Raw genomic sequence first — 55,815 nt, 5'->3', positions numbered from 1 at the left:
CCTTGATGCCCAGCTTGTGCTCGAGCGGGCCGACCACGAAGCCCTCGTCGTCCTTGTGGACCATGAACGCGGAGATGCCGTTGGCGCCCTTCTCCGGGTCGGTCACGGCCATCACGGTGTACCACTCGGACTTGCCACCGTTGGTGATCCAGCACTTGGAGCCGTTGAGGATCCAGCCGTCGCCGTCGGCCTTGGCGCGGGTGCGCATGGAGGCGGCGTCGGAGCCGGCCTCACGCTCGGACAGACAGTACGAGGCCATCTTGCCCTCGACCAGGTCGCCGAGGACCTGCTGCTTCAGCTCCTCGGAGCCGTTGAGGATCAGGCCCATGGTGCCCAGCTTGTTCACGGCCGGGATCAGCGACGACGAACCGCAGACGCGGGCGACTTCCTCGATCACGATGCAGGTGGCGACCGAGTCGGCGCCCTGGCCGCCGTAGGCCTCGGGCACGTGCACGGCGTTGAAGCCGGCGGCGTTGAGGGCGGTCAGCGCCTCCTCGGGGAAGCGGGCGTTGCCGTCGACGTCCTTGGCGTAGGGGGCGATCTCCTTCTCGGACAGGCCACGGATGGCACCGCGGAGCTCATCGTGGAAGTCCTCGAGCTGGAACAGGTTGAAGTCGGGGTTTCCCGCCATCGGGCACACTCCTGGTCGTGGTGGTGATCGCTGTGGTCGACAGCGCGTGTTCGTCGGCACTGAGTGCCAGTCCACCGAGGATTATACGCGCGGCACTCGGTAACTACATGGGCATATACCGGTGGCACTCAGTGCCGCATACGGGCCGCTACGGCGTGGGCGCGCTCACAGATTACCGAGCCGGGTGGTGAGCAGGTCGGCGACCTGACGCGGCGGCATGTCGCGCGGGAACACCGCGAGGACCAGCTCCTCGGGGCCCGGCACCGCCCGTCGGCCGCGCGGGATGGCGGCGAGCTCGGCGCGCAGGTCGGCCACCTCGGCGCCCGGCTCGCCGCGCACCATCCGGCGCAGCAGATAGTTGTGGGTGGCGGTCACCGCGGCGGTGAACTGCACCCGCACCAGATCCGGCACCTCCGGCAGGCGCTCACGCAGGAACTCGGTGAACAGGCGCTCGTAGCGGAACACCGTCACGATCTCGCGCTCGCGCAGCGCGGGCACCCGGCGCACCACCTGATACCGGCGCGCGGCGATGTCACGCCACTGGGTGAACCGCTCGAACACCCCGATGACGGCCTCGCACACCGCGTCCCACGGATCACCGACCGCGCTTTCGAGGAACTCCTGCGCGGTCGCCAGCTGGAATTCGTGATCGGCGAAGATCACGTCCTCCTTGGACCGGAACTGCCGGAAGAACGTCCGCCGCGAGATCCCCGCCGCCACCGCGATCTCGTCCACCGCCGTCGCCTCGTACCCCCGCTCGGCGAACAACCGCAACGCCTGATCCACCACCGTGAGCCTGAACTGCGCCGCATCGTCGTGTGCCACGAGCGACAACGTTAGCCATCGCCCCGCGAACCGATTCGATCAGGCGAGCTCCCGAGTCGCCGCGCGCGCTCGCCGGTTCGGTAGCGGTGAGCGCGCGGTGGTGTCAGCCCAGGAGCTTGGTGCGGAGGGCTTCGTCTTTGGCGAGGACCATTTGTTCGAGGCCGGACTGGAACTGTTCCATGCGGGTGCGCAGGGAGGGGTCGTGGGCGGCGAGGATGCGGACGGCCAGGAGGCCGGCGTTGCGGGCGCCGCCGATGGAGACGGTGGCTACCGGGACGCCCGCGGGCATCTGGACGATGGACAGGAGGGAGTCCATGCCGTCGAGGTATTTCAGGGGGACGGGGACGCCGATGACGGGCAGGGGGGTGGCGGAGGCGACCATGCCGGGGAGGTGGGCGGCGCCGCCCGCGCCGGCGATGATCACCTGGAGGCCGCGGTCGGCGGCCTCGCGGGCGTAGTCGAGCATGCGCTGGGGGGTGCGGTGCGCGGAGACGACACCGACCTCGAAGCGGATGCCGAACTCGGCCAGTGCCTCGGCGGCGGCCTCCATCGTGGGCCAGTCGGAGTCGCTGCCCATGATCAGGCCGACCTGGGGACCGTTGGTGCTCACTGAATCGTTTCCTCTCGAAAGTGGCGGCGGCGGTTACTCGCCGTGCGGGTCCCAGCCGTCGGTCCAGACGGCGTGCGACATCCAGTGCGCGGCGCGCTCGGCCTTCTCGCGGACCTGAGCGACATCGTTGCCGAGGATGTTGATGTGCCCGATCTTGCGGTCGGGGCGCTCGCCCTTGCCGTAGAGGTGGACCTTGGCCTCGGGCAGGCGGGCGTAGAGGTGGTGCAGGCGCTCGTCCATGGACATCTCGGGGGCCTGGGCGGCACCGAGGATGTTGGCCATGACGGTCACGGGGGCCAGCGGGGTGGTGTCGCCGAGCGGGTAGTCCAGGACCGCGCGCAGGTGCTGTTCGAACTGGCCGGTGCAGGCGCCGTCCATGCCCCAGTGGCCGGAGTTGTGCGGGCGCATGGCCAGCTCGTTGACCAGGATCTCGCCGTCGTGGGTCTCGAACAGCTCCACGGCCATCACGCCGACCACACCGAGTCCGGCGGCCAGCTCGAGCGCCATGGTCTCGGCGCGGGCACCGAGGTCCTCGGGCAGGTCGGGGGCGGGGGCGATCACCACGGCGCACTGGCCGTTGCGCTGCACGGTCTCCACCACCGGCCAGGTGGCGGCCTGCCCGAACGGCGAGCGGGCCACCATGGCCGACAGCTCGCGCTTCAGGTCGACCTTGGCCTCGGCCAGCAGCTGCACGCCGTGCGCGAGCTGCTCGGTGACCAGCCGCTCGGTCTCGGCGGCGTCGGCGGGCATCCACACGCCACGGCCGTCGTAGCCGCCGCGCACGGCCTTGAGGACGAACGGCCAGCCGTGCTCGTCACCGAAGGCGATGGCGTCGGCGGGCGCGGTGACCTCGGTGAACGCGGGCACCGGCAGGCCCAGTGCCGACAGCTTGGTGCGCATGGCCAGCTTGTCCTGGGCGAAGATCAGCGCCTGCGGCGGCGGGGCGACGTTCACCCCCTCGGCGACCAGCACGTCCAGGTGCTCGGTCGGCACGTGTTCGTGGTCGAAGGTCAGCGCGTGCGAGCCGACCGCGGCCGCGCGTAGCGCTTCCAGGTCGTCGTGGCTGCCGAAGACGACATCGGGGGTGACCTGCGCCGCGGGGTCACCGGGCGTGGTCGCCAGCACCCGCAGACGCTGGCCGAGGGCGACCGCGGCCTGGTGCGTCATGCGCGCGAGCTGGCCACCACCGACCATGGTGACGGTGGGCATGGCAGACGGATCGAACGAACGTGCACTCACGTCGTGCAATGTTGTCATGTCGAAAGCGAATCTTTGCGACCGGTACACTCGGAACTCGTGTCAATCGTCGACGACGTGGTCAGCGTCCTTCCCCCGCGCCTACGCGAATCCGCGTACCGGCACCGTGAGCTGATCAAGTTCGCCATCGTCGGAGCGACCACGTTCGTGATCGACAGCGGCCTGTTCTACCTCCTGAAATGGACCGTTCTGGCCGAGAAGCCGGTCACCGCCAAGATCATCTCCGGGGTGGTCGCGGTGATCGCGTCCTACATCCTGAACCGGGAATGGTCGTTCAAGAATCGCGGCGGCCGCGAGAAGCATCACGAGGCGCTGCTGTTCTTCGGGGTCAGCGGCATCGGCGTGGTGCTGAGCAATATCCCGCTGTGGATCTCGAGTTACATGCTCGATCTGCGCCAGCCGAACGTGAGCTTCCTGACCGAGAACATCGCCGACTTCGTCAGCGCGTTCGTGATCGGCAATTTCCTGCAGATGGCGTTCCGGTTCTGGGCCATGCGCCGGTGGGTCTTCCCCGACGAGATGAACGAGATCGTCGCCGAGTTCGAAGACCTCATCGAAGAAGAACCCGAACCCCTCGGGCGCGGCTAACGCGGCTCGGTCAGGGTCGCGTTGGGCGACCGGTTGACCTTCGACCCCAGGAACACCGCGAACAGCGCCGGACGGCGCCGCTGCAGTTCCAGACGCCCGCCGTCGGCCTCCACCAGGGCGCGGGCCAGCGCGAGCCCCACACCGGTCGAGCCGCCCGCCGAGAAACCGCGGTCGAAGACGTGCGGGGCGAGCTCGTCGCGGATGCCCTCGCCCTCGTCGGCCACCTCCACGCAGATCAGCGGGTCGCGCGAGCTCATGGTCGGGACCGTGCGCACCGAGACCGTGCAGGTGCCACCGCCGTGCATCAGAGCGTTGTCGACCAGCACCGCGACGGCCTCGCGCAGGCGGGAACCGGTGATCGGGGCGCGCAGCGACTCGTCGCCGGTCAGGCGCAGCTCGCGGCCCTCCTCGGTGAACGGGTGGGCCCATTCGGCGACCACCCCGCGCAGTTCGGCCATCACCGGGACCGGGTCGCGGTCGGCGGCGTCCTCGTCGCGGGAGGCGCGGACCAGTTCGTCGATGGCGTCGGTGAGCCGGTCGACCTGGGCCATCGCCTCCTCGGCCTCGTGCACCACCTCGGGGTCGGCGTGCGTGGACAGCTCGTCCAGGCGCAGGCGCACCGCGGTCAGGCGGCTGCGCAGCTGATGGGAGACGTCGGCGACCAGCGCGTGCTCGCGTTGCAGGCGGCCCGCGATCTCGACGGTGGCCGAGTCGAGCACGTCGGAGACCCGGTCCAGTTCGGCGATGCCGTGGCGGCGCGGGTCGGGGCGGAAATCGCCCATGGCCAGCCGGGCGGCGCGGGCGGCCACATCGCGCAGCGGGTCGGCCACCCGGCGCGCGGTGACCACCGCGACCGAGAAGGCGGCGCCGAGCGAGGCCAGCACCGCCAGCGCCACGGCGGCCACGGCCTGTTCCTGGCGTGAATGCATGGGCCCGGCGGGCACCTCGAGCCGCAGCGAACCGGAGGTGCCCATCGACAGCGATTCCACCAGCGGGTCCTCGACGTAGCCGACGCCGATATCGGTGCGCGCCGCGTTGTCGTGCGGCGCCGGGTAGACGATGGTGAGTTTGCCGCCCTCGGGCACCAGCGCGGCCATCGCGCGCACGTCCAGACCGTCCTGGACGGTGCCGTCACCGCCCTCCTGGGAGATCACCTCGGACGCGACACGTTCGAGGCGGCTCTGCAGATCGTTGCGGGTGATGTCCTCGACCCACAGCCAGGCGGTGTAGATGAGCGGGACGCCGAGCACGACCGTGGTGATGGTGAGCACGGTCAGGATCGAGCGCAGGATGCGGCGGCGCACCGCCCGTCAGCCCCTCGCGCCGGAGGGGGCGTCGGTGTTGAGCCGGAAGCCGACCCCGCGCACGGTGACGATGCGGCGTTCGGCCATCGGCCCCTCGTCGCCGATCTTGCGGCGCAACCAGGACATGTGCATGTCGAGGGTCTTGGACCCGCGCAGATCGGCGTCGCCCCAGACCTCGCGCAGGATGGTCTCGCGCGGCACCACCTGACCGGCCCGGTCGATGAGCACCTTGAGCAGCTCGTACTCCTTGTTGGCCAGGTTCACCTCGGCCCCGTTGACCAGCACGCGGCGCGCGGCCGGTTCCAGCCGGATCCCTCCGACCTCCACCGCGTCGTCGCCGATCCCGCTGCGCCGCAACAGCGCTCGCACCCGGGCCAGCAGTTCGGCCAGGCGGAACGGCTTGCCGACGTAGTCGTCGGCGCCCGCGTCCAGGCCGACCACGAAATCGACCTCGTCGGTGCGGGCGGTGAGCATCAGCACCGCCAGATCGGCCCCGGAGGCCCGGACCTGCCTGCACACCTCCAGCCCGTCCATGCCGGGCAGGCCGAGGTCGAGGATGAGCAGGTCGTGGTCGCCTTCGAGGGCTCGGCGCAGCACGGCGGGACCGAACCGTTCGACGGTGACGGTGTAGCCCTCACGCCCCAGCGCCCGTGACAGGGGTGCGGCGATGGCCTCGTCGTCTTCGGCCAGCAGTACGGCGGTCATGAGCCCAGGTTAAGTGGTCTGGACTCCGGCCGGTGGACAGCTCACCGATACCCGGTGCCCCAATGCTGGTCGCCGTGCGAGCGGTCGGCCTCGAAGACCTGGTGGTAGAGCAGCGAATGCACCTGCTGCACCTGGGGGATGTCGTCGTATTCCAGCGGCTCCTCCGAGGAGGACCCGATGATCAGCGTGCCGGTGCCGAGCATCCGGTCCAGCACACCGTGCCGGAACTGCACGCTGGAGATGCGGCTGAGCGGGATGTCGATGCCGGTGTGGGTGATGATGCCCTGGCGCACCAGCACCCGCCTGCCGGTGACGATGAAATGCGTCGACTTCCAGGCGATCACCCGCGCCACCACCCGCCAGGCGAGCACGCCCAGCCAGGCCAGCCCGATCAGCAGCAGCAGCACGGTGCGCACGCTGCCCTCGGTGTTGCGCCAGGCCAGCCCGCCGAGGAAGCCGGCGAGCGCGGTCGCGACGATGAGGGTGATGATCGGCCACACCAGCATCTTCCAGTGCGGGTGACGGTGCAGGATCAGCTGCTCGTCGGGCGCGAGGACATCCTCCGGGTAACCCATGGACGCACAGTACCGCGCTGTGACGGTGCATTTCTCGAAGCCACGGCCGAACCGATACTGTGGATTCCACGCTAGCTGCCAGGTTTTGCCCATATCTGCTTGCTCGACACCGACAGTGGAGGCACGCGTGACCAAAGATCTGACCCAGCTCGAAATCCTCACGGCCCTCGAACCAGTGGCCGAACAGAATCTGAACCGGCACCTGTCCATCGCCAAGGACTGGAATCCGCACGACTACGTCCCGTGGGACGAGGGCCGCAATTTCGCCGCCATGGGCGGAAACGATTGGGAGCCGGGACAATCCCGGCTCACCGACGTCGCCAAAGCGGCCATGATCACCAACCTGCTCACCGAGGACAACCTGCCCTCCTACCACCGTGAGATCGCCGAGAACTTCTCCCAGGACGGTGCCTGGGGAACCTGGGTGGGGCGCTGGACTGCCGAGGAGAACCGGCACGGGATCGTCATCCGGGACTATCTGGTCGTCACCCGCGGGGTCGACCCGGTGGCGCTGGAGGAAGCCAGGATGATCCACATGACCCAGGGGGCGCACGCCCCGGCCAACTGGGGTGGGTTCCTGGTGAATGTCGCGTACGTGACGTTCCAGGAGCTGGCCACCCGGGTCAGCCACCGCAACACCGGCCGCGTCTGCGACGACCCGGTCGCCGACCGCATGCTCGCGCGGGTGGCCACCGACGAGAACCTGCACATGATCTTCTACCGCAACCTGTGTGGCGCGGCGATCGACCTGGTGCCCGAACAGGCGATGCCCGCGATCACCAAGGTGCTCACCAACTTCCAGATGCCCGGCGCGGGCATGCCGAACTGGCGGCGCAACGGGGTGCTGATGGCCAAGCACGGCATCTACGACCTGCGCCAGCACCTCGACGAGGTGGTGCGCCCGGTGCTCAAGCAGTGGAATGTCTTCGGGCGCGACGATTTCGGCCCGCGTGCCGAGGCCGCGCGCGACGAGCTGGCCCTGTTCATCGACAAGCTGGAGAAGGACGTGCTCAAGTTCGAGGAGCAGCGCGACCGGCTGCTGGCGCGCGAGCGCGTGGTGGCCGAACGCACCGAAGCGGGAGTCGCCGCCCGCTGAGAAGGCCGACCCCTGGGGAGGCCGTTCGCGGCCCGGCCCGTCGGTCAGGTGCCGAGGCGTAGGCGACGAAGGAGCAAGCCTCGGTGCCTGACCGACGGGCCCCCCAGGGGCCGCGAACCCGCGGCGCCAGCCGCCATCAATACTGACCGCGCAGGTGACTCACGTCGCCCGCCGACACGGCCCGCTCGCCGATGATCAGCCTGCCGCTGTCGTCGACGCCGGTGGCCGTGCCGGTGACCACGTCACCGCCGGGCAGTTCCGCGCGCACGTCGAGGCCGATGGTGGTGCAGCGGGTGCGATAGGCGTCGGCGAGCTCGGTGGTGTCCCAGCCCGCGTCCTGCCAGGCGGTGACCCGGCGGGCGAACTCGGTGAGGATCGCCGCGGCCAGCGCGGTGCGGTCGGCCTCGGGCAGCCCGGCCAGGAGCAGCGAGGTGGCGTGCGGGACCGGCAGTTCGTCTTCGGTGAGATCGACATTGAGGCCGATCCCGGTCACCACGCCGGGGGTGTCACCGGCCGCGACGAGCTCGGCCAGGATGCCGGCCAGCTTGCGTCCGCCCAGCAGCACGTCGTTGGGCCATTTCAGCTCGGGCTCCAGCCCGGTCGCCGAGCGCAGCGCGTCGACCACCGCCACGCCGGCCAGCAGCGGCAGCCAGCCCAGGATCGCGGGCACCACACCGGGCAGCCGGACCAGGATCGACATCGACAGCTGCGCGCGCGGCGGGCTCACCCATTCGCGCAGGTGCCTGCCCCGCCCGCTCACCTGCTCCTCGGCCAGCAGCGCCTGACGGTCGATGGAACGATCGACGGCGCGCAGGACCAGATCGGCATTGGTGGATCCGGTCGAGTCCACCACGTCGACGCGGTCGTAGAACGACGGTGCCGTCGCGGCGACGGAGCTGCGCAGACGCGGGGTATCGATCGGTGCCCTGTTCATTCCCGGCACGCTACTAGGCCCCGGCCGTGAACGATCACCACCGCCGCTAGCTGCGGTTTTCTCTACTGACCGGTAGCCGAGACTGCCGTAGTGCGCGGACGTGTCGGTGGCTACACTCGCAACCCATGACGAGTGTCCAGCAGCAGCCCGCCTCGGAATCGGCGGGCGCCCCCGATATCCACACCACCGCCGGGAAGCTGGCTGACCTGCGGAATCGGCTGGAAGAAGCGCAACACCCGATGGGTGAGGCCGCGGTCGACAAGGTGCATGCCAAGGGCAAGATGACCGCCCGCGAACGCATCCTGGCCCTGCTCGACGAAGGCTCCTTCGTCGAACTCGACGCCCTCGCCAAGCATCGCAGCGTGAATTTCGGCCTGGAGAACAACCGCCCGCTCGGTGACGGCGTGGTGACCGGTTACGGCACCATCGACGGCCGCGACGTCTGCATCTTCTCCCAGGACGTCACCGTGTTCGGTGGCTCCCTCGGCGAGGTCTACGGCGAGAAGATCGTCAAGGTCATGGACCTGGCGCTCAAGACGGGCCGTCCGCTGGTCGGCATCAACGAGGGCGCGGGCGCGCGCATCCAGGAGGGCGTCGTCTCCCTGGGCCTCTACGGCGAGATCTTCCACCGCAATGTGCAGGCCTCCGGCGTGATCCCGCAGATCTCGCTGATCATGGGCCCCGCCGCCGGTGGCCACGTGTACTCCCCCGCGCTCACCGACTTCGTGGTGATGGTCGACCAGACCTCGCAGATGTTCGTCACCGGTCCCGACGTGATCAGGACCGTCACCGGTGAAGAGGTCACCATGGAGGACCTGGGTGGCGCGCACACCCACATGACCAAGTCCGGTGTGGCCCACTACGTGGCCTCCGGCGAGCAGGACGCCCTCGACTACGTCAAGGACCTGCTCGGCTACCTGCCCAGCAACAACCGCGCCGAGGCGCCGCGGCACGAGCCCAGCGACCCGATCACCGGCGCGATCGAGGAATCCCTCACCGACGAGGACCTCGAGCTCGACACGATCATCCCGGACTCGCCGAACCAGCCCTACGACATGCACGAGGTCATCCGCCGTCTGCTCGACGACGACGAGTTCCTCGAGGTGCAGGCCGAGCGCGCGATGAACATCATCTGCGGTTTCGGTCGCGTCGACGGCCGCAGCGTCGGCATCGTGGCCAACCAGCCGACCCAGTTCGCCGGCTGCCTCGACATCGACGCCTCGGAGAAGGCCGCACGCTTCGTGCGCACCTGCGACGCCTTCAACGTCCCGATCATCACCCTGGTGGACGTGCCCGGCTTCCTGCCCGGCACCGGCCAGGAATACAACGGCATCATCCGCCGTGGCGCGAAGCTGCTCTACGCCTACGGCGAGGCCACTGTGGGCAAGATCACCATCATCACCCGCAAGGCGTACGGCGGGGCCTACGACGTGATGGGTTCCAAGCACATGGGTGCCGATGTGAACCTCGCGTGGCCCACCGCGCAGATCGCCGTGATGGGTGCGTCCGGAGCCGTCGGTTTCGTCTACCGCAAGCAGCTCAAGGAAGCGGCCGCCAACGGCGCCGATGTCGACGCTCTGCGCCTCGAGCTGCAGAACGAGTACGAGGACACCCTCGTGAACCCGTACGTCGCCGCCGAGCGCGGATACGTCGACGCGGTCATCCCGCCCTCGCACACCCGGGGCCAGATCGTGTCGGCGCTGCGACTGCTCGAACGCAAGATGGTGAGCCTGCCGCCCAAGAAACACGGCAACATTCCGCTCTGAAAACGCGATATCCCGGATAGGCCGCGCACACTGGTTGCCAGGACGCAACTATTGATCGGCGCGCGCCTACCGGGAATGATCGCGGTTACCGCGCTGTGACATCGAAGCATCACGCTTCGTCCCGGGGCAGATCTCCCGGACGAGGCAGGAAGGATCTGGCACTGTGACAACTGTGGCAGAAGAGGACGTGTTGACCGCCGCCGAGCTGGAGCTCGCCGTCGAACCGCTCGTCGAAGAGGTCGAACTGTCTGTGAGCGCGGTGGCCGAGGTTCCCGCGGACGCCGTCGGCGAGCCGATGTTCCGCATCCTCAAGGGCGCTCCCACCGATCAGGACATCGCCGCGCTCGTGGCGGTGCTCGCCGCGGCCGCCGCCTCGGCGCCCGCGGGTGGCCAGAACGGCCCGCGCGACAGCTGGGGCACCGCGACGCTGATGCACCGGGGTACCTCCCCGTTCTCGCCGTACGCGTATCCGATGCTGTCGCACCTGCGCTGACGCGGGTGACCCGACTGGTTCTGGCGTCGGCGTCCCCCGCCCGGCTCGGAGTGCTGCGCACGGCGGGCATCGATCCCGTCGTGCGGGTCTCCGGGGTGGACGAGGACGCCGTCGCCGCGGCGCTGCCCGCCGGTACGTCTCCGGAGGGCATCGTCGTCGCCCTGGCACGTGCCAAGGCGCTCGACGTCGCCGCCACGATTCCCGAACTCGCCGACGACTGTGTGGTCGTCGGCTGTGATTCCATGCTGCTCGTCGACGGGCAGCTCCAGGGCAAACCGCACACCCCCGAGGTGGCGCGGGCGCGCTGGAAGGGCATGGCCGGCCGCAGCGCCGACCTGCTCACCGGGCACTGCGTGCTGCGCCTGCGCGCGGGCGAGATCGTCGGTGAGGCCGCCGAGTGCAGCGGCACCACCGTGCATTTCGCCGAGCCCGGCCCCGACGAGCTCGACGCCTACATCGCCACCGGTGAACCCTTACAGGTCGCCGGCGCGTTCACCCTCGACGGGCTGGGCGGCTGGTTCGTCGACCGCATCGACGGCGATCCCTCCAGCGTGATCGGGATCGGTCTACCGCTGCTGCGCAGGCTGCTCGAAGACGTCGGCGTCGGTGTCACGCAGCTGTGGCGGGACGCGCGGGCCTGAGGGCGCGATCATCCGTTCTTCCCCAGCCGGTTGCGCGGCCCCGGCGGGCTGCGCGGCCACTTCCTCGCCGTAGGTGAGTTCGAGCCGGGCCGTGCACAGTTCCGGCTCGGTGAACGGGTGCAGCTGCACCCCGACCCGGCCGCGGGCGCCGTTGCGCTCGAGCACTTCGCGCATGAGTCCCAGATGCACGCCGCACACCACCTCCGAGTGCGAGCGGGCCAGTTCGCGCAGCGGGCAGGCGGTGAGGGTGATTCCCACGTGTTCGGTGGTCTCCCCGACCGGGTCCTTCTCCGGGGCGAATCCCAGTTCCGACATCAGCGACATGGTGATGTCGCGCGCGTCGGCCAGCGATTCCACCGGCTGGGCGCCGATGTCCATCCGCGCGCCCCAGGCACGGCCCGCCTCCACGGCGGCCGCCGAGCGGGTGATCGGATCGGGGCCGAGATGGTCGGCCAGCACCTGGGCCAGTTCCTGGTATCCCACCGATCGCTGGACCGCGCGATAGCCGATGCGCGGGCGGCCGCGACCGCGGGGCGGCTGCTGGAACTGGCGCACCAGCGATTCGCGGGTGAGGACGTCGAGGTGGAAGCGCACGGTGGTGACGTGCTGTCCGGTGATCCTGGCCAGTTCCTGGGCGTCGAGGGGCTCGGTGGCGCCACGTAGGATCGCGAGCAGTCGCCGCCGCGGCCAAGAATCGGACATAGCTCACCCCTCCTCTCCAGAGACTTTATCGGACGCAAGTGCGCTTTATTCGTCCATTGTGTCGATTCGTGATGCGCCACCACACACTTACCATCGGCTGCGACCCAGCTACAGCCGCACCCACCCAACTCGCGTGAAGGACCACACCGTGCCCGTCGCCCCGGATCCGCACCCCGCCTTCGGTTCCTACGCAGCCCCGCATCGATTGGTAACCACAGAATGGCTGTCCGCAAACATCGGCGTGCCGGGTTTGAAGATCATCGAGTCCAACGATGACATCCTGCTCTATGACATCGGGCATGTCCCCGGCGCGGTCAAGATCGACTGGCGTGGCGATCTCAGCGACCCCGTGACCCGCGATTACATCGACGGACCGCGTTTCACGGCGCTGATGCGCGCCAAGGGCATCGCCCGCGACGACACCGTGGTGATCTACGGCGACCGCGGCAACGCCCAGGCCGCGCACACCGCCTGGATCTTCACCCTGTTCGGGCACGAGGACGTGCGCCTGCTCGACGGCGGCCGCGACGCGTGGATCTCCGAGGAACGCGACACCACGTTCGACCTGCCCCACCTGGTCGCGGGCGACTATCCCGAGGTCGAACGCGACGACAGCACCGCGCGCGCCTTCCGCCAGGAGGTGCTCGACCGGCTCGGCGCCCCGCTGGTGGACGTGCGCTCGGCCCAGGAGTACTCCGGCGAGCTCGAGGACAAGCCGCTGAAGCAGGAGTACGCGACGCTGCGCGGCGGTCACGTGCCGACCGCGGTCAACATCCCCTGGACATCGGCGGCGACTTCGGACGGCCGATTCCGCTCGCGCGCCGAGCTCGACGAGGTCTACGGCGAGCTGGCCGCGACGGATCTGGTGGTCTACAGCCGGGTCGGCGAGCGGTCCAGCCACACCTGGTTCGTCCTGACCTTCCTGCTCGGCCGCAGGTCAGTGCGCAATTACGACGGGTCGTGGATCGAGTGGGGCAACTCGGTCGGACTGCCCGTGACCCAGGGCGCCGAGCCGGGCGTGGCGAACCAGATGATTTGAAACATGTTCACATCACAGCCCGGCGCGTAGTGTGACCTGCGACCTACTCGACGGTAGGGCTAGCCGAGTTCGAGCTGGGTTGGCACACTGCCTACACTCGCCCGAGACGAAAGTTGTCGATCCCGGGCACGGGGCCTGTACGGCGACCCGTCCCCCGAAGCGACCAAAGAATGCACACAGGAGGCTCAGTGCCCAGCCATGCCAGCGCACGGATCACGAAGGTACTCGTAGCTAACCGCGGCGAGATCGCGGTCCGCGTGATCCGGGCTGCCAAAGACGCGGGAATCACCAGTGTCGCGGTCTACGCCGAGCCCGATGCCGACGCTCCCTTCGTGAAGCTCGCCGACGAGGCGTTCGCCCTCGGCGGTCAGACCTCGGCCGAGTCGTACCTCGTGTTCGACAAGATCCTCGACGCCGCGGCCAAGTCCGGCGCCGACGCGATCCACCCGGGTTACGGCTTCCTCTCCGAGAACGCCGACTTCGCCCAGGCCGTCCTCGACGCCGGGCTCATCTGGATCGGCCCCTCGCCGCAGTCCATCCGCGACCTCGGCGACAAGGTCACCGCGCGCCACATCGCCGAGCGCGCCAAGGCGCCGATGGCCGCCGGTACCAAGGACCCGGTCAAGAACGCCGACGAGGTCGTCGCGTTCGCCGAGGAGTACGGCGTTCCGGTCGCCATCAAGGCGGCGTTCGGTGGCGGTGGCCGCGGCATGAAGGTCGCGCACACCATCGAGGAGATCCCCGAGCTGTTCGAGTCGGCCACCCGTGAGGCCATCGCCGCCTTCGGCCGCGGCGAGTGCTTCGTCGAGCAGTACCTGGACAAGGCCCGCCACGTCGAGGCCCAGGTCATCGCCGACCAGCACGGCAATGTCGTCGTCGCCGGTACCCGCGACTGCTCGCTGCAGCGCCGCTTCCAGAAGCTCGTCGAGGAGGCGCCCGCGCCGTTCCTGTCCGACGACGTGCGCGCCAAGATCCACGACTCCGCCAAGCGCATCTGCCGCGAGGCCGGCTACTACGGCGCGGGCACTGTGGAGTACCTGGTGCAGGGCGAGACCGTGTCGTTCCTCGAGGTGAACACCCGTCTGCAGGTGGAGCACCCGGTCACCGAGGAGACCGCGGGCATCGACCTGGTGCGTCAGCAGTTCGCCATCGCCAACGGCGAAGAGCTCTCGATCAAGGAAGACCCCACCCCGCGCGGTCACTCCTTCGAGTTCCGGATCAACGGGGAGGACGCCGGTCGCGGCTTCCTGCCCGCCCCCGGCCCGGTCACCGTCTACTCCGAGCCCACCGGCCCCGGCGTGCGCGTCGACTCCGGTGTGGTCGCGGGCAGCGTCATCGGCGGTCAGTTCGACTCCATGCTGGCCAAGCTGATCGTCACCGGCGAGAACCGCATGCAGGCGCTGCAGCGGGCCCGCCGCGCGCTGGCGGAGTTCCAGGTCGACGGTCTGGCCACGGTCATCCCGTTCCACCGCGCGATCGTCGAGGATCCGGCCTTCGTCGGCAACGGTGAGACCTTCGAGGTCTACACCAAGTGGATCGAGAACGAGTGGAAGAACACCGTCGAGCCGTTCACCCCCGGTGGCGCGCCCGCCGAGGACGACGAGGATCTGCCCCGGCAGAAGGTCGTCGTCGAGGTCGGTGGCCGTCGCGTCGAGGTGTCGCTGCCCGGTCAGTTCACCCTCGGTGGCGGCGCCGCCGGTTCGGCCGGTAACGGTGTCGTCCGCAAGAAGCCGAAGGCGCGCAAGCGCGGCGGCGCGGGTGGCGGCGCGGCCTCCGGTGACGCGGTCACCGCGCCCATGCAGGGCACCGTGGTCAAGGTCGCCGTCGAAGAGGGTCAGTCCGTCGAGGCGGGCGACCTGATCGTGGTGCTCGAGGCCATGAAGATGGAGAACCCGGTCAACGCGCACAAGGCCGGTGTGGTCACCGGGCTGTCCGTCGAGGCGGGTGCGGCGATCACCCAGGGCACCGTCCTGGCGGAGATCAAGTAGAACGTGGTCACGTGAAGGGCGCCGGTTTCCTACCGGCGCCCTTCGCTGTTTCCGGCCACGCCGGGATCGGTCCCGTGACCCGGCGTTGCGCCGGGGTCGCGCGGATGAACGGCGGTTGAAGACCACCGCCCCGACAGCGCGTCCACCCGGTTCGGGCCTATCGTGAACGAGTGTCCAGCGCTGTCTCGAACGATCAGGATTCATCGACGCCCCCGGCCACCGTCGCCGAGGTGATCCAGGCGCGGCGCGCGTCGGGCCTGCGCGCGGACGGCCATCGGCTCGCCCTGGTGATCGAGGGTGGCGGCAGTCGCGGGGTGTACTCCAGCGGCATGGTGCAGGCGCTCGAGGAACTCGGCCTCGCGGGGATCTTCGACGCGGTGTACGGCACCTCGGCGGGCGCGATCAACGGTGCCTGGCTGCTGTGCGGGCGCGCGGCGACGGGGATGCGGTCGTGGACCGATCCGGCGATCATGCGCCGGGTGGTCGACCCGGTGCGGGTGCTGCGCGGACGGCCGGTCTTCGATCTGCACTACCTCGTGCACCGGGTCTACGACGGCATCGAGCCGATGGACTTCGCGGCGATCCTGGCCAACCCCACCACCCTGCACCCGATCGCGACGGATATCCGGACCGGGCAGTCGGTGGACCTCGCACCCCACATCGTCGACAAAACCACCCTGCTGACCGCGCTACGGGCCTCCGCGGGCCTGCCCCTGCTGGCCGGTCCACCCGTCCCCCTCGGCGACAGCAGCTACTTCGACGGCGGCCTCACCGAAACCGTCCCGATCCGCACGGCGATACGCGCGGGCGCCACCCACGCCCTGGTCCTGCGCACCCGCCGCACCGACGAGCTCCGCCCACCCGCTCCCCTGCTGCACCGCGTGGTCGGCGGCGGCTACATGCGCGCCGTCGCGCCCGGCGCCTACCGGGCCTGGTCGCAGCGCCCCGGCCAGCAGGCCGTCGAAGACCGCTTCCTGGCCGACCTCGGCGACCGCGTCCTCCAGATCCACCCGCCCGCCGCCGCCCCACCCGTCGACAGCGCCGCCCGCGACACCGATCTCCTGGCCCGCGCCCTCGACCTGGGCCGCACCGCCGTCCACACCCTCCTCGGCGCCACCATCGACCCGACCCCGGTTCTGGACGCCTGAGAAGTCAGAGCATGGTGATCGCCTCCGGGACGGGGACGGGCGTCGTCGCGCAGGGCGCGGCCCTCTAGGCTGCTGGGCGTGGAACCGATCGAGATCAACGCGGGCGCCTGGTATCTGCGTGCCCTGCGGGCCGACGAGCGCATCGACGACCGGCCCGCCCTGGCCGACGGCGGCATCACCGATCCGGACTACGTGACGACCCGCTCGGCGCAGTGGGCCGACGAGACGCACTTCTCCTGGGCGGTGTGCGTGCCGACGACCGCCGAACTGGTCGCCGAGATCGGCGTGACTCCCGGCCCCGACGACACCGCGACCGTCACCGGCTGGGCCCGGCCGGGCGAGGACGAGGCCCTCGCGGCCGGACTCACCTCGGTCCACCGCTTCGTCGCGGGTGCCCTGGGACTCACACCCACCAGCTGAGGTCTACCCCTTCTCCCGCAGCAGCACCGCGTCCAGCGCGTCCACCGCGCGTTCCAGCTCCTCCTCGGTGACCGTCAGCGGCGGCCGGAACCGGATTCCGCGATCACCGGAACCGAGCAGCAGCACATGCTGACGTTCCCGCATCGCCGTCACCACCCGCTCGCGCAGGTCGTGGTCGGCAAGGGTGATCGCGCACATCAGCCCGCGGCCACGCACCTCGCTGACCTTGTCCGGGTGGGCGGCGGCGAGCTGGCCCAGCTGGTCGAGCAGGAACGCGCCGAGCGGGCCGACCCGCTGGATCACCCGGTACTGTTCCAGCACTTCGAGAATGCGCCGCGTGCGCACCATGTCGGTGAGATTGCCACCCCAGGTGGAGTTGAGCCGCGAGCTCACCCGGAAGACATTGTCGACGATCTCGTCCACGCGTCCACCGGCCATGATCCCGCAGACCTGGGTCTTCTTCCCGAACGCGACCACGTCCGGTTCCACCCCGAGCTGCTGATAGGCCCAGGTCGTGCCGGTCATCCCGACCCCGGTCTGCACCTCGTCGAGGACGAACAGCGCGTCGTTGGCGTGACACAGCCGCTGCATGGCGCCGAGGAACTGCGGGCGCAGATGCCGGTCGCCGCCCTCGCCCTGGATCGGTTCGGCGATGAAGCAGGCGATGTCGTGGGGATGCGCGGCGAAGGCCCGCTCGGCCTGGGCCAGCGACGCGGCCTCGAGCGCCGCGATGTCGGGCCCGGCGAAGGTGTGCGGGGTGTCGATGCGGGGCCAGTCGAACTTCGGGAAGCGGGCGGTCTTGACCGGATCGGTGTTGGTGAGCGACATCGTGTAGCCGCTGCGGCCGTGGAAGGCGCCGGTCAGGTGCAGCACCTTGGTGCCGAGTTCCGGTGCGCGACCGTGCAGTTCGTTGTGCCGCGACTTCCAGTCGAAGGCCACCTTCAGCGCGTTCTCCACCGCCAGCGCACCGCCGTCGACGAAGAACAGGTGCGGCAGCCGGGGATCGCCGACGACGCGGGCGAAGGTCTCCACGAAGCGGGCCATCGCGACGGTGTAGATGTCGGAGTTGCTGGGTTTGTTCATGGCGGCCGTGGCCAGCTCGGCGCGGAAACGCTCGTCGCCGGCCAGCGCGGGATGGTTCATCCCCAAGGCATTGGAGGCGAAGAAGCCGAACATGTCCAGGTAGGCGGTGCCGTCGCGTTCGTCGATGAGCGTGCGGCCGTGGGACTTGTGCAGGTCGAGCACAAGATCGAAGCCGTCCGCGAGGATGTGCGAGGACAGGATTTCACTGACCCGGTTGGCGGGGGTGACCGCCGCGCCGGGGCGCTCCAGTTCGATGGTCACACTGCCGAGGGTACGCAAATATTTACGGAACCTCTACGCAATGGCGGAACAATTACGAAGAATCGTTACCTGTCGTAGAATGTCTGCAGAATGATGGTGCTGCGCGTGCGCACATTGGCGGTGGCCCTGATCTCGGCGAGCAACTGCTCGAGATGCCGCGGCGAGGCCACCCGCACCAGCAGGACGTAACTCTCCTCGCCCGCCACCGAGTGGCACGCCTCGATGCCGGGAATGTGCTGCAACAATGCGGGCGCGTCATCGGGCTGGGAGGGGTCGAGAGGAGTGATCGCGACGAACGCCGACAACAGGTGCCCGAGCGCCTCGGGATCGACATGGGCCGCGTATCCGCGGATCACCCCGCGCGCTTCGAGTCTGCGCACCCGCGACTGCACCGCCGAGACCGAGAGGCTGGCCTTCTCCGCCAGATTCGACAACGTGGCGCGACCATCGGTCATCAGTTCCCTGATCAATAGTCGGTCGATGTCGTCGAGCTGGGGTCTAGCCGGTGAATCCGCCATCAGCGAAGGCTAACGCAGCGCGGGGGTTGCGCGGGGAAAACTTCTTTCTGTTCCCCACCGAAATTCGCCGAACTTTTCCGTGAGTCGTACCAACCAGCAGAAGGTGAGCAAGATGATCGACACCGTGACCGAGCACTTCTCCGAACAGCTGGCGCTGCGGGCAAGGGCCCTGCTGCACGGACTCGGCGCGAGCGTCCCCGAACCCGGTGCCCTGCAGGCCCGCACCCCGATCTCCGGCGGCGTGCTGCTCTCGCTGACCCCCGACACACCCACCACCGTCGACACCGCGATCGGCCGCGCCGCCGGGGCGTTCCAGGGCTGGCGCACGGTCCCCGCGCCGGTGCGGGCCGCGCTGGTACGCAGACTCGCCGAGCTACTCGTCAGCCACCAGCGCGAGCTGGCCGAACTGGTGACGCTGGAGGCGGGCAAGATCGGCGCCGAGGCCCTGGGCGAAGTGCAGGAGATGATCGATGTCTGCGAGTTCGCGATCGGCCTGTCGCGCCAGCTCTACGGCGCGACAATGCCTTCCGAGCGCCCCGGGCACCGGCTCATGGAGACCTGGCATCCGCTCGGCGTGGTCGGGGTGATCTCGGCGTTCAACTTCCCGGTCGCGGTCTGGGCGTGGAACACCGCCATCGCGCTGGTCTGCGGTGACACCGTGGTGTGGAAGCCGTCGGACACCACCCCGCTGACCGCGCTGGCCTGCCACACTCTCCTGCGTCGCGCGGCGGTCGAGGTGGGCGCCGATCCCGAAGTGCACCAGCTGGTTCTGGGCGGCGCGCAGGTGGGCGCGGTGCTGGTCGACGATCCGCGCGTGGCGCTGCTCAGTGCCACCGGGTCGGTGCCGATGGGTGCCGCGGTGGCGCCGCGGGTGGCGGCCCGCTTCGGTCGCTGTCTGCTGGAACTGGGTGGCAACAACGCCGCGATCGTCGCGCCCAGTGCCGATCTGGATCTGGCGGTGCGCGGCATCGTCTTCGCGGCCGCGGGGACGGCGGGTCAGCGGTGCACCTCGCTGCGCCGGTTGATCGCGCACCGCTCGATCGCCGACGAGCTGGTCGACCGGCTCACCGCCGCGTACAACCAGCTGCCCGTGGGCAATCCGCTCGACGACGGCGTGCTCGTCGGCCCACTGATCAGCGAACGCTCCTACACCGCGATGCAGGAGGCGCTCACGCGCGCCGAAGCCGACGGTGGCGAGAACCTGTGCGGTGGCGAACGCGTCGAGATCATCGGCCCCGACGCCTATTACGTGCGGCCCGCCGTGGTGCGTATGCCCACCCAGACCGCGCTCGTGCGCGAGGAGACCTTCGCGCCGATCCTCTACGTGCTCACCTATGACGACATCGACACCGCCATCGCGCTCAACAACGATGTGACCCAGGGCCTGTCCTCGGCGATCTTCACCCGCGACCAGCGCGAGGCGGAGCTGTTCCTGGCCGAATCCGACTGCGGCATCGCCAATGTCAACATCGGCACCTCCGGTGCGGAGATCGGCGGGGCCTTCGGCGGTGAGAAGCACACCGGCGGCGGGCGCGAATCCGGGTCCGACTCCTGGAAGGCCTACATGCGCCGGGCCACCAACACCGTCAACTACTCCACCGAGCTGCCGCTGGCCCAGGGCATTCATTTCGGCTGATCAGCCAGCCGATTTCGCCATTCCCGCCACCACGTGTACAGTGGTGTTTACGACGCGGGATGGAGCAGCTCGGTAGCTCGCTGGGCTCATAACCCAGAGGTCGCAGGTTCAAATCCTGTTCCCGCTACTACGACGAAGGCCCCGGAGTTTCGACTCCGGGGCCTTCGTCGTTTCCGGGTCCGCTAGCCGGCGCCCAGGCGCAGCGTCCAGTTGCCCCGGTGATGCAGCCGGGTGATACCGGCGGGCGGAACATCGATGCGCCAGAACGACTTCGGGGGCGCGTCGAGCACCACCAGCAGTGCGGCCCTGATCACCGCGGGATGGGTCACCGCGATCGTGTCGTGTCCGGCCGAGGCGATCTCGGCCAGCCAGAACCGCACCCGTTCCACCAGGTCGGTCACCGATTCGCCACCGTGCCCGCGGAATTCCGGGTCGGTCAGCCATGCGAAGAGCTGATCCTGTGCCAGCGCGCCCATCTCGCTGCCGCGCCACGAGCCCGCGTCCAGATCCCGTAATCGGTCGTCCTGCTCGCCGACCAGTCCCAGCGCCTCGGCGGTCGCGCGGGCGCGCCGCTCCGGGCCGGTGCGCACGCGCGCGCCGGTCAGCGGCGAACAGCCGCGCAGCGCGGCCAGCCCCGACTCGTCCAGGGGTTCGTCAACAGGGAATCGCGCCTTACGTACCGCCTCGGTAAGGCCATGGCCGACCAGGTCGACTCTCAGCACCGTTTGCACGAGAGTTCAGCGTAGCTGCGGCACGGATCACGGTGTGACCCCGCACACCCTTCGCGCCGGGGGACGCTCGTGACCAGCGTTTTCGCGGTTCACCGGATCTGTCGGTGGGCCGGTGCACACTGGAACCCATGGATCGCTTCTCCCCCGCCACCGCGCAGTGGTTCGACGGCGCCTTCGCCGGGCCCACCGCCGCGCAGCTCGGCGCGTGGAAAGCCATCGCCGACGGGGAGAACACGCTGGTCATCGCGCCCACCGGGTCGGGAAAGACGCTGTCGGCGTTCCTGTGGGCGATCGATCAGCTGGCCACCCGTGAACCACCGGAGACGCCGGGTACCTCCGTGCTCTACGTGTCGCCGTTGAAGGCCCTGGCCGTCGACGTGGAGCGCAATCTGCGGGCGCCGCTGGTGGGTGTCACCCAGACGGCCAAACGGCTCGGCCTGGAGCCGCCGGCGATCTCGGTCGGCGTGCGTTCCGGCGACACCACCCCGGCCCAGCGCCGCGCCATGCAGCGCACCCCGCCCGACATCCTCATCACCACGCCCGAGTCGCTGTTCCTGCTGCTCACCTCCGCCGCGCGGGAAACCCTCGCCCGGGTGCACACGGTGATCGTCGACGAGGTGCACGCCATCGCGGGCACCAAGCGTGGTGCGCATCTGGCGTTGTCGCTGGCCCGGCTCGACCAGCTCACCGAGCACCCGGCCCAGCGCATCGGGCTCTCGGCGACGGTGCGGCCCGCCGAGGAGGTGGGGCGGTTCCTGGTCGGTTCGGCGCCCATCACCATCGTGCGCCCGCCCGCGCCCAAGACCTTCGACCTGTCGGTGCGGGTGCCGGTGGCGGACATGACCGCGCCCGAGGAGTCCGATCAGCCCGGGTCCATCTGGCCGCATGTCGACGAGGCGATCGTCGACCTGGTGCTCGAGCACCGCTCCTCGATCGTGTTCGCGAACTCGCGGCGCCTGGCCGAACGGCTCACCGCCCGGCTCAACGAGGCCTACGCGACACGGCTGGGCGAGCCGGTGGAGACCGAGCACGCGCCACCCGCCCAGCTGGGTCCCTCGACCGAGGTCATCCACGGCGCCGATCATCTGCTGGCCAGAGCGCATCACGGGTCGGTCAGCAAGGAGCAGCGCGCGATCATCGAGGACGACCTCAAGAGCGGGCGGCTGCGCTGTGTGGTCGCCACGAGCAGTCTCGAGCTCGGCATCGACATGGGCGCGGTGGATCTGGTGGTGCAGGTCGAGGCGCCGCCGTCGGTGGCCAGTGGGTTGCAGCGGGTGGGGCGGGCCGGGCATCAGGTGGGTGAGGTGTCGCGGGGTGTGCTGTTCCCCAAGCACCGCACCGATGTCATCCACTGCACCGTCGCCGCCCAGCGCATGCTCACCGGCGAGATCGAACTGCTCCAGATCCCCACCCATCCGCTCGACATCCTGGCCCAGCAGACCGTGGCCGCCTGCGCGCTGGAACCCCTCGATGTGGACGGCTGGTTCGACACCGTCCGCGCCACCGGCAGCTACGCCGCCCTGCCCCGCTCGGCGTACGAATCCGTGCTCGACCTGCTGGCCGGGCGCTACCCCTCCGACGAGTTCGCCGAGCTGCGCCCCCGCGTGGTGTGGGACCGCGACGCGGGCACCCTCACCGGCCGCCCCGGTGCCCAGCGCCTGGCCGTCACCTCCGGCGGCGCCATCCCCGACCGTGGCATGTTCGCGGTGTTCATGGTGGGCGAAAAGGCTTCGCGGGTGGGCGAACTCGACGAGGAGATGGTCTACGAGTCCCGGGTGGGCGATGTGTTCGCCCTCGGCGCCACCAGCTGGCGCATCGAGGAGATCACCTTCGACCGCGTGCTCGTCTCCCCGGCCTTCGGCCTGCCCGGCCGCCTGCCGTTCTGGCACGGCGACGGCTTGGGCCGCCCCGCCGAATTGGGCGCGGCGCTGGGTGAATTCGTGCGGTCGGCGGGTCAGGTGCCCGCCGATGATCTGACGCGCATCGTCGCGGGGATGGGCGCGGAGGCGGCGGTGGCCGAACTAGGCAAGCCCGCGATGCGGCTCGATCAGATGGTGCGGACCGCCGGGCTGGACCAGAACGCGACGGCGAATCTGGTGGGGCTGCTGGAGGAACAGCGCGGGGCGACGGGGCAGTTGCCGACGGATCGCACCTTGATCGTCGAGCGGTTCCGGGACGAGCTCGGGGACTGGCGGCTGGTGCTGCACTCGCCGTTCGGTACCCCGGTGCACGCGCCGTGGGCGCTGGCGGTGGGCGCGCGCTTGCAGGAACGGTTCGGCGTGGATGCCGCGCCGACGGCCTCCGACGACGGCATCGTGGTGCGCCTGCCCGACACCACCGACGAACCACCCGGCGCGGAGCTGTTCGTCTTCGAGCCCGACGAGATCGACGACATCGTCACCGAGCAGGTCGGCGGCTCGGCACTGTTCGCCTCCCGCTTCCGTGAATGTGCCGCCCGCGCGCTGCTGCTGCCGCGCCGCGACCCGGGCAAACGCGCGCCCCTGTGGCAGCAGCGCCAGCGCTCGGCCCAATTGCTGGATGTGGCACGCAAATTCCCGCAGTTCCCGATCCTGCTGGAGACCGTGCGCGAATGCCTGCGCGACGTCTACGACCTGCCCTCGCTGCGCGACCTGCTGACCAGACTGGCCCGCCGCGAGATCCGCCTGATCGATGTCGAGACCGCCACCCCGTCCCCGTTCGCCAATGCCCTGCTGTTCTCCTACATCGGCCAGTTCCTCTACGACGGCGACAGCCCCCTGGCCGAGCGCCGCGCCGCCGCCCTCGCCCTGGACTCCAGCCTGCTCGCCGAACTCCTCGGCCGCGTGGAACTGCGCGAACTCCTCGACCCCGCCGTTCTCATCCTGACCGAACGCGAACTCCAGCGCCTCACCCCCGAACGCCATGCTCGCGACGCCGAGGGCCTGGCCGACCTGCTGCGACTCCTCGGTCCCCTCACCCCCACCGAAGCCGCCGCCCGCTGCGTCCCGCGTTCCGGGAACGCCACGGCGGAGGCCGGCACGGCTACGTCCGACGACCCCTCCGTAGGCGGCCGAGCAACCCCGCCTGCCACTGAGGCGAGCGATCCCGCACCGGAATCGAACGGCACCGAGCCCGGCCAGGTGACGCTCGCCGAATCCGACGCACCGGCCTGGTTCGCGGAACTGCGGGATTCCCGCCGCGCACTGGAGGTTTCGTTCGCGGGGAAGACATGGTGGGTGGCGATCGAGGACGCGGCACGACTGCGTGACGCGCTCGGCGTGCCCCTGCCGATCGGGGTGCCGCAGGCATTCATCGAACCGGTGCCCGATCCGCTCGGCGACCTCGTCGGCCGCTACGCCCGCACCCACGCTCCCTTCACCACCGCCGACGTGGCCGCCAGATTCGGTCTCGGCACGGCGGTGGCGACCACCGCACTGCACCGGCTGCTGGCCGAGAAACGCGTGGTGGAAGGGGAATTCACCCCCGAGACCGCGGGCACCGAATGGTGTGACGCGCAGATCCTGCGCCGCCTGCGCCGCCGCTCCCTGGCCGCGGCGCGGCACGAGGTCGAGCCCGTCGCCACCGCCGCCTTCGCCCGCTTCCTGCCCGCCTGGCAGCATGTCGGCTCCGGCGAACTGCGCGGCATCGACGGCGTGGCCACGGTCGTGGAACAGCTCGCGGGCGTGCCGATTCCGGCCTCGGCCTGGGAGTCACTCATCCTGCCGATGCGCGTGCGCGACTACACCCCGGCCTACCTCGACGAACTCATGGCCACCGGCGAGGTGATCTGGTCCGGCCACGGCGCCATCACCGCCCGCGACGGCTGGATCGCACTGCACCTGGCCGACCAGGCCCCCTTCACCCTGCCCCCGCCCGACCCGATCGACCCCACCGACACCCAACTGTCCCTGCTGGCCGCGATGGGCGCCCAGTTGGAGCCACGCCCCCGGCCTGCCCCACCGGTCGACCTCGACAGTGTGGCACCCGGTACCCAGGGCACCACCGCACATCCCGAAGTCCGTCGCCCCGGCGATCCGCCCGACACCGAGGCCACTCCCGCGAGCCGGGCCCGCAGCGGCCGGACGCACATCGCCGGTCCAGCCGATGCCGAGGCCGGCCTCGATCCGGTGCGCGCAGACACCGCGCCGGTCGCCGGGGACGCGGCGGTGGCCTCCCTGCCGCCCACGCTCAGTGGCGGCGGCGCGTACTTCTTCCGCCAGCTCTCCGATGCCACCGGTCTGCTCGACGACAAGGCCGCCGGTGACGCGCTCTGGCAGCTGGTCTGGGCCGGATACGTCTCCGGTGACACCTTCGCCCCGGTGCGCGCACTGCTCTCCGGCACCGCCCGCTCCACCACCGCGCACCGCACGCCGCGTCGTGCGCCACGCGGTCGTGCCTACCTGCCCCGCGCCGCGATGCCGACCCGCTCGGGTCCTCCCACCCTCGCCGGGCGCTGGTCCATCCTCCCGGAACGTGTGCAGGACAACACCGTTCGTGCCCACGCGACCGCCGACCAGCTGCTCGAACGCTACGGCGTACTCACCAGGGGCTCTGTCCAGAACGAGGGTGTGCCGGGTGGGTTCGCACTGATGTACCGGGTGCTCACCGAATTCGAGGACCGGGGCCGCTGCCGGCGCGGCTATTTCGTCGACACCCTCGGCGGCGCCCAGTTCTCCACCACCGACACCGTCGACCGGCTGCGCTCCTTCGACACCGACCACAGTACCGTCCGCGCCGAGACCACACTGGCGCTGGCGGCCTGCGATCCCGCGAACCCGTACGGTGCCGCGCTGCCGTGGCCCAAGGGCGAGGCCGATGGCGGGCACCGGCCGGGCCGCAAGGCGGGCGCGCTGGTGGTACTCGTCGGCGGCGAACTCGTGCTCTACCTCGAGCGCGGCGGCAAGACTCTGCTCACCTTCACCGAGGACCCCGGCCTGCGCCGGGCGGGAGCCATGGCGCTGGCCGGGCTGGTGCACGAGCGGCGCGTGGAGTCACTGGTGATCGACAAGGTGAACGGTGACACCGTGCACGGCAACACCTTCGCCGATTTCCTCGTCGAGGCCGGTTTCGCCGTAACCCCGCGCGGCCTGCGGCTGCGCAGGCAGGTGTAGCCGGATGCCCGAGGGCGACACCGTCTTCCGCACCGCCGAGCGACTGCGTGCGGCCCTGGCCGGAACCACGCTGACCCGCAGCGACTTCCGGGTGCCGCGCTACGCGACCGTCGACCTGGTGGGTGAGCTGGTCACCGAGGTCGGCAGCTACGGCAAACACCTGTTCATCCGTACCGACCGGGCCAGCATCCACAGCCATCTCAAGATGGACGGCGAGTGGCGGGTGTTCCACTGCGGCCAGCGCTGGACCAAGCCTCGTGTCACCGCCCGCGCGGTGCTGTCCAACGACGAGGTCGAGGCGGTCGGGTTCGCCCTGGGCATCCTCCAGGTGCTGCCGCGCGCCGAGGAACACACCGTCATCGACCACCTGGGCCCCGACCTGCTCGGCGCCGACTGGGACCCAGCCCAAGCCCTGCGCCGTCTCACCGAATACCCCCGTCGCGCAATCGGTCTCGCCCTGCTCGACCAGCGGAACCTGGCGGGCATCGGCAATATCTACCGCAGCGAGATCTGTTTCCTGCGTCGCGTGCACCCGGCCACCCCGGTCGGCGAGATCCCTGATCTGCCTGCCCTCGTCGACGAATCGCACCGTGTTCTCACCAAAGCCGCCCACCAACCCCCGTGGCGCCCGATGGTCTACGGCCGCCCCCGCAGGCCCTGCCCCCGCTGCGGCACCGCCATCGTCTCCCAGCTCCTCGGCGAAGATGACCCCGCCGACCGCATCACCCAGCGCGAACGCGGCATCTACTTCTGCCCACGCTGCCAACCCGAACCAGCCCGCCGCTGACCCGAGCCCCTTCCGACCACCGCCCGCATCACCGAGCGCGGCATCTGCTTCTGCGCGCTGCCGACCCGGACCCAGCGCACTGGACCACCACGCCACGCGCTTCGCCGTGATCACGAGGACAGGGCCGTTCGACGGATCGCTCCCGAGGATCGGCGCTTCCCCCGGTCTCGCGGCGCGTCACCGATCCTGCGGCACCGGCTCCAGCAGTTGCGGGCGGGGTTCCGGAGCAGCCGCCCGCAACGCGTCGGCGGAGATGTCGTCCGGCTGGGTCTGGGACTCGATCTCCGCCCGGACGCGCGCCTGATACGTGGTCACCTCCCGGTCGACATCGTCGCTGTCCCAGCCGAGTACCGGCGCGACGAGATGAGCGACCTGTTCGGCGCAGTGCGCGCCCCGGTCGGCGTATTCGATGGAGATGCGAGTGCGGCGGGCCAGGATGTCGTCCAGGTGCAGGGCGCCCTCGGCGGCTGCCGCGTAGACGGCTTCGACCTGCAAGTAGGAGGGCGCGTCGGTGATCGGTTGCAGGAGCTCGGGTTTGCCCGCCGCGTAGGCGAGCACCTCGTCGACCAGCGAGCCGTAGCGATCGAGCAGGTGGGTCATCCGGTAGGGGTGCACGCCGTACTGTTCGGCCAGCTGCACGGTCTGGTTGACCAGCGCGAAGTAGCCGTCGGCGCCGAGCAGCGCCACCTTCTCGGTGATCGAGGGCGAGACCCGGGCCGGAATGTCCTGGGCCGCTTCGTCCATCGCGTCGGCGGCCATCACCCGGTACGTGGTGTACTTGCCGCCCGCGATGCTCACCAGACCGGGCGCGACCCGGGCGACCGCGTGTTCACGCGAGAGCTTGGAGGTCTCGTCGCTCTCCCCGGCCAGCAGCGGGCGCAGCCCCGCGTAGACGCCGTCGATGTCGGCGTGGGTGAGCGGGGTGACCAGCACCTCGTTGACCCGGGTGAGCAGATAGTCGATGTCGGCCTTGGTGGCGGCCGGATGCGCGAGGTCCAGATTCCAGTCGGTGTCGGTGGTGCCGATGATCCAGTGCGCCCCCCACGGGATGAGGAACAGCACCGAGGTGGCGGTGCGCAGGATGACGGCGGCATCGCTGACGATCCGGTCACGCGGCACCACGATGTGCACACCCTTGGACGCTCGCACATGGAATCGCCCGCGTTGATGCGACAGACCCTGCACCTCGTCGGTCCACACGCCCGTCGCGTTGATCACCACATTCGCCCGCGCCTCGCCGGTGCGCCCGTCCTCGGTGTCGCGCAGCTTCACCCCGACCACCCGGTCGGCCTCGCGTAAGAGCCCGACCACCTGGGTGGAGGTGCGGATGACCGCGCCGTAGTGGGCGGCGGTGCGGGCCACGGTCATGGTGTGGCGGGCGTCGTCGACGACGGTGTCGTAGTAGGTGACGCCGCCGATCATCGAGTTCCGGCGCAGGCCAGGCGCCAGCCGCATCGCGCCGTGACGGGTCAGATGACGCTGGCCCGGAACGGATTTCGCACCACCCATGGTGTCGTAGAGGGTGAGCCCGGCGGCGACATACGGCCGCTCCCAGACGCGGTGGGTCAGCGGGTAGAGGAAGCGCAGCGGCTTCACCAGGTGCGGCGCCAGCGTCGACAGGGCCAGCTCGCGCTCCTTCAGCGCCTCCCTGACCAGCCCGAATTCGAGCTGTTCGAGATAGCGCAGGCCGCCGTGGAACATCTTCGACGACCGGCTCGAGGTACCCGAGGCGAGATCGCGCGCCTCCACCAGCGCCACCGACAGGCCGCGGGTCGCGGCGTCCAGCGCGATGCCTGCCCCGACCACGCCGCCGCCGATGACCAGCACGTCGAACTGTTGTTTCCCCAGCCGCTCCCAGGCCGCGCGGCGATGCTCGGGGCCGAGCTGCGCCGCACCGCCGCGGTCGCGTTTCGCGCCGGCCACCAGCTCGCCGGGGTGGAGGAACGGGAACTCCGGTGTCTGCGCCATGCTCGACTCCTCGCCACCGGCCCGGTGGGCCGGTTCCAGTCGACAGTGTGGGTGCACGACGCGGTCGGGCGCCGCTGGGTACAGGCTAAACGTAGTGCCCGGTGGGCGCCGGAGGCCGCATCCGCGGGCCGCCGGGGCCGCACGCGTCGCACCGCAGTCCGCCACCCCGGTGGGTCCGGTTGGGTAACCTGCGGGGATGCGTCGCTATGTGGCCGCCATCGATCAGGGCACGACTTCGAGTCGGTGCATCGTCTTCGACCGGCACGGCCGGATCGTGGGAACCGCCCAGCGGGAGCACCGCCAGATCTTCCCGAAACCCGGTTGGGTGGAACATGATCCGGCCGAGGTGTGGCGCAATACCGAGTGGGTGCTCGGCGCCGCGCTGGGCAACAGCGGCTGTTCGGCGGGCGATCTCGCCGCCATCGGCATCACCAATCAGCGCGAGACCACCGTGGTGTGGGACCGGGCCACCGGCGAGCCGGTCTACAACGCCATCGTCTGGCAGGACACCCGCACCGACCAGCTGTGCACCGAACTGGCGGGCGAGCAGGGCCCGCAGCGCTACGCCGAACGCACCGGGCTGCCGCTGTCGACCTATTTCGCCGGGCCCAAGCTGCGCTGGATTCTCGACAATGTCGAGGGCGTGCGGGCCCGCGCGCAGGCCGGTGACCTCTGTTTCGGCACCATGGACAGCTGGGTGCTGTGGAAACTCACCGGCGAGCACCTCACCGATGTCACCAATGCCTCGCGCACGATGCTCATGGACCTGCGCACGCTGCGATGGGACGCGCAGATCTGCGCGGAGTTCGACATCCCGATGTCGCTGCTGCCGGAAATCCGCAGTTCCTCGGAGGTCTACGCCGAGATCACCGCCGGGCCGTTCGCCGGCGCGCCGGTGGCGGGCATCCTCGGTGACCAGCAGGCGGCCACCTTCGGGCAGGCGTGCCTGTCGCCCGGGGAGGCCAAGAACACCTACGGCACCGGCAATTTCATGCTGCTCAACACCGGCACCACCCCGGTGATCAGCAAGCACGGGTTGCTCACCACCGCCTGCTATCAGCTCGGCGACCAGCCCGCGGTCTACGCGCTGGAGGGTTCGATCGCCGTCACCGGCTCGCTGGTGCAGTGGCTGCGCGACAACCTGGGCATCATCGGCTCGGCCGAGGAGGTGGAACCGCTGGCCCGCAGCGTCGACGACAACGGCGGCGCCTACTTCGTGCCCGCCTTCTCCGGCCTGTTCGCCCCGCGCTGGCGCCCCGACGCGCGCGGGGTGATCGCCGGGCTCACCCGTTTCGTCACCAAGGCCCATCTGGCCAGGGCCGCACTGGAATCCACCGCCTTCCAGACCCGCGAGGTGGTCGACGCCATGCGCGCCGACGCCGCCGCCCAGCAGCTCGACCTGGAACTGACCACCCTCAAGGTCGACGGCGGCATGACCGGCAACGACCTGCTCATGCAATTCCAGTCCGACATCCTCGACGTCCCCGTCGTGCGCCCGGTCGTCCGCGAGACCACCGCCCTCGGCGCCGCCTACGCCGCCGGCCTGGCCGTCGGCTACTGGACCGGCCTCGACGACCTCCGCGCCAACTGGATCGCCGACCACACCTGGACCCCCACCATGCCCGACCCCGAACGCACCCAGCGCTACACCGAATGGAACAAGGCCGTCGAACGCACCTACAACTGGGCCTGACTCACCGCGCGGCCGCGGCCAGGCGGGTGATGGCTTCGGTGAGGGTGGATTCGTCGGCGGTGGTGAAGCACATGCGCAGCGAGTGGCGGTAGGAGTCGGAGACGGCGAAGGCGGCGCCGGGGACGTAGGCGACGCCGGATTCGAGGGCGGTGGGGAGCAGAGTGGAGGTGTCGGTGCCGTCGGTGAAGTCGGCCCAGACGAACATGCCGCCGGTGGCGTCGGTGCAGCGGACGCGGTCGCCGAAGGTGGTGCGGGTGGCGGTGACCAGGGCCTTCGCCCGGACGGCGTAGGTGGCGCGGATCGTGGCGACGTGGGCGTCGAGCCAGTCGGTATCGGTGAGCAGGGTGGCGGCGATCTGGTGGGTGAGGGCGGAGCCGCAGAGGTCGGCGCCCTGCTTGAGCAGTTCCACGGCGCGACAGACACGCTGCGGGGCGGTCATCCAGCCCACCCGCAGGGCGGGAGCGAGGATCTTGGAGACGCTGGACAGGCGGATCACCTGCGGCGAGTAGGACGCGACGGGGGCGGGCGCGGGCTGGTCGAACCAGAGTTCGCCGTAGGGGTCGTCCTCGATCACCCAGAAGCCGTGCGCCTCGGCGAGTTCCGCCAGCCGCTGCCGCCGCCGCGGCGACAGCGTGACACCGCCAGGATTGTGGAAATTGGACACGGTGTGCACCACGGCGGGGCGTTCGCCCGCGGCGAGCAGATCCTCCAGGACGTCCAGCCGCAGGCCGTCGTCGTCGAGCGGCACCGCGACGATGCGCGCACCGGCGGCCCGGAACACTTGCAGCGCACCGACATACGCCGGATCTTCCACGATCACGAGCGCGCCGGGATCGAGCAGCACCTCGGCCAGCAGCGACAGCGCCTGCTGCGAACCGTGGGTGACGAACACTTCCTCGACCGGCACCGACCGCCCGATCCGCGTGGACTCGCGGGCGGCGAGCACCTCGCGCAGCGCGGGCCAGCCCGGCGACTCGGTGTACTGCAGCACGGCCGGGTCGGCGAGCGCGGCCTGGGTGGCGGCGGCGATGCGCTCGCGCGGCATGAGCGCGGCGTCGGGCAGCCCACCGGCCAGGCTGATGACATCGGCGCGCGCGGTGAGTTTGAGCAGGTCACGAATCGCCGAGCTCTGCAGACCGGCGAGCTTGCCCGCCAGAGCGGGAGTGGTCGGCGACATGAGAACCTCCGGGTACGCCAGGGGACGCGATGCCCCACCATCGCATATCGCTGACCATAATGTGAAATTCTCGTCCCGGAATTTGAGATGCTATCGGGTCATGATGTGCTTGACCTGCCACTTCCCATCGATGTTGGAGGTGATGATCACCTGCGGGTAGGTGATCACCTCACCGTCGGGATGCCATTCGCTCAGATCCACGTCGTACTGGCCCGGCAGGGTCTCGCGGATCTTCACACAGTGCTTGGCGCCGACCGGGATCTTGGAGTCGATGGCGCGCTGCAACCGGTCGGCCTGGGAGATGTCGCCGTCGGGCGAGGCGAACTCGCGCACCTTCGTGCCGGAACGCTCGACGTAGAAGGCGTACTGGAAGCCGAGGATCGCCCGGGCACCCGAGGTGGTGTCACCGGGGCCGTTGCTCACCGTGATGGCCGGGTCGGTGGAGGCCGGGCACTCGAAGCCGGGGATCTGGGCGGCGGTGGTCGGCGCCGCGGTGGGCCCCGGGTCCTCGCCGCCGCCCCGTTTGACCAGGGCGATCGTCGCCACCAGCGCGACCACGATGAGCACCGCCGCCACGGCACCGCCGACGAGCCACGGCAGCCGCTTGTCGGTCTCCTTCTCCTCACTGGCCGGCGCGACCGGGGTCTTGGGCGCCAGGCGGCGCGCGATCGGGTCGTCGGCCCAGGACAGGCCGGGCTCGGCGGGCGGCTTGGGGACGCCACCGTCATCGTCCGGGCTGTTCCACCAGGCCTTGTCCTCGTCCTTGCGCTCCACGGCGGGCAGCGGAGGACGTGGCGTCTCCGGGGCGGACATCCGGACGGTCTCGGGCGCGGGCTGACGCACGATGTCGGCGTCGGGTTCCTGACGCGGCGCGGGCCGATCGCGCCGGATCACCTCGGTGAGCTCGCGCCCCGAGGCCACCGGCACCGAGTCACCGAACGGCGAGGCGTCACGCTGCGGCGGCGCGGGCGGCGGGGTGGCGACGGCGTCACCGAACACCGACGTGGGTGCGGAACGCGGCGGCGTTGGCGGCACCGGAGGACGTGCGGGCGGCGGCGCCACCGGCGGACCCGGCGGCGGCGCGACGGGCGGCGGACCGGAGACGGGCGCGCCGAACGGGCCCGGCGCACCGGCGGGCGGACCGAACGGACCGGGCGCGGCCGGTTGCCAGCCACGCTCGGGTAGCGCACCGGGCGCAGGCGGTGGCGTCGCGGCCACCGGACCACCGAAACCGGTGGTCGCGTCGTCGACCGGCGGGCCGAATTCCCCGAAATCGTTCTCGTCACCTTCGGTGCCCAAGACCAATCCTTTCCCCAGGACACACGTGTGGGGCGGTCGTCAGCCGACCGCCCCACACGTCGTAGGTGTGTGTCAGTACTGGAGCGAGCCACCCCACTGAGTGGTGACACCAGCGACGTTCACCGTCTGAAGCAGCTCCCCCGGCACCGGCAGTGTAGCCTTCGCCGCCGCCTCGAGCGCGGCGGTGCCGCCCGGCTGCGCCTTGATCCAGTTCTCGACCGCCGCCTTGGCCAGGTTGGCCTGGGTGGTGTCGAGAACGGTCACGGTGGTGTTGTCGGCCCGGCCGTCGCCACCGTTGAAGGTGGTGACCTTGACCGAGTTCTCGCCGACGTACTCCACCGAGACACCGGCGTCACCGAAACCGCCACCGGGCGCCCGGTAGCCGATGGTGCCGACGTAGCCGTGCTCGTTGTTGTAGTGGTGCGTGTTGGCGAGCAGACCGGGGACCAGACCACCGGCGTCGACGGTCGCGCCGACTTCCTGGTGCGGGCCTTCCATCTCGACGACCGGCGCGGCGGGCGCGTTCTCCAGACGCGGCGCCTGCCACGCGGGTTCCTGCGGCTCCTGCACCAGGGTCTCGCGCGACTCGCCCTCGGAGCCCTCACCGGCGGTGCCCTGATCGGACGGCACGCTCGGCTGGGTCTGCGACGGCTGCGCGGGCGTGGTGGCGCCCGGCTGCTCCGGCGTGGTGGTCTTCTCCTCGCCCGGGGTGGTGGCGCCCGTCTCCGGGTGCACCGCGGGCTGGGCCTGGTTGCCCTGGGACTGACCGGGGACCGGCAGCGGCGCGACGCGCGGGGTGGTGACACCCGGCTGCGACGGCGTGACCTTGGCGGGGGTGTCCTCTTCCGGCTCACCAGGGCCGGGAGTGGTGACACCCGGCTGGGCCGGGGTCGGCTTGGTCTGACCCGGCTTCGCCTTCTCCGGGGTCTCGGTGGTCTCTTCCTCGGGGACGCCGTTCTCCGGCGTCTCCTGGCTTTCGGTGCCCGGCTGCGCAGGCGCCGGGGTGGCGGGTGTGGACGGCTGGTCACTGGGGACCGCGCCGGCCGGCGCCGCAAGAAGGGTTGCCACGGCGGCCGCGGCAGCCAGGGGCAACGACGTGCTGGCCATCGCTCGCTGCGCCCGACTCGGCTTACGATGCTTCACTTTTCGCTAATCCCTTTCCCGGAGGGAATCCCCCACTGCTCCACCACGCGACCTGAACAGATCGCGCCTCGGCCGTGAGTCAACCACATGAGCGCGGGACAGGCAACGCAGCAGTAGCTTTCCCGGCACGGCGAACCCGGCCTGCGAGGATCCTTGTCGAACAAGACAATTCAAAACCCGGACACTCAGTGATTCGTCTCACATTCCGGGCGGTCCGCTCAGTCCAGATCGTCGTGGCGCATGAGCAGGCGACCGGCCTCGGTCACCGAACCCGTCAGCGACGGATACACCGAGAAGGTCTGCGCCAGATCGGTGACGGTGAGGTTGTTCTGCACCGCCAGCGCGATCGGCAGGATCAGCTCCGAGGCGATCGGCGCGACCACCACGCCACCGATCACCACACCGGTGGCCGGGCGGCAGAAGATCTTGACGAAGCCGCGGCGCAGCCCCGACATCTTCGCGCGCGGATTGGTGTTCAGCGGCAGCATCACCGTGCGCGCGGGCACCTCACCGTCGTCGATGGCCGTCTGGCTGACGCCGACCGTCGCGATCTCGGGCCGGGTGAACACCGCCGAGGCCACCGTCTTGAGCCGGATCGGGCTCACGCCCTCGCCCAGCGCGTGATACATCGCGATGCGGCCCTGCATGGCCGCCACCGAGGCCAGCGGCAGCAGCCCGGTGCAGTCACCGGCGGCGTAGATGCCGGGCACCGAGGTGCGCGAAACCCGGTCGACGCGAAGGTATCCGCCGCGATCGAGTTCGATACCGACCCGGTCCAGACCCAGCTCACCGGTGTTGGGGGTGGAGCCGACGGTCATCAGCGCGTGCGAACCGGTGACGGTGCGCCCGTCCGACAGCTTCACCACGATGCCCTCGGCGGTGCGCTCCACCGCGTCGGCGCGCGCGTGCTTGACCAGCTCGACACCGCGCTCGGCCAGGGCCTCCTCGAGCACCAGGGCGGCGTCGGCGTCCTCGCCGGGCAGCACGCGGTCGCGGCTGGACACCAGCTTCACCCGCACACCCATCTCGGTGTAGGCGGAGACGAATTCGGCGCCGGTGACGCCGGAACCCACCACCACCAGCGTCTCGGGCAACTCGTGCAGGTCGTAGAGCTGGCGCCAGTTCAGGATGCGCTCGCCGTCGGGTTCGGCGCCCGGCAGCACCCGCGGGCTGGCACCGGTGGCGACGAGCACCACCTCGGCCTCGAACTCCTCGGTGCTGCCGTCGGCCAGCGTGGCCTTGACCCGGTGCGCCAAACCGGCGGCGGGCCCGGTCAATTCGCCGCGACCCGCGAGCAGCCGCACGCCCGCGGCCTGCAACTTGGCGCGGATATCGGAGGACTGGGCCAGCGCGAGCGCCTTGACGCGCCCGTTGACCTCGGGCAGATGCACCTGCGCCTGGCTCGCGTCGATGGTGATGCCGAGGTCACGCGCGCGACGCAGATCGGTGCGCAACCCGGTGGAGGCGATGAAGGTCTTGGACGGCACGCAATCCCACAGCACACAGGCGCCACCGATGCCGTCGGCGTCGACCAGGGTCACCGAGGCCCCGTGCTGAGCGGCCACCAGCGCCGCCTCGTACCCCGCCGGTCCGCCGCCGATGATCGCAATCCGTGCCACAGTCACTCCTGTGCTCGTTGGCGGCGCGGGCGCCGCGGGTCGCGGCCCCCTTGGGGCCCGCTGGTGGGGTGCCGCGGCTTGCTCCTTCGTCGCCTACGCCGCGGCACCCCACCAGCGGGCCGGGCCGCGAAGGCTCGTAGGGCTCGCCCTTGTGGGGGTCACCCTGGGTGTCGAGGTTCATCATTTCAGGTGGACCGTGTCGGCATCGCGTCGGCTCGGTGAACAAGTTCGGCGTGTTCGCCGAGTGTGACCGTCAGCCGATCTGGGTGGGAGACGGGGATTCCGCTGCTGTTATTGGCTACAGTTCCTCAGGTGCCGATCTATGCCGCTTACGGGTCCAACATGGACTCGACGCAGATGCTGGAGCGCTGCCCGCATTCGCCCATGTCCGGGACCGGGTGGCTGGAAGGTTGGCGCCTGACCTTCGCCGGTGACGACATCGGCTGGGAAGGGCCGTTGGCCACCGTCGTCGAGGATCCGGGCTCCCGGGTGTTCGTCGTGCTCTACGACGTCTCCCCCGAGGACGAGGAGAGCCTGGACCGGTGGGAGGGCTCGGACTTCGGCATCCACAAGAAGATCCGGATCCGCGTCACCGGCACCCAGGGCGAGTCCCGGCTGGCCTGGCTCTACGTCCTCGACGCCTACGAGGGCGGTCTCCCCTCGGCCCGCTACATCGGCGTCATCGCCGACGCGGCCGAAAAGGCGGGCGCCCCCGAGGACTACGTCCACGCGCTGCGCACCCGCAACAGCAAGAACGTAGGCCCCGGGGCTTAGCCGCAGGTCATGCCTGGAGGACGATGTTCGTCAGGGTTCGTACACCCACGGCCAGCGCTCGTTCGTCGATGTCGAAGGTCGGCTGGTGCAGGTCGAGTTGTTCGCCGGTGCCGGACCAGACCCCGAGGCGACCCATGGCGCCCGGAGCTTCCTCCAGGTACCAGGAGAAGTCCTCGCCGCCGCCGGACTGCGGGGTGTCGGCGAGCGCGTCCGGGCCCAGGGCCAGCACGGCGTTCTCGAACATCAGGGCCGAGGTGGGGTCGTTGACCACCGGGGGCACGCCGCGCTTGTAGTTGAGCTGGTAGCGCACGCCGGTGGGGGCCAGCAGGCCGTCGATGATCTCGCGGACCAGCGGCTCGAGCAGCAGCCAGGTGGCGTGGTCGCCGGTGCGTACCGTGCCGGTGAGCATGCCGGTCTGCGGAATCGCGTTGGGCGCCTTGCCCGCACTGACCGCGCCCCACACCATGATCGTGCTGGTCCGCGGGTCGACCCGGCGGCTCAGCAGCCCGGGCAGCCCGGTGATGACGGTGCCGATGGCATAGACCAGATCGCTGGTCAGATGGGGGCGCGAGGTATGCCCGCCGGGCGAGTCCAGCACCAGTTCGACGGTGTCGGCGGCCGAGGTGATCGCCCCGGTCCGTAAACCCACCTTGCCGACCTCGAGGCGGGGATCGCAGTGCAGCGCGAAGATGCGGTCCACCCCGTCCATGCCCCCCGCGGCGACCACGTCGAGGGCGCCACCGGGCATGACCTCCTCGGCGGGCTGGAACACCAGCCGCACGCCGACCGGCAGGTACGCCTCGGCCTCGGCCAGCGCCAGCGCGGCACCCAGCAGCACGGTGGTGTGCGCGTCGTGGCCGCAGGCGTGCGAGACGCCGGGCACGGTGGAGGCGAAGCTCAGGCCGGTGAACTCCTGCATCGGCAGGGCGTCCATGTCGGCGCGCAGCGCGATGCGCGGGGCGTCGGTGGGGCCCAGGTCGCAGAGCAGGCCGGTGCCGCCGGGCAGCGTCTGCCAGGTCAGGCCCGCCTTGCTCAGCCAGCCCGCGACGAACTCGGTGGTGGCGAACTCCGCGCGCGAGAGTTCGGGGTTGGCGTGGATGTGTCTGCGCCATTGCACCAGGTCACCGGTGTGTTCGGCCAGCCACGCGTCGACGATCTCGGTTCCCGGCATCCCGTCTCGTTCGGCGTCCGGCATGGTCGGGACCACCGTGTTCGCGCGCGTCACCGCGGTGACGCCCAGCGCGACCGCGTCCGCCTCGGCGTGGGTGGTGCCCGGATGGCCGGAGATGCTCACCGAATGTCCTCCTGTCGTTCGACCAGAGTGTGCAACAACCTGTCCCTGTGTACTTCATCGCGTGCCACCGCGACAGCGGTACGCGCCAGTGCGAGTGCGCCGTCGAGCACCGCGCGGTCGGCCGAGGCGTTCACCGCGGCGGCGGCGAACTCCGGCTGATGAGTCACCGCGCCACCGGCGTCGATGCCGATCACCGGGTGTATACCGGGGATGACATTGGTGACATTGCCCATGTCGGTGCTGCCGAGCGGACGCAGACCCTCGAGTTCGGGGGCGATCGGCAGCCGTCCCAAGCCGGTGATCTGCGCGCGATACAGCGCCGACAGCGCCGGATCGGGCGTGAGCTCGGTGTAGGTGGGCGCGAGCGTCCGGATCTCGTGGGTGCAACCGGTCGCCAGGGCGCCCGCCTCGAAGCACGCCTTCGCTCGGCGCATCAGGTCGTCGAGGGACGCGGCATCGGTCGCGCGCAGATAGTAGAGCAGTTCCGCCCGCCCGGGCACGATGTTGGGGGCTACGCCACCGTCGGCGACTATACCGTGCAGTTGCTGGCCCGGCCGCAGGTGCTGGCGCAGCAGACCCAGCGCGACCTGCGTCAAGGTCACCGCGTCACCGGCGTTGCGGCCCAGTTCGGGCGCCGCGCTGGCGTGCGCCTCACGGCCGTGGAAGGTGATGGCCAGATCGGCCAGCGCCAGCGAGCGCGCGCCGACGATGTCGCTGGGGCCGGGGTGCACCATCAGCGCCATCGCGATGTCGTCGAAGGCGCCGGCCTCCAGCATGAGCACCTTGCCGCCGCCGCTCTCCTCGGCCGGGGTGCCGAGCACGATTACGGTCAGGCCCAGCTCGTCGGCGACCTCGGCCAGTCCGAGCGCGGCGCCGACCGCGGTCGCGGCGATGATGTTGTGCCCGCAGGCGTGCCCGATCTCGGGCAGCGCGTCGTATTCGGCGCAGAGGCCGACGGTGAGCGGGCCGCTGCCGTAGACGGCGCGGAAGGCGGTGGGCAGCCCGGCCACGCCGGTGGTGACGGCGAAACCCCGCGCGACCAGCGGTTCCAGGATCTTGGCGACGCTACGGGTCTCGGCGAAGGCGAGTTCCGGTTCGGCGTGGATCGCGTGCGAGAGCGCGATCAGCTCGTCGGAGGCCGCGCGGATCGCGGTATCGGCCGCGGTGGCCGAGAATTCGCCGGTGCGCGAGGGTGCCATACCAACCAGTCTCGCATCAGTCCTGGTTCCGGGCGCACCGGCGAGGCGGCTCAGCTGCCGAAGGGCAGGTTCTCCGGGGTGACCGGGGTGGCCAGCGCGGCCAGCGCCTCGGCGTGCAGATCGGTCTTGATGATCGGGGTGATCGGCTTGCGCAGGCTGGTCAGCGCGGCGGCCCGGGCGATGGCGGTCGAGAGCACCTCGTCGGCCTCGGCCTTCGCGTCGACGATGCCCGCGGCGATCGCCTCGTCGGCGGCGAAGCGGTGACCGGTGGTCATCGCCCGCACGCACACCTGGTTGGCGAGCCGGTTCTTCAGCAGGCCGTTCATGCCGACGGTGAAGGGCATGCCCAGGTGCACCTCGGGCAGCGACCAGAAGCCGCGGTCACCGCGCATCACCCGGAAGTCGTGCGAGGTGGCCAGCATGGCGCCCGCGCCGAAGGCGTGGCCGTTGATCGCGGCGACGGTGGGCATCGGGAAGGTCAGCAGGCGGGTGTAGAGGGTGTGCACCCGGTCGAGGTAGCCGTGGATCTTGTCCAGGTTGCCGAAGACCCAGTCGGTGTCGAGACCGTTGCTGTAGAACTTGCCGGTCGCGACCGTCACCAGGGCGGCGGGGCCTTCCGAGGCCTCGACCTCGTCGAGGGCGGCGTGGAAGGCGTCGATCCAGCCCGGCGAGAAACGGTTCTCGTTGTCGGTCTCCCCCTCGTTCCCGAGGTACAGGACGAACACATCACCAGAGCGCTCCAAATACGGCATGCAGGGAAGAATAAACGCCGCTGGCAGCCATCCCTTACTCGCGGGTAGCAAGCGCGGGGGCGACAGGTCGCGCCGCCCGCCCATAGACTTCCCCCATGCTTGCCGAACAGGCCGCTCAGGCGATCGCCGAACGTACGGGAGTGCCGCGTCATCGCGTGGCCGTGGTGCTGGGATCGGGGTGGCAGGGGGCGGCGGCCGAGATCGGCGCGCCGCGCGCCTCGATCGCCATGCCGGAGTTACCCGGCTTCGGCAAACCCACCGCCCAGGGCCACGGCGGCATGGTCCACTCCCTCCAGGTCGACGCCACCGACGTCCTGCTGCTGATGGGCCGCCAGCACCTCTACGAGGGCTACACGCCCCAGCAGGTGGTCCACCCCGTCACCGCCGCCATCGCCGCGGGCGCCGAGATCGTGCTGCTCACCAATGCCGCGGGCGGGATCCGCCCCGGCCTGCGCGTGGGCGAGCCGGTGCTGATCGCCGACCACCTCAACCTCACCGCGCGCACCCCCCTCGAAGGCGCGCGCTTCGTCGACCTCGTCGACGCCTGGGACCCCGAACTGCGCGCGCTGGCCAGGGAGATCGACCCGAGCCTGAGCGACGGCGTCTACGCCGGGCTCACCGGCCCGCAGTACGAGACGCCCGCCGAGATCCGCATGCTGGCCACCCTCGGCGCCGACCTGGTCGGCATGTCGACGGTGCTCGAGGCGATCGAGGCGCGCTCGCGCGGGGCACGCGTGCTCGGCATCTCGCTGGTCACCAATCTGGCGGCGGGCGTCACCGGCGAGCATCTCTCGCACGCGGAGGTACTGGCCGAGGGCCAGGCCGCGGCGCCCCGGCTCGGCAAGCTGCTGCGCGGCATCCTGGAGCGGGTCTAGATGCTGCGTTTCGGGACGGCGGGCCTGCGCGGACCGCTGCGCGACGGTCCGGACGGCATGAACGTGGCGACGGTGTCGCGGGCGACGGCCGGGCTGGCCGCCTGGCTGCGCGAGCGCTGCCTCGGCGGCGGCGCGGTCGTCGTCGGGCGCGATGCCCGGCACGGCTCGGCCGAATTCGCCACGGCCACCGCCGAGATCTTCACGGCCGCGGGCTTTCCGGTGACGCTGCTGCCCGAACCCGTCCCCACCCCGGTCGTCGCCTTCGCGGTGCGCGAACTCGGCGCGGTGGCCGGGGTGCAGATCACCGCCTCACACAATCCGCCCGCCGACAACGGCTACAAGGTCTATCTCGACGGCGGCTCCCAGCTCATCGCCCCCGCCGACACCGAGATCGAGCGCTGCATCGAGCAGGTCACCGAGCCGATCGCCCGTGAACCCGTCGCCGTGTCCGGCGCCGAGCTGGTCGAGCGCTACCTGGCCCGCGTCGCGGCCCTGCCCCGGCTGCTCGGCGGCCCCGGCGAACGGGCCGACGTGCGGATCGCGCTCACCGCGCTGCACGGTGTCGGCGGCGAACTCGCGGTGCGCGCGCTGGCCGCGGCCGGGTTCACCGATGTGCACGTCGTCGACGAGCAGTACGCGCCCGACCCCGACTTCCCCACCGTCGCCTTCCCCAACCCCGAGGAACCCGGCGCCGCCGACCTGCTGCTCGCCCTGGCCGCCCGCGTGGACGCCGATCTGGCCATCGCCCTGGACCCCGACGCCGACCGCTGCGCCCTCGGCGTCCCCGGCCCCGACGGGTGGCGGATGCTGCGCGGTGACGAAACCGGCGTCCTGCTGGCCGATTACGTGCTGCGCACCCGCCCCGCCGACCCGCTGGTGGCCACCACGCTGGTGTCCTCGCGGATGCTGAGCAAGCTCGCCGCCGCGCGTTCGGCCCGCTACGCCGAGACGCTGACCGGCTTCAAATGGCTGGCCAGAGCGGGCGAAGGGCTGGTCTACGCCTACGAGGAGGCCATCGGCCACTGCGTCGACCCGTCGACCGTCCGCGACAAGGACGGCATCTCCGCCGCCGTCGCCGCGGCCGACCTGGTCGCCCTGCTCACCGCCGAGGAGGGTTCCCTGCTCGGCGAACTCGACTCCTATGCCGTCGAATTCGGCCTGCACAGCGGCGGCCAGGTGTCTCTGCGCCTGCCCGACCAGGCCGCCGCGACCGCCCGCACCGCGGCCCTGCGCGCCACCCCACCCAGCGAGATCGCGGGCACCCCGGTGAAATTCACCGACCAGTCCCAGATCCGCGGCCGCCTGCGCACCGATGCCCTGATCTTCGAGGCCGACGACTTCCGCCTCGTCGTCCGCCCGTCGGGCACCGAGCCCAAACTCAAGTGCTACCTCGAGGTCTTCACCCCGGCCTCCGACCACGCGGCCCTACCCGAGGCCCGACGCCGTGCCGCGCACCGTCTGGCCGAGCTCGAAACGTTCTGCCACACCCTGGCGAACGAGTGAGGACCGGCCATCGTGCGATGCTCGCAATGCGGTGAGACCAAGCTCTACCCCGGCTTCATCGAGGATGCCGGCGAGGGCGCCCGCGGCGATGCCCGCTGGGTGGAGGGCCCGCTCGAACACGGAGTGTTCGGCGGTGCCAAACGCTTCGGCCGTACCCGGTGGAGTATCGAGGCCTTCCGCTGCGGCAATTGCAACCACCTGGAGTTGTTCGCGCGGCCGCGATGAGGCCGCGGGTTCAGCGGGGGCCGAATTGGCGGTCGCCCGCGTCGCCGAGGCCGGGGACGATGTAGGCGTTCTCGTTAAGTCTCTCGTCGACGGCGGCGGTGACCAGGCGGACCGGCAGGCCCGAGTCGGCCAGGGCGGCAATGCCTTCGGGGGCGGCGACCACGCAGACGGCGGTGATGTCGGTGGCGCCGCGGGCGGCCAGGAGTTCGAGGGTGTGGCGCATGGAGCCGCCGGTCGCGAGCATCGGGTCGAGGACGAACACCGGCAGGCCGGTCAGGTCATCCGGCAGCGATTCCAGGTAGGGCACCGGCTGATGGGTCCGCTCGTCGCGGGCAATGCCGACGAACCCGACCCGGGCCTGCGGGACCAGATCGGCGGCCGCGTAGACCATGCCCAGGCCCGCGCGCAGCACCGGAACCAGCAGCGGTGGGGCGGCCAGGCGCACGCCCTCGGTCACCGCGACCGGCGTGTCGATGGGCTCGCGCAGCACGGGCGCGTCGCGCAGTGCCTCGTACATGAGGATGCCGGTGAGGTCGCCCAGAGCATTGCGGAAGGTGGCGTTGTCGGTGCGCGCGTCGCGCATGGTGCTGAGCAGCGTCGCGGCGAGTGGATGGTCGACAGTGTCGGTGCGCATGAAAAAACGATAGGGTCGCCAGGCGCTGCCGGTGTGGCCGCTGGGGAAATTTTCGGGTCCGAGGGAACCGAATGCGGCGTCGGCGCGTCCAAACTGATGAATGACGTACTCTGCCCGGAAACTCGAGGATTGGGGGAAGTTCGATGCGGAAGATGTCGGCGGATGCCGAGGGCATCGTCGCCTACAGCGCACAAGCCGGAACGATGTCCACGGAACTGGCGACGGCGGCGGCCGGTGCGGTGGCCTCCGATCCCACCCTGCTCGGCCCGATCATGGGTTTGATCGGGGGTGACTTCGTCACCGCCTACTCCGCGGCGCACGCGGGCCACGTGGCCTCGATCGCGCAGCTCTCGGCGGTCATGGCGAGTATGGGCGCGGCCACGGCCAGCGCGGCGACCACCCTCGTCGACACCGACGTGAACAACGCCGCCCCGCTCACCGCGGCCGCGGGCGACCTGGGTGCCGGCGCATGATCGACCTCTCCGGCCTGGCCCAGCCGCTGGCCGACCTGCTCTCGAGTTTCGGCACCGGTGTCCTCGGCAACGGCGGCGCCTCCGACGGCCTGCGGGCCACGTCGACCAATCTCGACCAGATCTATCAGCTCGGCCGCAACAGCATCAACAACGTGAACACCGCCTGGGACGGCCAGGCCGTCGACGCGGCCACCGCCAAGGCGCTGCGCGTGCAGAACTCCTCGGCCAACCTGTCCGACAACGGCAACGGCATGGCGACCGTGCTCGACCAGGCCGCCGCCTATGTCCAGACCGGGCAGAAGGAACTCGACACCATCGTCCAGTCCTTCCTCACCGATGTGTCCGCGCTCAGCCCCACCCTGGGTACCCCGGTCGGCCTGGCCGCGGTGGTGAGTTCGGCGATCGACCACATCGGCCAGGGCCTTGGCGTCGTCGGCCGGGTGCAGGACGAGCTGGGCACCCAGACCGCCGCCATCCAGGAACTCACCCCGGCGCCGTCGAGCACCTCGCTGGCCAGCGTGTCCAGCGGCGCGACCAACCTGGCGTCCACCGCGAGCTCGAGCCTGCTGTCCACGGCGGCGAGCACCGGCGGTTCGCTGCTCAGCACGGTCGGTTCGTCGCTGTCGTCGGTGATGAGCTCCTCGACCACCAGTGGCTCGAAGACCACCACCCAGGGCACCACCACCAACGGTTCCAAGACCACCACCACGCCCGGCACCACCACCGGGTCCGCGGGCGACGGCACCGGCGTCAAGATCACCCTGCCCGACGGCAGCGTGGTCGAGGCGCCCAACGAGAAGGCCGCCACCGCGGTGCGCTCGGCCATCAGCGCCTGCGGCACGCCGTACGTCTGGGGCGGCAACGACCCCAACTCGGGTATCGACTGCAGTGGTCTCACCAAGTACGCCTACGGCGAGGCGGGCGTCGAACTGCCCCGGCTCGCCCAGGAACAGCACATCGGACATCCTCAGGTTTCCCCCGGTGACCTGCAACCGGGCGACCTCGCCGTGTGGGACGGCCACGTCGCCATGGTGGTCGGCAACGGGCAGCTCGTCGAGGCCGGCGACCCGGTCTCGATCAGTTCCATCCGAACGGAGAACAGTGGTATGGAGTTCTACGGCTTCTACAGGCCGACCGAATGACCGGCGCGCCGATGCCCGAGGTCCCCAATGTGGAGACCGCGGTCAGCAGCAACCGGTCGGGCACCATCTCGGTCCGCGCGACCAGCATGGGCATGCCGATCGCGATCAAGTTCGAGCGCAGCGAGTACCAGTACGGTGCGCAGGCGCTGGCCGATGAGATCCTGCGCCTGACCAAGCGCTCGACCATCGCCGCGGCCGCGCGGCTGCGCGAGGTCTACAGCGAGCAGGCCGGCATCCCCGATCAGCTGCTGGACAAGATGAACCTGCCGACCAGGCGCCAGGCGGTCGAGGAACTCGACCGCATCGATGACGCCGACACCGGCCAGACGAGTTGGATGAGGCCGCTGTGAGCGCGGAAATGGACGCCCTGGTCGCCGGGGTCACCGGAAAGCTCGAGGCGCTCGAGGCCGCGCTCTACGGGCTCAAGCAGGTCAACGGGCGTTTCACCACCGAGGACGGGCTGGTCACCGCCGAGGTGAACAGCGACGGCGCCCTGGTCGCGCTGTCGCTGGACGAGGGCATCACCGCCCTGGCTCCCCCGGAGGCCGCGCAGCTGATCCTGTCGGCCTGCAGGCAGGCCACCGAGACCGCCGGTGCCGAGCGTTCCAACATCATTGCGACACTGAACGAATCGCTCACCGGAGGCGCCGCGCAGCCCGCGGAGCGATTAGCACCCGGGCCGGATAGTGCCCAGCGCTGAAGCTCGATAGGCTTCGCGTCATGGCTTCTGGAGACATCGTCCCGATCGAGCTCGGTCTGACCGATGGCGATCTCGTCACCCTGTGGGCTCCGCGCTGGCGCGACGGTGACGACGAGTGGGAGGCGTTCCTCGGTCACGAGGACGACCTCTACGGTTTCGAGTCGGTGGCGGAGCTGGCGGCGTTCATCCGCACCGACTCCGACAACGATCTCGTCGAGCATCCGTCGTGGGCGGTGATCGCCGGGTTGTCGGCGGCCGAACTGGAGCCGGAGGAGAACTTCAGCTTCGACCTGGTCGCCGTGCCCGAGCTGGCCGCGGGCGACCCCGATGCCGAGGTGGTCGGCGAGCTCGAGGACACCCTGGCGATGGTGCGCAATATCGGCGAGGTGTGCGAGCTCGACGTGGTCACCAAGTTCTTCGGTGACAACCCGGTGCTCGAGACCCTGGCCGGCGGCGTGCACACCTACGCCGGTCGCGACGGCGAGGAGCTGTGGGACCAGCTCGGTGCCGCCATCGTCAAGGGCTGGGACGACGTGCTCGACGCGATCGACGGCGTGGTCAGCACGCCCGAGGTCGACGCGGCCGCGGTCGCCGTCGCCGAGGCGGAGCTGCTGGCCGCCGAGGAGAACGAGGTCGACGCCGACGACGTCGCCGAGGAGGACGAGGAGTTCGAGAACGTCGACCTCACCGCCGACGACGAGGACGACGACGAGGACGAGTCCTTCTGGCACGAGGTCGGCATCGACCCGGTCAAGATCGTCACCTCCGACGGCGAGCACTACACCCTGCGCTGCTACCTCGACGACGAGCCGATCTTCCTCGGCGACGGCCGCAGCATCACGGTCTTCGGCTCCGAGCGCGCGCTGGCGCGCTACCTGGCCGACGATCACGAGCACGAGCTGGCCCGGGTCTCCACCTTCGCCGAGGTGCAGACCGCCGCGGTCGACGGTTCGCTCGAGATCGAGGTGACCGACGAGAACATCTACGTGCTCACCGGCCTGGTCGACGACCTGGCCGAGGGCCCCGAGGCGGTCGACATCGAACAGCTCGACCTGGCGGTGGAGCTGATCACCGACGCCGCCGACTACGCCGGTGACGACAGCGTGGAACAGGCGCTGGCCTCGTCGAATCCGCTGGGCTGGTACGTCTCCTACCTGCTCAACCCGGACCCGAACCGGATGGCGCCGAACCCGCCGTTCGCCGGCGAGGCCCAGTCCTTCCGCGACCTGCAGCGGGCCTTCGAAGCGCGGCTGGTCAGCGAGTAGGACCCGACGAACGCAGGGGCGGTGCCGATCCGGCGCCGCCCCTGTTCGTGTTCTCAGCCGAGCAGGACCGCGTAACCCGGCTTGATCACCTCGTCGATGATCTTGAGCCGGTCCGGGAACGGGATGAACGCCGACTTCATCGCATTGATGGTGAACCGTTCCAGATCGCTCCAGCCGTAGCCGAAGGTGTCGACCAGTTTGCGCATCTCCTGGCTCATGGTGGTGTCGCTCATCAGCCGGTTGTCGGTGTTGACGGTGACGCGGAAGCGCAGCCGGGCCAGCAGGTCGAAGGGATGCTTGTCCAGCGAGGGCACCGCGCCGGTCTGCACATTCGACGACGGACACAGTTCCAGCGGCACCCGCATATCGCGCACGTAGTTCGCGACCAGGCCCAACCGGGCGTCCTCGACGGCACCGGGAACGCTGATGTCGTCGGTGATCCGCACGCCGTGCCCGAGCCGGTCGCACCCGCAGAACGCCAGCGCCTCGTGGATCGAGGGCAGCCCGAAGGCCTCGCCCGCGTGAATCGTGAAGTGCGCGTGGTTGGCTCGCAGGTATTCGAAGGCGTCGAGGTGGCGGGTGGGCGGGAACCCGGCCTCGGCGCCCGCGATGTCGAATCCGCCCACGCCCGCGTCCCGGAAACGCACCGTGAGCTCGGCGATCTCGCGCGAGCGGGCCGCGTGGCGCATGGCGGTGAGCAGACAGGTCACCCGGATGGCGTTGCCCTGTTCGGCCGCGATGGCCTCGCCCTCCCGGAATCCGGCGAGGGTGTGCTCGACGACCTCGTCGAGGGTGAGCCCCTTCTCCAGGTGCTGTTCGGGCGCGAACCGCACCTCCGCGTAGACCACCCCGTCGGCGGCCAGGTCGATCGCGCATTCCCTGGCGACCCGGCGCAGGCCCTCGGGTGTCTGCATCACGGCGACGGTGTGGGCGAAGGTCTCCAGGTACCGCTCCAGCGAGCCGCTGTCGGCGGCGTCACGGAACCAGGCGCCCAGGCTCGCGGCGTCGGCGGCGGGTAGCTGGTCGTAGCCGCAGTCCGCGGCGAGCTCGAGCACCGTCGCCGGGCGCAGACCACCGTCGAGGTGATCGTGCAGCAGGGCCTTGGGCGCTTGTCGGATCGAGGCGAGGTCGAGGGGCATCGGTCCAGTCATACGGAAACGTTAGCTGGGAGTCCGCGTCCCCGCGACGCATCCGCGGCTACCCGATCCGCTCGAGCACCAGCTCGCCCGGTTTGCCGTCCGGGTCGGCCTCGATCGTCACCGTGCCGTCGAGCACGCGCAGCGCGTCGGCGAAGGCGTCGGGAGTGTCGGTGTGCAGGGTGAGCAGCGGCTGACCGGCCACGACGGTGTCGCCGGGCTTGGCGTGCATCCGCACCCCGGCACCCGCCTGCACGGCCTCGCCCTGCCTGGCCCGGCCCGCGCCGAGGCGCCACGCGGCCAGCCCGACACCCATCGCGTCCAGGCGCGTGAGCACCCCGTCCTCGGTCGCCCGCACGATCTCGGTGTGCCGCGCCACCGGCAGCGTCGCGTCCGGATCACCGCCCTGCGCGACGACCATCGCCCGCCAGTGGTCCATCGCGCGGCCGTCGGCGAGGACATCGGCGGGGTCGACATCCAGCCCGGCCAGCTCGACCATCTCGCGGGCCAGCGTCAGCGTCAGCTCGACCACGTCGGCCGGTCCCCCGCCCGCCAGCACCTCGACCGATTCGGCCACTTCGAGCGCGTTGCCCGCCGTCCGCCCGAGCGGGGTGTCCATGGCGGTGAGCAGCGCGACCGTGCGCGTTCCGGCGTCGCGGCCGAGTTCGACCATGGCGGTGGCGAGCTCCCTGGCCTCCTCGACGGTCTTCAGGAAGGCCCCGCAACCCACCTTGACGTCGAGGACCAGCGCCGCCGTCCCCTCGGCGATCTTCTTGCTCATGATCGAGCTCGCGATCAGCGGGATCGACTCGACCGTCCCGGTGACATCGCGCAGCGCGTAGAGCCGCTTGTCGGCGGGCGCCAGATCGGCACCGGCCGCGCACACCACCGCGCCGATCGCCGGATCAGCGAGGATCTCGTGCATCCGCGCCACGCTGACATCGGCCCGCCAGCCGGGGATCGACTCGAGTTTGTCCAGCGTGCCGCCGGTGTGCCCGAGCCCGCGCCCCGACAGCTGCGGCACCGCGGCCCCGCAGGCCGCCACCAGCGGGGCCAGCGGCAGGGTGATCTTGTCGCCGACGCCGCCGGTCGAGTGCTTGTCGACGGTGGGCCGGGGCAGATCGGTGAAGTCCATCCGGCTGCCGGAGGTGATCATCGCGGCCGTCCACCGGGCGGTCTCGCGCCGGGTCATCCCGCGCCACAGGATCGCCATGGCCAGCGCCGACATCTGCTCGTCGGCCACGATCCCCCGGGTGAACCCGTCCACCACCCAGTCGATCTGCTGGTCGGTGAGCTCCCCACCGTCGCGCTTCCCCCTGATGATCGATACCGCGTCCAGTCCGCCTCCCCGCGCCTTCGGGCCGGACCCAGGAGCGGATCGGCTCACACCGGCGACCGGCGGCAGGTGGGTAGAGCGTTCGTTCGTCCCCGGCGAGTTACCCATGTGCTCACTAAATCAGTGGTTACCGGCCTTGTCAGTCCGACCGGCCGCGAGATCATCGGGTCCGAACGCATGGGGCAGCAGTTCGGCCAGCGTCACCGGCCCCTGCGCGTGCGCCACGAGCAGCCGCGCGCCGCCGTGCTCGAACAGCAGCTGGCGGCACCGCCCGCAGGGCATCAGGATTTCCCCCCGGGAATCGGTCACCGACACCGCGATGAGACGGCCGCCACCCGTCGCAAATAAGTTACCGACGAGTACACATTCGGCACACAGCGTTAGTCCATATGAGACATTTTCCACATTGCATCCGCTCACAATTCGGCCGTCCGCGGTGAGAGCAGCGGCGCCGACGGGGAATCCCGAGTAAGGCGCATACGCCTGATGCATAGCCTGAATTGCCTTGTCATGCAAGGTATTCCACTCGATTTCGGGCATCACGAACCTCCAGCCGATCCCGCCGAACGCGTCGGCGAACGGGCCTGCGCACCAGTATCCGGCAAGGAGAAAGGTAAACCTAACTCGGCCGTTTCGCACGCAACGCGCGGCACGCCGAATTAGTTCCGCGAAACAGAGAGGATTAGAGTTCACCGAAGATCGGTTCAGGTTCCCGGCGGCGGGCCAGCGCTCGAGAACACAGCGCAGCCACCTGGGCATTTGCCTCTCCACGCATGCCGGCGTCGGATCTGTGACCGGGTCCATCAACGACGTTGGAGGCACCGCACTCTATGAGCACGATAGAAGCTCCGGCTCCGGCCCAGCCGAAGCGTAAGACGCTGTACCGCGGCGACCCGGGCATGTGGTCGTGGGCGCTGCACCGGATCACCGGTGTCATGCTGTTCTTCTTCCTCTTCGTCCATGTGCTGGACACCGCGCTGGTCCGGGTCAGCCCCGAAACCTACGACCACGCGATCGAGCTCTACAAGACGCCGCTGGTCGCCCTCATGGAGATGGGCCTGGTCGTCGCGGTGCTCTACCACGCGCTCAACGGCGTCCGCCTGATCCTGGTCGACTTCTGGGCGCAGGGCCCGCGCTTCCAGAAGCAGATGCTGTGGGTCGTGCTGACCATCTGGGTTCTGGTCTCCGCCGCCGGCGTCGGCCGCCAGTTCTTCTACCTGCTGACGGAGCACTGATATGTCTGCACCTGTCCTCGGCAAGTCCTACGACCGCCCGGCCAGCCTGGACGCCCCCCGCTCCCCCCGGGGCACGACCAACGGCAACTTCGAGAAGTACGCGTGGCTGTTCATGCGCTTCTCCGGCCTGCTGCTGATCGTGCTGGTGATCGGCCACATGTTCATCATGCTGATGATCGACGGTGGCGTGAACCGGCTGAACTTCGCGTTCATCGCCGGTCGCTGGTCCAGCCCGTTCTGGCAGTTCTGGGACCTGACCATGCTCTGGCTGGCCCAGCTGCACGGCGGCAACGGTCTGCGGACCGTCATCGATGACTACTCCCGCAAGGACTCCACCCGGTTCTGGCTCAAGACCGTCCTCGCGGTCTCGATGATCCTGGTGATGAGCGTCGGCACGTACGTCATCTTCACCTTCGACCCCAACATCACCGGTTAGGAACAGGCCACCTCGCATGAGTGAATCCCGTCCGATTCAGGAGCATCGCTACGACGTCGTCATCGTCGGCGCCGGTGGCGCGGGCATGCGCGCGGCGATCGAGGCGGGCCCCCGGGCTCGCACCGCGGTCCTGACCAAGCTGTACCCGACCCGCAGCCACACCGGCGCGGCCCAGGGCGGCATGTGCGCCGCGCTGGCCAACGTCGAAGAAGACAACTGGGAATGGCACACCTTCGACACCGTCAAGGGTGGTGACTACCTGGTCGACCAGGACGCCGCGGAGATCATGGCCAAGGAGGCCATCGACGCGGTGATGGACCTGGAGAAGATGGGCCTGCCGTTCAACCGCACGCCCGAGGGCAAGATCGACCAGCGCCGTTTCGGTGGTCACACCCGTGACCACGGCAAGGCGCCGGTGCGTCGCGCGTGTTATGCCGCCGACCGCACCGGTCACATGATCCTGCAGACGCTCTACCAGAACTGCGTCAAGCACGACGTCGAGTTCTACAACGAGTTCTACGTGCTCGACCTGGTGATGACCGAGTCCGAGCGGGGCCCCGTCGCCACCGGCGTCGTCGCCTACGAGCTGTCCACCGGCGAGATCCACGTCTTCCACGCGAAGTCGATCGTGTTCGCCACCGGCGGCTCGGGCCGCATGTACAAGACCACCTCGAACGCGCACACGCTGACCGGCGACGGCATGGCGATCGTGTTCCGCAAGGGCCTGCCGCTCGAGGACATGGAGTTCCACCAGTTCCACCCGACAGGTCTCGCGGGCCTGGGCATCCTCATCTCCGAGGCGGTCCGCGGTGAGGGTGGCATCCTGCGCAACGCCTCCGGCGAGCGCTTCATGGAGCGCTACGCCCCCACCATCAAGGACCTCGCGCCGCGTGACATCGTCGCCCGCTCGATGGTGCTCGAGGTGCTCGAGGGCCGCGGCGCCGGGCCGAACAAGGACTACGTCTACATCGACGTGACCCACCTCGGCGAGGACGTGCTCGAGGAGAAGCTGCCCGACATCACCGAGTTCGCGCGCACCTACCTGGGTGTGGACCCGGTGACCGAGCTGGTGCCGGTCATGCCGACCTGCCACTACGTCATGGGCGGTATCCCGACCAAGATCCGTGGCGAGGTGCTGCGCAACAACACCGACGTGGTCCCCGGCCTCTACGCCGCCGGTGAGTGCGCCTGCGTGTCCGTGCACGGCGCCAACCGCCTGGGCACCAACTCGCTGCTCGACATCAACGTCTTCGGCCGCCGCGCCGGCATCGCCGCCGCGGAGTACGCCAACCGCACCGAGTTCGTCGAGATGCCGGAGAACCCGGCGCTGATGGTGCAGGACTGGCTGGCGCTGATCCTGTCCGACCACGGCAACGAGCGGGTGGCCGACATCCGCACCGAGCTGCAGTACTCGATGGACATGAACGCCGCGGTGTTCCGCACCGAGGACACCCTCAAGCAGGCCCTCACCGACATCCACGCGCTCAAGGAGCGCTACACCCGGATCACGGTGCAGGACAAGGGCAAGCGCTACAACAGCGACCTGCTCGAGGCCGTCGAGCTGGGCTTCCTGCTCGAACTGGCCGAGGTCACCGTCGTCGGCGCGCTCAACCGCAAGGAATCGCGCGGCGGCCACGCCCGCGACGACTACCCGAACCGTGACGACGTCAACTTCATGCGGCACACGATGGCCTACAAGGTCGGTCCGGAGCTCATCTCCGATATCCGCCTCGACTTCAAGCCGGTGGTGCAGACCCGCTACGAGCCGATGGAGCGTAAGTACTGATGACTGCTGTAGCCGAACCCGTCACCCAGAAGCCCGCGCCCGTTCCCGAGGGCTCGGTCATGGTCACCGTCAAGGTGGCCCGGTTCAGCACCGAGAACGACAAGGGCGCCTACTGGGATTCGTTCCAGGTGCCGGTCCTGTCGACCGACCGATTCCTCAACGTGCTGATCTACATCAAGTCCTACCTGGACGGCACCCTCACCTTCCGGCGCTCCTGCGCCCACGGTGTGTGCGGTTCGGACGCGATGCGGATCAACGGCGTGAACCGGCTGGCCTGCAAGGTCCTGATGAAGGACCTGCTGCCCAAGGGCGACAAGACCCTCACCATGACCGTCGAGCCGATCCGCGGCCTGCCCGTGGAGAAGGACCTCGTCGTCGACATGGAGCCGTTCTTCGACGCGTTCCGTGCCGTGAAGCCGTACCTGATCACCTCGGGTAACGAGCCCACCCGCGAGCGCATCCAGTCCCAGCACGACCGCGCCCGCTTCGACGACACCACCAAGTGCATCCTGTGCGCCTGCTGCACCACCTCCTGCCCCGTGTACTGGAGCGACGGCAGCTACTTCGGCCCGGCCGCGATCGTGAACGCCCACCGCTTCATCTTCGACAGCCGCGACGAAGCCGCCCGCGAGCGCCTCGACATCCTCAACGACGTCGAAGGCGTCTGGCGCTGCCGCACCACCTTCAACTGCACCGACGCCTGCCCCCGCGGCATCGAGGTCACCAAGGCCATCCAGGAAGTCAAGCGAGCCCTCCTCTTCGCCCGCTGACCTCCCCCGGTCCTGCCGAAGGCCGCCTTCATCTTTCGATGAGGGCGGCCTTCGCCGTTCGCGGGCGGCAACGGCCCGACATGGTGCTCGATCTAGGCGAAAACCTCCGCCAACGAGCCGGCGGTCAGCACCCGCCTGGCCCACACCCGGAGTTCCTCGGCATCAGCAGCCCGCACTCGTTCGACAGCACCACTCGGCAACGGACCGAACTTGACGGTCAGCTGCTCGACCAGGATCTCGACACGCCCCGCGGTACGCCCACGGGCCTCACCACGAGCCTCTCCCCGCGCTTCTCCTCGCGCCTCTCCTCGGGCTTCCAGCCGTTCCGCTGTGGTCATCACAACTTCCTTCGCTCGGGGACCGAGACGATCGGTCAAGGGTTGCAACTCGGCGACACCCACATCGCAGACGATGAACAGATACGTCACCAAGATGTCGAACTCGCGGGCGCCGGAAGGACCGTCCAACAGCGCCCGCAGCTCGTCAACCACCTCCATGATATCCGAGGCGACATGCGGATTCCCCGGACCGATCTTCTGCATGATCAGCATCAACTTCGTCGCCGGGGTCAAGGGCCGCGCCCGCAGCGCCGCCACGTCCAGCGGGGCGACGTCATCGAGCAGGAACTCGAAACGTGGCAGGTAGCGAGACAACAGGCCGCGGGCAGAATCATCGAGATCGATCAGGTCGCCGAGCTGAGTGGGAGCCGACCATCGGAGACCGGTATGGGTGCTGTGCACCACCATGGGGATCACGGCGGGCAGCACCTGCGGTGTCGGATGCTCGTCCAGGTGCCGACGCCAGATATTGACGACGTAGGCCAGCATTCGGAACGCCATCAGTTGGTCGCTGGAGGACTGGTGCTCGATCAGCAGGTAGAGGTACGCGCCGCGGCCATCGATAGTGGTCCGGTAGAGGACGTCGCTGTACTGAGACCGCAGGTCCTCGGTGATGAAGCTGCCCGGCACCAGCACCATCGCGTCGAAGTCGATACGCGCCGCGAGTTCGGCATCGATATTGGCCCGGATCTCACTGGCCGCGTCGGCCGCACGACTGAGGACCTCACGGGCGTAGGCGTCGTGCGGGTTCGACGGCGTCTTCGTCATAGCTGAACGCTACCGCTGCGGCCTGACATCTTCCGAATCGGATCATCTTGGGACGGAACATGGTTCACCCGCCCGCCACTCAGCGAAACGAGGGGCGCCGTTGGTATCGCCATCGACGGCAGGGCTTTGACGCTCAGGTGGCCAGTGTCCCCACCACCAGTGCGGGGAGGGTGATCAGGTAGGCGATCGCGCTGTAGCGGAATACCTTGTCGGACACGGGGCCACCGCCGCGGCCGGTGAGTGCCTGCAGGGGGCTGGTGGAGTCGTTGTCGCCGCCGTCTTCCAGGGTCGCCGCGCACGCCAGCAGGAGCGTGTCGGCGGCGATGAGCAGCGGCCACAGTGTCGGTGGGGCGGCGAATCCGGCGAAGATCAGCGGTCCGAACACGATGGCAGGCAGCAGGCCCAGGGTGATTGCGCTGAGGATGACGCCGAGGATGGCGAACCAGCCGAATGCGGTGAGTCGCAGGAGCAGTGCCAGGGCGACGACGCCGATCTGGATGAAGCCCATCGCCGTGGTGGTCACCGAAACGAGCGTACCCATGTCAGCTGGGGGCGCAGGCGCGTCCGCGCCGAGTTCGCGACGCCGCGCCTGTTCGTTCACGACCTCCGGGGAGGACGCACGCCGCCTAGTAGTTGGACGCCGCGTCCAGGACTGCCGAGCGGTAGGAGCGGCCGAAGAGAATGGCGTGGACGAGCAGGATGGGGAGCTGATGCAAGGGGATGCGGGTACGCCAGTCGGGGGCGAGGGGGTGGATGTCGTTGTAGGCGGCGAGGATTCGGGACAGGTGGGGCGCGCCGCCGAAGAGGTGGAGCGTGGCGAGGTCGGTTTCACGGTGGCCCGCGTGGGCGGCGGGGTCGATGAGCCAGGGGGTGTCGGCGGGGCCCCAGAGGATATTGCCGGGCCAGAGGTCGCCGTGGATGCGGGACGGGGGTTCGGTGGGCGCCTCGATGGGCATGGATTCGATGAGGGTCGCGTCGGTGGGGTCGAGGGCGCCCGCGTCGACGGCGAGTTTCAGGTACGGGAGGATGCGGCGCTCGCGAAACCAGGTGGGCCAGTCGTCGCCGGAGGTGTTGTCCATGGGTAGACCCGCGAGAAACCCGGCCTCCGCGGGAGTACCCGGAGCACCGCCAACAACGGACGCACCGCTGACCGGCGACGCGACGGCGGCGGGCGACTCGCCGGCAGAGGACACCGCAGCGGCGATGACCGACGCATCGGCACTGGACACCGGCGCGCCGAAGTGTGCCGCACCCGCCTGATGGGTGACGGCCAGCGCCGCCCCGAAGCGTTCGGCGGCCGCGATGGTCGGTTCCCGGTGGTCGATCCAAGCCATGAGCAGCAGCTCGTCGGTAGCCGCGTAGACCTCGGGCACCGCGACACCCCCTGGCACCCGCAGCCAGTCGAGCCCGGCGGCTTCGGCGGCGAACAGGCCCGGCGGCGCGGGCT

The 55,815-nt window shown here is 69.9% G+C and carries 52 protein-coding genes, 1 tRNA gene and 1 pseudogene (2 of these 54 cut by a window edge); 27 read left to right on the top strand and 27 right to left on the bottom strand.

Translation table 11 applies throughout. The annotated features are described in order from the left end of the window. From ACFC06_RS23345 to ACFC06_RS23330, 4 genes are all read right to left on the bottom strand, one after another. Positions 1 to 631, bottom strand: the 5' portion of a protein-coding gene (locus tag ACFC06_RS23345) for an acyl-CoA dehydrogenase (RefSeq protein WP_375934855.1). Its footprint begins 527 nt before the window's first position; the window shows 631 of its 1,158 coding nt (coding positions 1-631); it begins with the start codon at positions 629 to 631; the stop codon falls past the left edge of the window. A 165-nt stretch (positions 632 to 796) separates the two neighbouring features. Beyond that, positions 797 to 1,456, bottom strand: a complete 660-nt coding sequence (locus tag ACFC06_RS23340) for a TetR family transcriptional regulator (RefSeq protein WP_375934852.1) — start codon at positions 1,454 to 1,456, stop codon at positions 797 to 799. Positions 1,457 to 1,559: 103 nt separating this feature from the next. Continuing rightward, positions 1,560 to 2,066 (bottom strand): 5-(carboxyamino)imidazole ribonucleotide mutase, encoded by a 507-nt coding sequence (gene purE, locus ACFC06_RS23335; RefSeq protein WP_375934849.1) that lies wholly within the window; start codon positions 2,064 to 2,066, stop codon positions 1,560 to 1,562. 33 nt (positions 2,067 to 2,099) lie between these two features. Continuing rightward, on the bottom strand, positions 2,100 to 3,323 hold the full coding sequence (locus tag ACFC06_RS23330; protein WP_375934846.1) for a 5-(carboxyamino)imidazole ribonucleotide synthase: 1,224 nt from the start codon (positions 3,321 to 3,323) through the stop codon (positions 2,100 to 2,102). 39 nt (positions 3,324 to 3,362) lie between these two features. Between ACFC06_RS23330 and ACFC06_RS23325 the strand changes: the two genes are divergently transcribed. Beyond that, positions 3,363 to 3,911: a GtrA family protein gene (locus ACFC06_RS23325; RefSeq protein WP_375934843.1), complete on the top strand. Its 549-nt coding sequence runs from the start codon at positions 3,363 to 3,365 to the stop codon at positions 3,909 to 3,911. Here the strand turns inward: ACFC06_RS23325 and ACFC06_RS23320 are convergent. Genes ACFC06_RS23320 through ACFC06_RS23310 form a run of 3 tightly spaced genes read right to left on the bottom strand, consistent with a single transcriptional unit; the run spans position 3,908 to position 6,495 of the window. After that, entirely contained in the window at positions 3,908 to 5,215 is a 1,308-nt protein-coding gene (locus ACFC06_RS23320) for a sensor histidine kinase (protein WP_375934840.1), read from the bottom strand. The two genes, ACFC06_RS23325 and ACFC06_RS23320, sit on opposite strands and share 4 nt — an antisense overlap. Before the next feature lie 6 nt (positions 5,216 to 5,221). Further along, positions 5,222 to 5,920 carry a response regulator transcription factor gene (locus tag ACFC06_RS23315; protein WP_375934837.1) on the bottom strand — a complete coding sequence of 233 codons (699 nt, stop codon included), beginning with the start codon at positions 5,918 to 5,920 and terminating at the stop codon, positions 5,222 to 5,224. A 41-nt stretch (positions 5,921 to 5,961) separates the two neighbouring features. After that, entirely contained in the window at positions 5,962 to 6,495 is a 534-nt protein-coding gene (locus ACFC06_RS23310; RefSeq protein WP_375934834.1) for a PH domain-containing protein, read from the bottom strand. A gap of 127 nt (positions 6,496 to 6,622) precedes the next feature. Between ACFC06_RS23310 and ACFC06_RS23305 the strand changes: the two genes are divergently transcribed. Next, positions 6,623 to 7,591 (top strand): acyl-ACP desaturase, encoded by a 969-nt coding sequence (locus ACFC06_RS23305; RefSeq protein ID WP_375934831.1) that lies wholly within the window; start codon positions 6,623 to 6,625, stop codon positions 7,589 to 7,591. A gap of 136 nt (positions 7,592 to 7,727) precedes the next feature. Here ACFC06_RS23305 and ACFC06_RS23300 read toward each other — a convergent pair whose 3' ends face one another. Beyond that, positions 7,728 to 8,525 carry a biotin--[acetyl-CoA-carboxylase] ligase gene (locus ACFC06_RS23300; RefSeq protein ID WP_375934828.1) on the bottom strand — a complete coding sequence of 266 codons (798 nt, stop codon included), beginning with the start codon at positions 8,523 to 8,525 and terminating at the stop codon, positions 7,728 to 7,730. 125 nt (positions 8,526 to 8,650) lie between these two features. On the opposite strand from ACFC06_RS23300, the gene ACFC06_RS23295 reads away from it, so the two are divergent. The 3 genes from ACFC06_RS23295 to ACFC06_RS23285 all read left to right on the top strand — a co-directional run bounded on the left by ACFC06_RS23295 (position 8,651) and on the right by ACFC06_RS23285 (position 11,425). Then, on the top strand, positions 8,651 to 10,291 hold the full coding sequence (locus ACFC06_RS23295; RefSeq protein ID WP_375934825.1) for an acyl-CoA carboxylase subunit beta: 1,641 nt from the start codon (positions 8,651 to 8,653) through the stop codon (positions 10,289 to 10,291). Between the two features lie 163 nt (positions 10,292 to 10,454). Beyond that, on the top strand, positions 10,455 to 10,784 hold the full coding sequence (locus ACFC06_RS23290) for an acyl-CoA carboxylase epsilon subunit (protein WP_375934822.1): 330 nt from the start codon (positions 10,455 to 10,457) through the stop codon (positions 10,782 to 10,784). 5 nt (positions 10,785 to 10,789) lie between these two features. Further along, entirely contained in the window at positions 10,790 to 11,425 is a 636-nt protein-coding gene (locus tag ACFC06_RS23285; protein WP_375934819.1) for a Maf family protein, read from the top strand. Here ACFC06_RS23285 and ACFC06_RS23280 read toward each other — a convergent pair. Further along, positions 11,351 to 12,127, bottom strand: coding sequence for a helix-turn-helix transcriptional regulator (locus ACFC06_RS23280; protein WP_375934816.1), 777 nt, complete (start codon positions 12,125 to 12,127; stop codon positions 11,351 to 11,353). The genes ACFC06_RS23285 and ACFC06_RS23280 overlap by 75 nt on opposite strands. Before the next feature lie 148 nt (positions 12,128 to 12,275). Here ACFC06_RS23280 and ACFC06_RS23275 point away from each other — a divergent pair, with 148 nt between their 5' ends. The 4 genes from ACFC06_RS23275 (at position 12,276) to ACFC06_RS23260 (ending at position 16,722) form a co-directional block, all read left to right on the top strand. Then, complete coding sequence (locus tag ACFC06_RS23275; RefSeq protein WP_375935725.1) at positions 12,276 to 13,166, top strand: sulfurtransferase; 891 nt, start codon at positions 12,276 to 12,278, stop codon at positions 13,164 to 13,166. Between the two features lie 188 nt (positions 13,167 to 13,354). Next, the gene (locus tag ACFC06_RS23270; protein ID WP_375934813.1) at positions 13,355 to 15,154 is read left to right on the top strand and encodes an acetyl/propionyl/methylcrotonyl-CoA carboxylase subunit alpha; all 1,800 of its coding nucleotides are present in this window, start codon (positions 13,355 to 13,357) and stop codon (positions 15,152 to 15,154) included. Positions 15,155 to 15,324: 170 nt separating this feature from the next. Continuing rightward, the gene (locus tag ACFC06_RS23265; RefSeq protein WP_375934810.1) at positions 15,325 to 16,302 is read left to right on the top strand and encodes a patatin family protein; all 978 of its coding nucleotides are present in this window, start codon (positions 15,325 to 15,327) and stop codon (positions 16,300 to 16,302) included. Positions 16,303 to 16,380: 78 nt separating this feature from the next. Continuing rightward, positions 16,381 to 16,722 (top strand): hypothetical protein, encoded by a 342-nt coding sequence (locus ACFC06_RS23260; RefSeq protein WP_375934807.1) that lies wholly within the window; start codon positions 16,381 to 16,383, stop codon positions 16,720 to 16,722. A 3-nt stretch (positions 16,723 to 16,725) separates the two neighbouring features. Here ACFC06_RS23260 and lat read toward each other — a convergent pair whose 3' ends face one another. Further along, positions 16,726 to 18,066 carry an L-lysine 6-transaminase gene (lat, locus tag ACFC06_RS23255; protein ID WP_375934804.1) on the bottom strand — a complete coding sequence of 447 codons (1,341 nt, stop codon included), beginning with the start codon at positions 18,064 to 18,066 and terminating at the stop codon, positions 16,726 to 16,728. 65 nt (positions 18,067 to 18,131) lie between these two features. Next, positions 18,132 to 18,584 (bottom strand): Lrp/AsnC family transcriptional regulator, encoded by a 453-nt coding sequence (locus tag ACFC06_RS23250; RefSeq protein WP_278265077.1) that lies wholly within the window; start codon positions 18,582 to 18,584, stop codon positions 18,132 to 18,134. A 112-nt stretch (positions 18,585 to 18,696) separates the two neighbouring features. Here ACFC06_RS23250 and ACFC06_RS23245 point away from each other — a divergent pair, with 112 nt between their 5' ends. After that, the gene (locus tag ACFC06_RS23245; protein ID WP_375934801.1) at positions 18,697 to 20,220 is read left to right on the top strand and encodes an aldehyde dehydrogenase family protein; all 1,524 of its coding nucleotides are present in this window, start codon (positions 18,697 to 18,699) and stop codon (positions 20,218 to 20,220) included. Between the two features lie 53 nt (positions 20,221 to 20,273). Continuing rightward, positions 20,274 to 20,347, top strand: a tRNA-Met gene (locus ACFC06_RS23240). A gap of 55 nt (positions 20,348 to 20,402) precedes the next feature. Here the strand turns inward: ACFC06_RS23240 and ACFC06_RS23235 are convergent. Then, positions 20,403 to 20,951 (bottom strand): histidine phosphatase family protein, encoded by a 549-nt coding sequence (locus ACFC06_RS23235; RefSeq protein WP_375934798.1) that lies wholly within the window; start codon positions 20,949 to 20,951, stop codon positions 20,403 to 20,405. A 128-nt stretch (positions 20,952 to 21,079) separates the two neighbouring features. Between ACFC06_RS23235 and ACFC06_RS23230 the strand changes: the two genes are divergently transcribed. Together ACFC06_RS23230 and ACFC06_RS23225 are read left to right on the top strand one after the other, a co-directional pair. Then, the gene (locus ACFC06_RS23230) at positions 21,080 to 26,041 is read left to right on the top strand and encodes a DEAD/DEAH box helicase (RefSeq protein WP_375934795.1); all 4,962 of its coding nucleotides are present in this window, start codon (positions 21,080 to 21,082) and stop codon (positions 26,039 to 26,041) included. 4 nt (positions 26,042 to 26,045) lie between these two features. Continuing rightward, positions 26,046 to 26,828: an Fpg/Nei family DNA glycosylase gene (locus ACFC06_RS23225; protein WP_375934793.1), complete on the top strand. Its 783-nt coding sequence runs from the start codon at positions 26,046 to 26,048 to the stop codon at positions 26,826 to 26,828. A 177-nt stretch (positions 26,829 to 27,005) separates the two neighbouring features. Here the strand turns inward: ACFC06_RS23225 and glpD are convergent, their stop codons facing one another. Next, entirely contained in the window at positions 27,006 to 28,796 is a 1,791-nt protein-coding gene (gene glpD, locus ACFC06_RS23220) for a glycerol-3-phosphate dehydrogenase (protein ID WP_375934790.1), read from the bottom strand. Positions 28,797 to 28,992: 196 nt separating this feature from the next. Between glpD and glpK the strand changes: the two genes are divergently transcribed. After that, positions 28,993 to 30,489, top strand: coding sequence for a glycerol kinase GlpK (glpK, locus tag ACFC06_RS23215; protein WP_375934787.1), 1,497 nt, complete (start codon positions 28,993 to 28,995; stop codon positions 30,487 to 30,489). 1 nt (position 30,490) lies between these two features. Here glpK and ACFC06_RS23210 read toward each other — a convergent pair whose 3' ends face one another. The 4 genes and pseudogenes from ACFC06_RS23210 to ACFC06_RS23195 all read right to left on the bottom strand — a co-directional run. After that, the gene (locus tag ACFC06_RS23210; RefSeq protein WP_375934784.1) at positions 30,491 to 31,666 is read right to left on the bottom strand and encodes a PLP-dependent aminotransferase family protein; all 1,176 of its coding nucleotides are present in this window, start codon (positions 31,664 to 31,666) and stop codon (positions 30,491 to 30,493) included. A gap of 90 nt (positions 31,667 to 31,756) precedes the next feature. Next, entirely contained in the window at positions 31,757 to 32,965 is a 1,209-nt protein-coding gene (locus ACFC06_RS23205) for a hypothetical protein (RefSeq protein WP_375934781.1), read from the bottom strand. Positions 32,966 to 33,037: 72 nt separating this feature from the next. Continuing rightward, complete coding sequence (locus tag ACFC06_RS23200) at positions 33,038 to 34,072, bottom strand: hypothetical protein (RefSeq protein WP_375934779.1); 1,035 nt, start codon at positions 34,070 to 34,072, stop codon at positions 33,038 to 33,040. 254 nt (positions 34,073 to 34,326) lie between these two features. Continuing rightward, positions 34,327 to 35,736, bottom strand: a pseudogene (locus ACFC06_RS23195) (NAD(P)H-quinone dehydrogenase); the annotation flags it as partial. A 303-nt stretch (positions 35,737 to 36,039) separates the two neighbouring features. Between ACFC06_RS23195 and ACFC06_RS23190 the strand changes: the two are divergent. Next, the gene (locus ACFC06_RS23190; protein WP_375934777.1) at positions 36,040 to 36,501 is read left to right on the top strand and encodes a gamma-glutamylcyclotransferase; all 462 of its coding nucleotides are present in this window, start codon (positions 36,040 to 36,042) and stop codon (positions 36,499 to 36,501) included. A 7-nt stretch (positions 36,502 to 36,508) separates the two neighbouring features. Here ACFC06_RS23190 and ACFC06_RS23185 read toward each other — a convergent pair whose 3' ends face one another. From ACFC06_RS23185 to ACFC06_RS23175, 3 genes are all read right to left on the bottom strand, one after another. Next, positions 36,509 to 37,672: an amidohydrolase gene (locus ACFC06_RS23185; RefSeq protein WP_375935722.1), complete on the bottom strand. Its 1,164-nt coding sequence runs from the start codon at positions 37,670 to 37,672 to the stop codon at positions 36,509 to 36,511. Between the two features lie 119 nt (positions 37,673 to 37,791). Continuing rightward, the gene (locus ACFC06_RS23180; RefSeq protein ID WP_375934774.1) at positions 37,792 to 38,994 is read right to left on the bottom strand and encodes a M20 family metallopeptidase; all 1,203 of its coding nucleotides are present in this window, start codon (positions 38,992 to 38,994) and stop codon (positions 37,792 to 37,794) included. Positions 38,995 to 39,044: 50 nt separating this feature from the next. Continuing rightward, complete coding sequence (locus ACFC06_RS23175; RefSeq protein ID WP_375934772.1) at positions 39,045 to 39,746, bottom strand: enoyl-CoA hydratase-related protein; 702 nt, start codon at positions 39,744 to 39,746, stop codon at positions 39,045 to 39,047. A gap of 95 nt (positions 39,747 to 39,841) precedes the next feature. Between ACFC06_RS23175 and ACFC06_RS23170 the strand changes: the two genes are divergently transcribed. The 3 genes from ACFC06_RS23170 to ACFC06_RS23160 are packed head-to-tail and all read left to right on the top strand — an operon-like array spanning position 39,842 to position 42,349. Further along, on the top strand, positions 39,842 to 40,621 hold the full coding sequence (locus ACFC06_RS23170; protein WP_375934769.1) for a purine-nucleoside phosphorylase: 780 nt from the start codon (positions 39,842 to 39,844) through the stop codon (positions 40,619 to 40,621). After that, entirely contained in the window at positions 40,622 to 42,124 is a 1,503-nt protein-coding gene (locus ACFC06_RS23165; RefSeq protein WP_375934766.1) for a phospho-sugar mutase, read from the top strand. Positions 42,125 to 42,136: 12 nt separating this feature from the next. Further along, positions 42,137 to 42,349: a hypothetical protein gene (locus ACFC06_RS23160; protein WP_375934763.1), complete on the top strand. Its 213-nt coding sequence runs from the start codon at positions 42,137 to 42,139 to the stop codon at positions 42,347 to 42,349. Between the two features lie 10 nt (positions 42,350 to 42,359). On the opposite strand, the gene upp is transcribed toward ACFC06_RS23160, so the two are convergent. Next, on the bottom strand, positions 42,360 to 42,983 hold the full coding sequence (gene upp / locus ACFC06_RS23155) for a uracil phosphoribosyltransferase (RefSeq protein ID WP_375934760.1): 624 nt from the start codon (positions 42,981 to 42,983) through the stop codon (positions 42,360 to 42,362). Between the two features lie 143 nt (positions 42,984 to 43,126). On the opposite strand from upp, the gene ACFC06_RS23150 reads away from it, so the two are divergent. Genes ACFC06_RS23150 through ACFC06_RS23130 form a run of 5 tightly spaced genes read left to right on the top strand, consistent with a single transcriptional unit; the run spans position 43,127 to position 46,563 of the window. Beyond that, a complete protein-coding gene (locus ACFC06_RS23150) occupies positions 43,127 to 43,456 on the top strand; it encodes a hypothetical protein (RefSeq protein WP_375934758.1) in 330 nt (109 codons plus the stop codon). After that, positions 43,453 to 44,598, top strand: coding sequence for an NlpC/P60 family protein (locus ACFC06_RS23145; RefSeq protein ID WP_375934755.1), 1,146 nt, complete (start codon positions 43,453 to 43,455; stop codon positions 44,596 to 44,598). The genes ACFC06_RS23150 and ACFC06_RS23145 overlap by 4 nt, the downstream gene beginning before the upstream one ends. Next, on the top strand, positions 44,595 to 44,948 hold the full coding sequence (locus ACFC06_RS23140) for a hypothetical protein (protein WP_375934752.1): 354 nt from the start codon (positions 44,595 to 44,597) through the stop codon (positions 44,946 to 44,948). Before ACFC06_RS23145 ends, ACFC06_RS23140 begins: the two co-directional genes overlap by 4 nt. Further along, positions 44,945 to 45,298, top strand: a complete 354-nt coding sequence (locus ACFC06_RS23135) for a YbaB/EbfC family nucleoid-associated protein (protein ID WP_375934749.1) — start codon at positions 44,945 to 44,947, stop codon at positions 45,296 to 45,298. The genes ACFC06_RS23140 and ACFC06_RS23135 overlap by 4 nt, the downstream gene beginning before the upstream one ends. Positions 45,299 to 45,318: 20 nt before the next feature. Next, positions 45,319 to 46,563 (top strand): primosomal protein, encoded by a 1,245-nt coding sequence (locus ACFC06_RS23130; RefSeq protein ID WP_375934746.1) that lies wholly within the window; start codon positions 45,319 to 45,321, stop codon positions 46,561 to 46,563. A gap of 53 nt (positions 46,564 to 46,616) precedes the next feature. Here ACFC06_RS23130 and ACFC06_RS23125 read toward each other — a convergent pair whose 3' ends face one another. From ACFC06_RS23125 to ACFC06_RS23115, 3 genes are read right to left on the bottom strand one after another with little or no spacing between them, the layout of a single operon-like run. After that, on the bottom strand, positions 46,617 to 47,714 hold the full coding sequence (locus ACFC06_RS23125; RefSeq protein WP_375934743.1) for an adenosine deaminase: 1,098 nt from the start codon (positions 47,712 to 47,714) through the stop codon (positions 46,617 to 46,619). A gap of 46 nt (positions 47,715 to 47,760) precedes the next feature. Beyond that, positions 47,761 to 49,143 (bottom strand): thymidine phosphorylase, encoded by a 1,383-nt coding sequence (locus tag ACFC06_RS23120; protein WP_375934740.1) that lies wholly within the window; start codon positions 49,141 to 49,143, stop codon positions 47,761 to 47,763. Positions 49,144 to 49,155: 12 nt separating this feature from the next. Next, positions 49,156 to 49,575 (bottom strand): cytidine deaminase, encoded by a 420-nt coding sequence (locus tag ACFC06_RS23115; RefSeq protein WP_375934737.1) that lies wholly within the window; start codon positions 49,573 to 49,575, stop codon positions 49,156 to 49,158. 290 nt (positions 49,576 to 49,865) lie between these two features. Here ACFC06_RS23115 and sdhC point away from each other — a divergent pair, with 290 nt between their 5' ends. Genes sdhC through ACFC06_RS23095 form a run of 4 tightly spaced genes read left to right on the top strand, consistent with a single transcriptional unit; the run spans position 49,866 to position 53,262 of the window. Then, positions 49,866 to 50,270 carry a succinate dehydrogenase, cytochrome b556 subunit gene (sdhC, locus tag ACFC06_RS23110; protein WP_278265052.1) on the top strand — a complete coding sequence of 135 codons (405 nt, stop codon included), beginning with the start codon at positions 49,866 to 49,868 and terminating at the stop codon, positions 50,268 to 50,270. A gap of 1 nt (position 50,271) precedes the next feature. Then, positions 50,272 to 50,706 carry a succinate dehydrogenase hydrophobic membrane anchor subunit gene (locus tag ACFC06_RS23105; RefSeq protein WP_278265051.1) on the top strand — a complete coding sequence of 145 codons (435 nt, stop codon included), beginning with the start codon at positions 50,272 to 50,274 and terminating at the stop codon, positions 50,704 to 50,706. 34 nt (positions 50,707 to 50,740) lie between these two features. Further along, positions 50,741 to 52,492 (top strand): succinate dehydrogenase flavoprotein subunit, encoded by a 1,752-nt coding sequence (gene sdhA, locus ACFC06_RS23100; RefSeq protein ID WP_375935719.1) that lies wholly within the window; start codon positions 50,741 to 50,743, stop codon positions 52,490 to 52,492. After that, positions 52,492 to 53,262 (top strand): succinate dehydrogenase iron-sulfur subunit, encoded by a 771-nt coding sequence (locus tag ACFC06_RS23095; protein WP_375934732.1) that lies wholly within the window; start codon positions 52,492 to 52,494, stop codon positions 53,260 to 53,262. Before sdhA ends, ACFC06_RS23095 begins: the two co-directional genes overlap by 1 nt. Positions 53,263 to 53,354: 92 nt before the next feature. Here ACFC06_RS23095 and ACFC06_RS23090 read toward each other — a convergent pair whose 3' ends face one another. The 3 genes from ACFC06_RS23090 to ACFC06_RS23080 all read right to left on the bottom strand — a co-directional run. Then, positions 53,355 to 54,368, bottom strand: a complete 1,014-nt coding sequence (locus ACFC06_RS23090; RefSeq protein WP_375934730.1) for an Rpn family recombination-promoting nuclease/putative transposase — start codon at positions 54,366 to 54,368, stop codon at positions 53,355 to 53,357. A gap of 133 nt (positions 54,369 to 54,501) precedes the next feature. Beyond that, positions 54,502 to 54,891, bottom strand: coding sequence for a hypothetical protein (locus tag ACFC06_RS23085; protein WP_375934727.1), 390 nt, complete (start codon positions 54,889 to 54,891; stop codon positions 54,502 to 54,504). A 103-nt stretch (positions 54,892 to 54,994) separates the two neighbouring features. Then, a protein-coding gene (locus ACFC06_RS23080) for a fructosamine kinase family protein (protein ID WP_375934724.1) crosses the window boundary here: on the bottom strand, positions 54,995 to 55,815 show its 3' portion. It continues 190 nt past the right edge of the window; 821 of the gene's 1,011 nt are visible here — the last part of the coding sequence; the start codon falls outside the window, past its right edge — the gene reads right to left on this strand; it ends in the stop codon at positions 54,995 to 54,997.

Source organism: Nocardia sp. NPDC056064, from assembly GCF_042266925.1.
In the GTDB taxonomy this organism is placed as follows: Bacteria; Actinomycetota; Actinomycetes; order Mycobacteriales; family Mycobacteriaceae; genus Nocardia.
The sequence above is the reverse complement of the archived record's forward strand: the minus strand, read 5'-3'. Positions and strand labels throughout refer to the sequence as shown.

What these genes read in the sequence shown, in the direction of transcription:
- ACFC06_RS23250 (WP_278265077.1), bottom strand. Translation starts at nt 18,584, where the DNA reads ATGGCGGATTCACCGGCTAGACCCCAGCTCGACGACATCGACCGACTA.
- ACFC06_RS23245 (WP_375934801.1), top strand. Translation starts at nt 18,697, where the DNA reads ATGATCGACACCGTGACCGAGCACTTCTCCGAACAGCTGGCGCTGCGG.
- ACFC06_RS23330 (WP_375934846.1), bottom strand. Translation starts at nt 3,323, where the DNA reads ATGACAACATTGCACGACGTGAGTGCACGTTCGTTCGATCCGTCTGCC.
- ACFC06_RS23295 (WP_375934825.1), top strand. Translation starts at nt 8,651, where the DNA reads ATGACGAGTGTCCAGCAGCAGCCCGCCTCGGAATCGGCGGGCGCCCCC.
- ACFC06_RS23230 (WP_375934795.1), top strand. Translation starts at nt 21,080, where the DNA reads ATGGATCGCTTCTCCCCCGCCACCGCGCAGTGGTTCGACGGCGCCTTC.
- ACFC06_RS23095 (WP_375934732.1), top strand. Translation starts at nt 52,492, where the DNA reads ATGACTGCTGTAGCCGAACCCGTCACCCAGAAGCCCGCGCCCGTTCCC.
- ACFC06_RS23280 (WP_375934816.1), bottom strand. Translation starts at nt 12,127, where the DNA reads ATGTCCGATTCTTGGCCGCGGCGGCGACTGCTCGCGATCCTACGTGGC.
- ACFC06_RS23315 (WP_375934837.1), bottom strand. Translation starts at nt 5,920, where the DNA reads ATGACCGCCGTACTGCTGGCCGAAGACGACGAGGCCATCGCCGCACCC.
- ACFC06_RS23120 (WP_375934740.1), bottom strand. Translation starts at nt 49,143, where the DNA reads ATGGGTAACTCGCCGGGGACGAACGAACGCTCTACCCACCTGCCGCCG.
- ACFC06_RS23310 (WP_375934834.1), bottom strand. Translation starts at nt 6,495, where the DNA reads ATGGGTTACCCGGAGGATGTCCTCGCGCCCGACGAGCAGCTGATCCTG.
- ACFC06_RS23175 (WP_375934772.1), bottom strand. Translation starts at nt 39,746, where the DNA reads ATGCCGTATTTGGAGCGCTCTGGTGATGTGTTCGTCCTGTACCTCGGG.
- sdhC (WP_278265052.1), top strand. Translation starts at nt 49,866, where the DNA reads ATGAGCACGATAGAAGCTCCGGCTCCGGCCCAGCCGAAGCGTAAGACG.
- ACFC06_RS23165 (WP_375934766.1), top strand. Translation starts at nt 40,622, where the DNA reads ATGCTGCGTTTCGGGACGGCGGGCCTGCGCGGACCGCTGCGCGACGGT.
- ACFC06_RS23300 (WP_375934828.1), bottom strand. Translation starts at nt 8,525, where the DNA reads ATGAACAGGGCACCGATCGATACCCCGCGTCTGCGCAGCTCCGTCGCC.
- ACFC06_RS23090 (WP_375934730.1), bottom strand. Translation starts at nt 54,368, where the DNA reads ATGACGAAGACGCCGTCGAACCCGCACGACGCCTACGCCCGTGAGGTC.
- ACFC06_RS23150 (WP_375934758.1), top strand. Translation starts at nt 43,127, where the DNA reads ATGCGGAAGATGTCGGCGGATGCCGAGGGCATCGTCGCCTACAGCGCA.
- ACFC06_RS23170 (WP_375934769.1), top strand. Translation starts at nt 39,842, where the DNA reads ATGCTTGCCGAACAGGCCGCTCAGGCGATCGCCGAACGTACGGGAGTG.
- ACFC06_RS23185 (WP_375935722.1), bottom strand. Translation starts at nt 37,672, where the DNA reads ATGCCGGGAACCGAGATCGTCGACGCGTGGCTGGCCGAACACACCGGT.
- ACFC06_RS23145 (WP_375934755.1), top strand. Translation starts at nt 43,453, where the DNA reads ATGATCGACCTCTCCGGCCTGGCCCAGCCGCTGGCCGACCTGCTCTCG.
- ACFC06_RS23180 (WP_375934774.1), bottom strand. Translation starts at nt 38,994, where the DNA reads ATGGCACCCTCGCGCACCGGCGAATTCTCGGCCACCGCGGCCGATACC.
- ACFC06_RS23140 (WP_375934752.1), top strand. Translation starts at nt 44,595, where the DNA reads ATGACCGGCGCGCCGATGCCCGAGGTCCCCAATGTGGAGACCGCGGTC.
- ACFC06_RS23115 (WP_375934737.1), bottom strand. Translation starts at nt 49,575, where the DNA reads ATGCCCGAAATCGAGTGGAATACCTTGCATGACAAGGCAATTCAGGCT.
- glpD (WP_375934790.1), bottom strand. Translation starts at nt 28,796, where the DNA reads ATGGCGCAGACACCGGAGTTCCCGTTCCTCCACCCCGGCGAGCTGGTG.
- ACFC06_RS23200 (WP_375934779.1), bottom strand. Translation starts at nt 34,072, where the DNA reads ATGGCCAGCACGTCGTTGCCCCTGGCTGCCGCGGCCGCCGTGGCAACC.
- ACFC06_RS23130 (WP_375934746.1), top strand. Translation starts at nt 45,319, where the DNA reads ATGGCTTCTGGAGACATCGTCCCGATCGAGCTCGGTCTGACCGATGGC.
- ACFC06_RS23105 (WP_278265051.1), top strand. Translation starts at nt 50,272, where the DNA reads ATGTCTGCACCTGTCCTCGGCAAGTCCTACGACCGCCCGGCCAGCCTG.
- ACFC06_RS23225 (WP_375934793.1), top strand. Translation starts at nt 26,046, where the DNA reads ATGCCCGAGGGCGACACCGTCTTCCGCACCGCCGAGCGACTGCGTGCG.
- upp (WP_375934760.1), bottom strand. Translation starts at nt 42,983, where the DNA reads ATGCGCACCGACACTGTCGACCATCCACTCGCCGCGACGCTGCTCAGC.
- glpK (WP_375934787.1), top strand. Translation starts at nt 28,993, where the DNA reads ATGCGTCGCTATGTGGCCGCCATCGATCAGGGCACGACTTCGAGTCGG.
- ACFC06_RS23210 (WP_375934784.1), bottom strand. Translation starts at nt 31,666, where the DNA reads ATGTCGCCGACCACTCCCGCTCTGGCGGGCAAGCTCGCCGGTCTGCAG.
- ACFC06_RS23125 (WP_375934743.1), bottom strand. Translation starts at nt 47,714, where the DNA reads ATGACTGGACCGATGCCCCTCGACCTCGCCTCGATCCGACAAGCGCCC.